The sequence below is a fragment of the Rhizobium sp. Root483D2 genome (genome assembly GCF_001426685.1).
Taxonomy (GTDB): domain Bacteria; phylum Pseudomonadota; class Alphaproteobacteria; order Rhizobiales; family Rhizobiaceae; genus Pararhizobium; species Pararhizobium qamdonense.
Map to the genome: position 1 here is coordinate 1 of NZ_LMFB01000035.1, position 57,671 is coordinate 57,671.

Sequence of the window (57,671 nt, forward strand, 5' to 3'; positions counted from 1 at the left end):
AGGAACCTGGAGGGACAGGAGACGTTGGAACCAGTGGCTTGAATCTTTGCCAGTCGAGAAGGGTGTCGATGGAAAATGGAAGCGGGCCATTTCCCCGATATTCGAAAACAAGCCGGGCTGGGTCCCCCAATCGAACCTTAAGCGGGGGGAGCAATACGGGGTCACCGCCGCTGGCAGAGACGAAGAATGTGGGTTCGAAAACATGCTGTCCCGGCAAGTGGACTGTTATACGTCCGGCATCATCCGGGACGATCCGCGTGAATTGCGCAACTGACCCGTCATCTGCATATTCAACGCGCAGGTTCTCGAGGTCGAACACAAGATCAAGCTGATCATCTGCTCGCAAGACGCGAATGCGCGGATTATCTATCCCCGAGATCCCACTCGCCTTTTGTCCCAGAAAACTCACAAACTGACTGGATGTCTCCAATAGTACAGTATCTTCTGATTGCGTAATAGTTAGAGAAGATCCACCTCCAATAGGAGGAGCGGCGCGAATTCTATTTATAGACGCGCCAGTTTCTGCGAGACTTGATTTCGGGAAGGATAGACTCGACGTCGTCGAAACGGCTAAAGCCGCGCTCGATAGAAGAAATGACCTTCTAGACAAGCGAAATTCATCCTCGACAACACCATGGTATTGCCGCGCTGCAGCGGTTTCCCGGTCCGAAATTTTGGTAGCCATGCTCGTCCCCTAGCAATCAGGCAAATAAACAATAGCAACTCTCCGTTGAATTGTCGACATTCTCAACTCAATACAAAAAAATATTTTCACCGAGAGTTGCATCACCTTTGTGCGCCACTGCTTGAGGCTCTTTTATGCAAGAAAGGTATCGTTTTTACTGAGCCATGTGTCCCCTGTATGCGGGCCGTGACATCGTCCGACGACGGACTTGACTGCTTTGACAAACCGCGGCGGCGCGACGCACGACTCGCAGAGACACCTTTAAATTGAGCAGCAGATGACGAAACGGCAGCGCGTACTCCTTGATCCCAACCTCTGGCGGTACATCCTGGACGCAGGTACCTCGGCAACCTGCCCATCCGCCACTCGCTGTTCCCCTTAACGCCGCACTCGCACCTAAGCTTGGGCAACAGGCAGCTGATGACCGTCTGCTTGCCTTGCTGACGTGACATTTCCCATCGATCAACAGGCTTCATTCGATTACAGCTTAGACAGTGGATCGCGAGTGTATTCCATTCCGGTAGACTACCGAACGTCGATTTCAGATCGTTCAGGACTTCTGGATATGGATCCGGCCCGGTCCCGAGCTTCGGTGGTGACAGTGGCACAGGAGGATCCTGAGCAAGTTCAGATGACATCTGATGTATGCCGATTATGTGAACGATGGACTTTCCGGGCCGTTCGCGTGTTGCAGCTCTAAGTCCAGCGATTGAACAGTAAGCAACTAGAAGATGAGACAGCTTCTATTATGGAACTTCCAGCTTCAGGTCGATCGTCCCATACTTCGACGCGGGACGGATGATTGGTTTCCATGTGCCAACTATGCGCGGACAACCGGGAGGTCGGCAAGCCGGGTCGTGTACCTAGGCGGCCGCATGTTGGTCGTTGCGAGCGCCCTTGATGCCTTCGCTGGCCAGAATGATGGTCTTTTACCCCCACTTATCATTGACGGCATTTAGCGCGGCCGACAGTCTCTCCTATCTCGCTGATGCTTGAGGACCTGAAGTCCGAGATCGTCGCTGCAACGCGCCGGGAGATGTCGCCGTAGAGGGTGTAGTTGCTGCTGAGCAGTGGGCGTCTTAAATCCTGGAATGGGCCTCCGTTACTGCGGGGTCACGGGCAAAGTCCCACTGATTTGCAGGTACACCCCCGCTCCAGAGAGTAGAAACCCTCGCCTGGAAATAGACGTTCTCGAGGTTGTGCGGACCTTTGGGGAAATCAATTTCGAAGGGCCTAGACTCACCTGGCTGCAGGTAAGCGACGTTCAAGTAGGAATCGATCTGGGAACTCCCGGTCTCTTGCGCATGGCTCGCCGTGAAGCCGTCTTGCGGGCCATGGTAATCGGCCGTGCAGAACGCGAGCCGCCATTCGAGGGTCACGAGATCGCTGGCCACGGCCCCTGAATTTGTGATGGTGACAACAGCCCTATCCTTATTCAGATCGACACCAACGGGTCGTCGGTCAACGAATTCCTGTGTTTGGGTCCTACCGTAAGAACTCCCTGTATCGCCAGCAAAGAGTTTGATGTAAACGTGAGCTACCACCTCGTATTCGCCGTCATCACTGATGTCTGTGCCTTCGGTCATTTCTGCCCCCTACACGTAGTAATCGTTTGGCAGCGTTTCCCAGCCTTTGTATCCAGAGCCCCGATCGCCATCCAAGTCGAAGTCAAAGGGAGGTACGGTGCCGTCCAGGAGGGCGATACTGAGGTCCACTGCATTGCCAAAAACGCTCTGCCCTCCATACCGCATCTCTAAACGTCTTGTCTCGTCAGGGGTTGCTGCCTGACCAAAGGCAAACACTGCGTGCTTATCCATCACATTGGCGGGATCTACCATCCAATCCGGCCGTTTTCCGCGAGAGTTTGGATTGAGTGGGATCGTCGCTGCCGGTTCGTGCCTGCTCCCGACTTTTCTGGGTGACACTAGCCAGTAGAATGGGGGTTTCGGGATACTGGTGTTGGATTGCGGATACTGATTTCCCTCGTAATCGCGCGACACAATCATGTCTTTTAGAAATCCGAAGTTTCTGAAGTCCTCGCTGCTGCAATAGCCCCAGCCCGTCAGGCACAGCATCGTGCGAATTGCGCTGACGATGTAGAACAGCGCTAGGTTTACGATGTAAATGATCCATCTAGGTGCAAGTGCGACAAACCTCATCAGCACCGCCCACGGCAGGGTAGCTATCATAAGCAGCAGAGTCAGGCCCTTCCCGAACCAGCTAAACAGCGCTTTCAGAAAATCAATGATATCCGCGTTGCCCCCTGGGATCGGCCCCGGAAGATTGTTCCGAAGAAGATCCATGATCTCCTTGATGACCTCGTTTGGGTTATCGGGAGGAGGCACCGGTCTAGGTACCGACCCATTTGTGGACATCCGCAGGTAGTTTTGCATGAAGCGATAAGCGAACAGGAACTCTCCTTCATCTGGATATCCCGAGCGGAGTAGCCTCGGCACCATGGGAGGCTGGTAGACCCGCCGCATACTTTGCACGACCAATGCAGCGACTTGTTCAGAATCCGATACGTTGAGATGAATCTTCCGGTCGAGGCGCGCATCGAGAATGTCGCCGTGCCCCTGGTTTTCCCAAAGCCATGTGTCCGAGAGTGTCTCCAGCACAAGATGACGATAAGCATGGTTTCGGAAGGGGCCTTCGACCAAGCTATTGATAAAGGGATGACCGCTGACATCGCCCCCAACATGGGTCATATAACCTCTTGCATAGGAAGTTTGGACCGGACCTCTAGCATTAGAGAGAAGATCGGCGGCAAAGGCCCCGGTCTTCCTATAATGAAGGAGATCCATCCACCACCACTCATCATAGTTACCGGTCGGCAAGGGTGATTTCCATGCGCCGTCGTCGGTGTAAGGATGCCCGAACATCCGGAATGGGAAGCCAAAATTGTCAGTTGACGTAATGACCCATCGCTGCGCGGCATGATCCGAATTTTTAATGAAGTCGGCGGGAAGACCTCCGAGCTTCGAAAAGACCGGATTGTTAATGTTTATCGAATTCGCAGACCACGCAATCCCCAGTTTGGCAGCCAAAAAAACTGCTTCCAATGCCGTATTCACCGTGTATTTCAGATCCTTTGTAATTCCCCCGGAAAGCCAGTCGGCGATATCGTCTACCGGTTTCGTGAGCTCCGCCGCAATCCTCTGGAGTTCCTCCTTGATGCGATTTACCGCGTCCAGAACTTCCAACGCTGCTGTCATCCCCTTTCTGAGTGCCGGCTTGTTCGTCGCTGGATCAAACATAAATAGAGTTGTGTCGGGCCCAATCGCGCCGAAACGGTAGGCGTTCTCATGGTGATCGACAAAGAGATCCGGCCGCTTCCGCCGGGCGAGTTCCGCAAAGATGATGTGACTTCCGAATTTCGGCATCGCAATCCTCCGACGAAATAAGTAACGCACGGTTCTAAAATTCTAAGATGGCTACCCGTATTGCCGCACTCGATGCTCGGCAAGTCAGCGTCGTCGCAACGCGAAAACTCGAATATACCGTGCACACTGGATATCCGCAACAATAGATTGTGATGGTGTCCCTGTCCAATTTCGCGCTGACTGGCGAGCTGCGCATCTAAAGATGGTATTAGTCGACACTAGGCAGAGAGCCCAATTACCGCTTTTGGCTGACCCTGTTTATAGCTAATGTACGAGCTCCGTTCATATCGGCCAGTTACTTGCCGAGGCACTGGCGGATCGCAACCTGAGCGCGACGCTGCACACCCTTAAGCTCGTCGCTGTGGGAGTGACCTCGATCAGCTCGCAGCCATCCTCGGGCGGGTCATCCCAGATCTCGACGCGAAGAGGTGTCCTGTTTCCCTGGACCGGACTATGCGCGAACGACTGGTAGATCCGCAAGCCGGGTAGTGTATCGGGGCGAACTCAGACCGGCCTTTGTCGCGAACGACTGCCTGAAGCCCTCGGAAGCGAGGATCAAGGTCTTCCTGCCCCATCGTTCACAGCGTCGAGCGCGGCCGACAGCTTGCCGGACTTGGCCTGCTCATGAGCAAAGAGAGCGACCGGGGCCGCTCCTCCGACACCAGGTCGTCGAGCATCACGCCAGCTTTGGTGTACGCAAATCCGTTTCCTTCCCTATTCCCCTTCCATGCCTTCGCGGCACAGGCGAGCGCGGTCGGCACAAGGGCCGTCGTCGCTTTCGACGGCGGGGACAGCCTCAGGGTCCTCGAGGAGCTGTCGCGCGGGGGTGTTGTTGAAAACATTCGTATGTTATCGAAAGCAGTGTTCAATACCCTCAGTAGCTTCTATAGGGACAAGGAGCTCTTTGACTTTTTTCCATCGATGATATTCACCGAAATTTCTAAATAAGTGACAAGCAATACTCCAGAGAAGATTGCCGCGATGTTGGGCCTTGAAAAATGGGTCCGTCAGTATGACGAAAACGCTAATCGACGAAACGGAATTAACTCAGAAGTAGCATCGACTTCGCTATGCTCTCTCTTATGACGGTTGTAGGTTCGACAGAAACGCAGATTTGGCTCAAGGATGAGATAGCGCGCTTGTCCGTGCGTCTGGCTCAGGCGAGGTCTGCCGCCGACAAATACGCCCTGTTGCGCTCGTTGGTGCGTCTCCAAGGTGGCAGAATGGACCGCGAATGGGTCCATTCACGATTCCCGGACCTAAACCCAGACGCGGCGACTCGGTTCGGCCTTGCAGTAGGATTGACGGCCGTTCGTCTACTCGACGAGCGACATGAGCCGTCCCCGGAAGGGTTTTGGGCTGCGCAAGATTTGGATGTCTCGCTCCGCCGCCAGCGCGAAAATTTGCCTCCCGATGCTATCCTTCTGAGATATACCGGTTATGCGGACTACCGCTCGGAAGGCCAGAAGGCCGCAGTCCACTCCCTCGTCACGATGCCTAAAGGCGCGTCGCTGATGGTCTGCCTGCCGACGGGATCCGGGAAAAGCCTTCTCTTCCAATTAGCTGCAGCTAGAATGCGAGAAGCAAGCCGCGGCTCATCCGTCGTGGTCATAACGCCGACCGTGTCACTGGCATTGGATCATGAGCGGACTTTGTCACGAATGCCTGGACTGGAAGGCAGTCGTGCGCTGGTCGGTGGAATGCATCCGGTCGACCGTGCAAATCTTGTCGACGCATTTCGTCGGGGTGAGATTCCGTTACTCTTTATGTCACCTGAAATCGCGCTTGGATCTGTGAGAGAGTATCTCATTGAAGCAGCGACCAGTCCGGCGGAAAAACTCGAAACTCTGGGGGCCCACATCTCGGCGGTTTTCATCGATGAAGCCCATATTGTCGAGAGTTGGGGCCGATCGTTCCGACCCGACTTCCAGCGTCTGCCCGGTCTCGTTCAAGAACTTCGTTCTCGCAACAGCGATCTTCAATGTGTTCTCCTATCAGCCACTCTACCTCCGTCTGCGAGGGAAGTTCTGCGTTCCTCCTATAAATCCCAGCGGGGATGGGGCGAGGTGGACGCGGCAACCCCTCGACGGGAATTCGATATCGTCGTTCAACGTTATCGGGACGCAGAAGCGCGTCTCAAAGCCGTCGATTTTGTTATTGATCGGGCGCCTCGCCCGTTGATCGTCTACACGACACTCGCTGGTGATGAGGAAGATGATCGTGGACTGCGGGATCTTCGGCTGAGCGCAAGTGAACTCTACGCGCGCCTGAAGAGCCGCGGCTATGACCGCATCGCTCTATTTAGCGGCGAGGTGTCTTCCACTTCAGAACGGAGCCAAATCGTGAGGGATTGGGCAGATGACAAGATCGATGTCATTGTCGCTACTTCTGCCTTCGGGATGGGTGTCGACAAAGCGAACGTAAGATCCGTCGTGCACGCCTGCCTTCCCGACAGTCCCGCTCGTTATTATCAAGAGATCGGGCGCGCAGCCCGAGACGGGCGACAGGGCCTTGCAGTTTGTCTGTTTACGGATGCGGATAGAGACGGGGTCAAGGACGATGTCAGCCATGCCCGCTCCACCGCAACGAGTTCATGGATTACAAAAGAGGTCGCAACACCTCGATGGGACGCGATGCTTCAAGCAAGTTCGAATAGTCGTTGGATCGGCGACCGGCGTGCCCTGACCATAGACCTCGACGCGATGCGACAGGGGATCACCTTGTCGACCGATTTCAATCGTCGTTGGAACATGAGCATTCTCAACTTGCTTCAACGCGCAAGAATGCTCGATGTCGTTTCATGTTCACACGAGCCCAATCAGTTCAAATGGGATATCGAGATCCGCGAACCGAGCCTTCTCGCATCCGGCGTTGACGAGGTATGGGATCGCGTATTTTCCCTTCGGGACAATGAGCAGGCAGTTGCTCGGACCGAGGTGCGGCACTTCATCGATATCGTGAGGCGGCCCCAAGACGTCTGCGTGTTGCGGGCTGTTTTCGAGCTCCTGCAAGAAAGGTATACGGACGAAATTTCGTCCTGCGGGCGATGCCCCGGGTGCCGGGCAAGAGGCGAGATTTTTGAAGCCGAACCACTTCACCGGTACAGCGCAGACATCTGGCCCGCAGGACCTCTTGCAATGCCATTGAAACTTCCTCCAGGACTGACGCTCATCATTCCCGAGGACACGACCTTCAGTAGAGATCTCGTGCCGCTTATCGCTAGACTGTCGTCATCGGGAGTAGAACAGGTTGTCGTTCCAGACGATATAGCGCTGGATTGTGCTGTTGGCCTCAAAATGTCCGGAGCGCGCCTTGGTTTGGTAGTCAATCATAGCAGTATCGCCGCCAACGAAGCTGGGCTTGCTCGGATACCGACGGCAGTTCTGCTCAGATCAAGAGACGATGCGTCGATCCGAGTTCTCGAGGCCATAACGAGGTGGAAAGACCTCGCGGCATTGCCGGAACCGCTCCTCATAGTTACGAGCCCCAGCATCGAACTTAATGGTCGGCGGCTAGACCAAACACTCTCCATCCGAGCCCCCTATTTCGAAGATTCGCTTGGACATTTTTCGATATTGGATCCCGTAGCATGAGCATGTTGTCGTCAACGCAAGGAACTTCGGAGCGGGTTTGGTCACTCATTGCGCTTCTTCGAGAGCATGATGGAAAGATCAGCCGTGCAGAGGCTGCGGCCTGGCTAAACCCTGAATTCTTAAAGGATGGCCAGACGGTTGGCGAAAAGTCCGGAACATTCGGACAGATTCAAGGCGCTGCGACCAGCATGGGAGCCGCTTCGTTGGTAGGGCAGGAGTTGCAACTTAATCCGGCTTGTGAGGCCGAGACCTATGATCAATTTGCAGATTGGCTATATCGTCAACTGATCGAGTTGACACCCCAAGAAAAGGACGCGCTTTTCTTGGAGCTTTTTGCATGGATGATGTGCGAATCCGCCAAACGTCAGACCTCCGGTTGGCTGATAGGGATGACAAATTCGGAGTTTGCAGACAGGGCGGAAGCTGCCCTCCCTTCTGGGGCCATTGACGACGTTGAAAGTCGTATGAACCAAACGAAAGTGCCCTTCGTCCGCAGATGGCTCGTCTTTTTGGGTCTAATGGAGGAAATAAACGCAAACCCTCCGTCCGAAATCGACATGTCACGACGTTTGAGGCGCGAAATAAAGCGACTTGGCCTCGATCGAGAGGTTCCGATTGAGGCGGAGGAATTCCTTCGGATAGTACGACAGAAAATGCCTTTCATCGATGGCGGCCGAATGTACTTGGATGCGGCGCGGCGCATTAACTTCACACCGGATCCACGCCAGCTGTCCCCTGTTCTGTCCGAAGCTCTGCGCGACCTACACGATGATGGGACGCTGGAACTCAACGTGCTCGGAGATCTGTCATCCAATCTTCGCCTTCACCCGAATGCCACCCACAAGGTCAGTGCGTTTTATGCCGTAACAGTTAAGGGAGGTGCATAACATGAGCGCTACCATGACTGCATGCTGGCGGGCCGAAGACGCGACTGCCATCATCAGCAATGAGGCCTTGGAAGGCCACGAAGGAATATTTCTCGCTACCCACTCCCCCATTGCCGATTTCGAGGTTTCGGGCAGTCATGGGGGTGAAATTGAGGGTCGCGACGAAACAGCGCTTTTGGATGTCCTTGCTGATGGCACTCGTCGCCACGCGTTTTGCGTTGTGCAGGGAGAACCTGGTTCGGGCAAATCGCACCTGATCCGCTGGCTGTCGATCAAGTGGCCGAGGAATGACGACGTAAAGCTGTTGTTGCAGCGTGCTGACGGAAGCCTCGAAGGCGCTCTTCGGCAAATGCGCGAGCGCCTTCCGCTGGAATTCCAAGATTTGTTCGACAACATGGGTAGGCGTCATCGGGCCACTGACCGCGGCCGAGCCAACTTGCTCTTAAGCAATCTGGCAAACGGCCTTCATCCTGACCATTTTGATCCTCCCCTTGAGGATGTTGAATGGTGCCGTACGTTTTTGCCTGGTGAACTCATAGATCTGCCGGTCATCAAACGTCATTGGCAGGGCCCATCGCGCATCCTGGGTTTGATGGAGGGAAAGGGCGATGGAGAGGGGGCGGAGCGCAACTCTCAGTCAGCGAGTTTCAATGTCTTCGACATCGAGGAATTGGCAGGCCACTGCGGCGCGGTGTTCAATAGTGGTGTCAAAGGACCAACAGAGCGTTTGGCCCGGAGACTCATAGAGGAAGCGGGACATATCGCCGAGCTTAGAGAATCGCGGTGGACCGCGGATGAAATCGCGGCCGAACAGGGCGAAAAGATACCAACCACCGTAAAGCTTGTCGCAGCTCTAAACCGACGTCGCAATGACGCGGTCCAGAATCTGCTTGGTGTTTCAGCCGAGGGGTTGAAAACGCTGTTTCGCCAAATCCGCGTAGCGCTCGCCGAGCGAGGCCAGCGACTCGTCCTTTTGCTTGAGGATATTACGAGTTGGGAAGGCATTGACGACAGCCTTATTGATGTTCTCGTCACAAATGCCGAGACAAGAGGAGCTGACGGCACCTCCGATATGTGTCCACTCATATCCGTTGTCGGCGTCACACCGGGCTATTACAAAAAGCTTCACGGCAACTATCGCGCTCGCATCACGCACGAAATCAATCTTGGCGCTGCGCAACAGGACGGCGAACTGCAGGACGTCGCAACCTTAAGAAATGGCGGCAATCGAGTTCGGTTCGTGTCGCGCTATCTGTCGGCGGTTAGGGCTGGCCCCGACTCGCTCGACCAGTGGCGAGACGAACTCCGCCAAGACAGAAATGCCGCGCCTCCAAACCGATGCGATCATTGTCAAGTCAAAGAACGGTGTCATGCCACCTTTGGCGACGATTCAGGGATCGGTCTGTTTCCGTTCACCGAAACTGCACTCGATCACTTTTTTGAGGCGTTAAACGATAATGATAATGGCATGACCTGGAAAACGCCACGCGGTGTTTTGCAAGCTGTCTTAAGCCCAAATCTTCTTCAGGTTCGAGCCATCAACGATGGGCAATTTCCAACCGTTCTGACGGAAAATGCCGCTTTGGTGGCAGAAAGCCGCAATCTGGGCCGCCGAGCGACCATCGTTTTAACGAATCGACTTTCAGAGCACCCGGCCGAATTTGCGAGAACGCGCCGGATTATCTCGTATTGGGGAGACAAGGAACGCGCCGATACAGTCGCAGATGGGTCAGGTGAGTTGCATTTTGCCGGCGTACCAAAATCGCTTTTTGATGCGTTGGGATTGCCATGGGTCGGGGATGAAGAGGGGCCAGCGTCGACGCAGCCGGTTGGTCCGGCACGGCCTGTCGTCAACCCTCTTGCCACCTCGCAAGAGCATATCAGCGAGGCGGCGGCACAAGTTCGATCAACCACGACACGCGCAATTCTCACACAGAAGGCTCCGACCCAAACACGTATTCCACAGCCACCTTCAGCAAAGCGGTTGATCGGCAAGTCCGACCTTCAGTCGCGCCTCGACGAGATTCGGATCTGGGAAAGCACCGGCGAGGCTCAGAATCCGAGTGTCTACAATATGGCAGTGTTCGAAATTCTGTCAGAGATCGATCCCCGCCGTGTCGGCCTCGATCCCTACTCGAAAAGGCGGATACTGACGGAGCAGCAGGTGAAGATCGAAGGAACTGGCCATTCGCAGCGAAGCTATCTCACGGTTCCGCGCGCAGAATGGCTTTGGCGCGGGCTCGAAGCAGTAGTCAGCCTTCAACTCGATACTACCATGTCGGTCAACGATGTCGTTTTTCATCGGCATTCCCTTGCGGTTCTTACGACAAGACTGGAAAGTCTCCTTTCGGAGTTTGCAGATCGCCGCCTCGGGATGGTTGAAGGTTCCCTATGGAGTCCAGTCCCCTTGATCACGCAAATCCTGGTCGCACGCGCGTGGTTTCGGGGAACGGTGAACCCGAACGCTCCACATTACGCACAATTGCAAGGCATCCTGTCGGACGAGCCACCGAATGAAAGCGACCCTGCAACGCGCTGTGCGCCGTGGCAGGAGTTTCTCAACAGGACGAGAGCCCATCACTCGACCCTGCGCGACGCTCTTCGCGCGATGATCTCGATGCCGCAAGGCGCTTCGTCAAGCTTCGGGCTTGCAGACGTCTCAAAGGTGGCTGGAGCGATCAAACGCTTGCGCCAGACACAAAGGTTCGACGAACCGCCGTCGGAATCTGGAGAAACCGGTGTTTCAGAATTCGATGCAATCAAAGATATAGCTTTTCATTTCAAGCACAGCATCGGCCACATCGCCCGGTTCGAACGTCAGCAGCTTGAGTCGCGTGCCACGAGCCTTCAGGAACTCCTTCGGGGGCGGACTGTCGAGGCTCACCTGGCAAGAATAGACGCCGCGATTACGTCTGTTACCGGTCTATTGCCCCGAGCAAATCCAGAGAGTGTATCCGCCTGGAAAGGAGAGCTTTCTAAAGCAAAGGTGCGGATTGAAGAGAAAGCGGGCCAAACCGTGGAGGACTTCATGCTCTTGGTCGCCGAGCACCGCGACGCGGGAGCCGGATTGCGCCTCGAAGAGCTTACGCTTGCCCCGTCCAGGGACTTGGGGATCTTCCTGGATGCGGCCAAGATGGGCGAACAGGCAACGAGCCAACTGCTTGGGCACGTCAAGGATTGTATCAGCGACGGCCGGGGCTCATTTTCCCTCGCCCAAGTCCACGAGGCCGGCCGTGCCGTTTCCCAAATTCTGAGCGATCATGGTGCGCGAAATGGCTGACGCACTCGAGGAACTGGAACAACTTCTTCCTGAATTGCCTCAGGCTCTTGAGCGCCGGACGCTAGGTGAAAGCCTGTCACGTGTCGCATCTTCGTTGAACGAAATTCGGTCTGCATCTCGTCGTTTGTCCGAGGTTTTGGACGCTGCTGACCGAATAGGTCTGGGCGATGTTCCTGAAGTAGTCGAAAAGATGGATGACATGAGCGATGCCGCCCTACACATGGCATCATTGCTCATGAACGCGGATGATGCCGCTTCTCTGCATCAGATCGAACGCGACCTCCCGCAGTTTAAGTCCACGATCGCCGGTGCCTTTTCCGCGATGAGACAACGATGGCGAAACGAGGTGGCGGCGGGTTACCGGCCATTTCTTTCTCTCGGGCAACTGCTATCTAAGATTGACCATGCCAGCAGCCTCGGTGCTCGAATGGTTGAACTCGGACAGGACGCCAACGCGAGTCTGACGATAGCGCAGACCGATCAATTCAGAGATGCGGTCATTAAACTTATCGACACACGCGCGCTCCTCGAATCGGAGAAAACCTCTTTCACTGCCGATGAGCAAGTCGATAGCTTCCTGTCTGACCTCGCCCAAAACCAGGCGCGGCTTAGATCCGTAACAACGGACGTTTTTCGTTGGCTTGCAGAACACGATGCGCTTGACCTCTTCGAGGTGCGCCCGATCGGCTGAATTCTCAGGCTTCTGTGCAAAGAAAGCGCTGCAACATCGTTCTGCTGGTCGAGGACTCGACCATGTTGTCACCCATCATATCGCTCGGCTGATGAACGCAGGCACGGCAGCCATCGAAGCACAACGTCCCGTTCAACCTTACGACTTGGTCCGTCAATCGCCCCTCCGGACTAAGCGCCTCCTCCAAAACCGCATCCTCCAGACCCTCATAGCAGACCAGGAGCCTTCCCAAATCCCCGTCGGGCTCTTGCTTAGCTTTCTTGACAGCGGCGCTAGCCAACTCCCATACCGTTGGGCGCCTTTGCGATTGGTTAATGAAACGGGCCTCGATCTGCTGAACTGCGTCGGAGAGATCGTAGAGCGAGAAGCGCTCGGACCCAATGGTCTCCACTCCGAACAGCACTCTGAGAATTAAACTCGGAACAGGCGTGTCGCCGAGTTCCAATGCTGTCGAAATCCCTGCCAGAGAATTCGGGTCGTTCGGATCGAGTTCGCGCCACGTCGGATGGTGCCGACGATTGTCGAGGAAGCGTTGAAACGCTCCGTCTTCTTCGGCGTTTGGGCATCGGCCGAAACCGTTCACCCACTCTCGCTGAAATTCAGGGAAATTGGCTACAAAGCTTCGCGCTGTACCGTCACCGAATGCACCTGCCTCGCAGACCGTGATTTCCAGGTCTTGTACCTCCTTGAATTGTATGGGCATGCGTGCGTGGGCGATAACACGGCGTTCATCACCGCCGCCGAATTGCGAGAAGGCAGCTTTGACGCGACTGGTCAAACTGTGGATCAGTATGCTCTTGAGATAACGACGAAACGCGGCCGGGTCTGAGACGGAAGATAACGCCTCCTGGAAAATCTTCTGAAAACGTTGATCAGAAAGCGATGTTGCGACCGCATTGACTCGTTGCACTGAAAGAAGAGGATGCTGAGAAAGCAGCGTTGCTCGTGTCTCTTCAAAGAGTTCACGCAGCGCTTTATCCCCCCAAAAAGTCCGTAGTCGCGCGACTTTGCGGCGGAGGTCCGGGTCAGCGGCGGCGCTGACCATTATTTCCGCCCCGCGCATTGCCTCGTAACTATTAACGCCGGCAAAGGTCGCCTTGCTCTCAATCAGGAAGCGCAGCATCTGCCCCGAGCGCCAGCGCTTGAGCTTTTCATCTTGGTCGAGAGCGGTCAGTTCGGCATTAACAGCTCTATCAACCGCGGCCGCTTTCAATCGCAGGCTTACACCCTCGGTTTGAACATGATAGCCATGCAGCATCGGTCGCTGGTCGCCAGGTGCCGTAAAGGTTTGCGTGAAAGTTACAGGGTCAAGCCGTAGATCCTCGACCTTGGTCTCGGCATCGGCACCCCAGTAGACCTTTGCAAGCGCGAGGCCGGTTCGCTGCCCGCCAACGCCGTCACCCTGGAAAAACTGGACTTGGTCAATCCAGGGAGCGAGGGGGCCAGTGTCAATTGATGTTGCGAAGGAGTCTTGTTTTTTAATGATCGGGAAACCCCGCAAACTGCTGCGTGAGTCGTGCCTGACACGCTTCCCCTTATCCGTTCCCGCCGGCGAGATCCGAGCGACCGCGCCATCTATGCTCCAGTCAGATTGCCAGGTCGCCCCGAACATTTGCCCGAGGCGGGCGGCCGTGACGCGTCCAGGTCGGAAATAGTCAGGAGCCAAATCCTTAAGCAGGCCGTTCGCGTCGTCGGGAAGCCGAGCCAGCCACTCGTTGGCATTTTCTCCGAAAGGTTTCGAGAGATAGCCAACTTCATAGTCGGCCGGTGAGAACCAGGGCCCGTTGCCATTTACGGGAGGGATCCAAACAACGTCTGTGCCGTCATAACGTCTTGACGCATTGCCCGGCGCCAATGTTGTAAGGCCGATCGTGACATCTTCAGGCCGATCGTCCTTTCCGACAACACCGACAACGATACGAGGCAGATTAATGGTATCGAACAATAGGTCTGGGATCCATTCGCAGCGTGTACGTAGATCCCTTGCCTCGTTCCGGTGACGATCCTTGATTTTTCCAATAGCTGCATCCCATAGCGTCGAAAGGGATCCCTGTTCGAATTCGCGCCAAGCGTGTTCGCCGAAGATTGCTTCGACAAATTTGCTTGCGCTTTCCATGGCCTCGGGTGGCGGGTTCCAGTAGTCGATCGCGATGCCTTGCTGACGCTGATATCTCGACAAGGCGTCCAGCGTTGCCGCCAATACATGTCCCCTGCGTACGAAGAAGTTCCCGGGGTTCATCGGCGTTTCAAACCCGATAGGCTCAATCATTTCTCGCGGTTTTCGAAACCACCAGGTGTCCCGATTGGAGTATATCGAGAGCGTTACGGCCGTAATGGGGCGATCGTCAGCGCCACGCCCACCACGCCCCTTGCGCTGGACAAAACTTGCCAAATTTGCGGGAGAATAGTGCTGGTAAACCATCGTTATATCGGGATCGTCATATCCCACTTCCAAGGACGAGGTGGTAAACACGATGTCAGAGGAACGGATGAGCGTCTCAATCCGGCCAGTCGAGCCGGAGAATACGGGTTGGTTGGCGACCGAGAGCGGACTGCCGGGCACTTTCCTGCCATCAACCGAGGTCTGTGCTTGGTCATTCGCCGCAAAATACCAACACTCGCCATTTCGGAAGGCATCACAGCCATCGGGTTCGCCACAGCATGCAGTCCGTTCGTTACCGGTCACCGGATCGTCTGGAAATTCCGCAATACGAAGCTTCGCAAGCGCATGGTTCTCCGCATCTTGATACGCAGCATGCAACCTTCGAACCTTGTCGATGGAGTCGAGGAAAACGAGGCTCCGAAAGCCTCCGGCTTTCCCTGTCCTGCGGCGCATCCCATGAGAAAGGCACATGATGGATTGAATTGACGTGGATGCTCCCGCGATATCCTTGCCTCTAGATTCTACCTCAGGCTGAACGAAATAGAAGTACTCTCGCCCCTTCGGATTGCGCTCTTTTTCGTTCGCAAGCGGTGTCAGCAAATCAGCTTTTTGGGGTGAACCGATCAACTTCGCCCACGCCGCACCCGGATCCCCGAGCGTGGCACTCATGCCGATCATCAGCATTGGGTCAGAAGGGCGGTTCACCCTGATGCGAGCGGCAAGACGTTTGAAGGTGTAGCCGACTTGGGCGCCGTGGATATGCGAATAAAGGTGAATTTCGTCAGCGATAAGTACCTTTGGAGGCAGCCAGTCTGGGTCGTCGCCAAAGATGCGGCCGTAACCAGGATCATGCATCCATTGATGGAGCGAATCCGTCGTTGGGAGAAAGAATGCCGGAGGTGTGCGCTGCAGTTTCTCCTTGGATCCAATCCACCCGTCGAACGACCAGTTGCAGGACGTGCAAAAAATGCGATCTGCATCCAACTTGCCGCCATTTGCCTTGAGCGTCAAATCCGACGAGCATTGCGGACAATTGAAGAGAGGGAAGCTGAATTCTTGGCCGCCGAGATCATTCCAACCAGCACTCACGTCATAGTCGCGAAGGTTCGTGAACGATCGAGGAACTTGAGCGATCTGAACCCCAAGCGTCAGCGACGGCATGTGGCCTTGGTCATTGAACTTGGAGAGATAGCTTGCGATCCGCTGCGCTTGATTGGTCGCCAAACGGACCCGCGGATAAGCAAGGATCGCGCGTACACCGCGCTTGCCCGACAAATAATCTGCGGCGGCGCCAGCGATTAGCGGCAGTATTGCAGCCTCGGTCTTGCCCGAACCAGTATCTGCAGCGATTGCCACGGTTCTTGGGTGGCCCGTGCTCCACACCCGCGAAATCTCTTCAAGGCTTCGAGCCTGGAAACCCGCAACTTGGGGATCTGAACCCCACAGGTTCTCCAGCATGGCGAACAGCGCCTCAAGGCAGTTCGCGTGGGACGCAGCTAGATCGCTCTTGAATGCGTCGATCGTTTTTCTGAGCGAGACGTTGCGATTGGGCTTGTCGCGATCGCGGAGTTCCACTTTAAGGCTGCGGACGAGGAAGGGCCGCTCGTCGGCGTCATCGTTATCAAAACGCTGCTTGACGTAACGTATTTCACGGGCGAGTTCGGCCATGCGGGATCGGATTCTGCCTTCACCGGCCATCATCACCCAGCCATTGGCAGCCAGTTTGGGCAAGGCGGCCGCAACATCCAATCGAGCACGACCAAGGCTGTCGGCAAGTCCGACAGCAGAAGTCCATCCCTCGAACACGCCGAAGTTGATCCGTTTGGCTTCGATGTCTTCCAGAGCGTTGAGCAACTCGAAGTCGCTGTCGTTTAACTCTGGCGGTTCTTCCAATGGCATGGAATTTTGATCTGACGTCTTGTCGATCCATTCGAGCAGGCGCGTCGTGCCGGTAATGCGCCAGGCAATAAGACCTTCCTCCTGGAGTACGTCGATCTGAGGCCGTAAGCGGTCGGTTCCCTCAGCGTCCATCCAGGCGTAAGGCTTTCGGACATTGTCATAGAAGGCTAGCGACCGGCCGGCCGTATTGCGAGCGATAACGTCCTTCAGCGTTCGCCGTACGGTATCGACCTCAATATCAAACACCCTTCGACGTTTTTCGAACGGTTTGGCACGCCAAAAGTGACCATAGGATCCGGGTCGATGCTCAAGGCCGAGATATCCCAGCGCATGAAGTTTTGCGAGGCCCGGAAGGACATCGTCCTTTCGTGCAAGAGCCCGCTGTATCTTCCCAATCGTCGCACTACCATGCGGATCCACAAGCGAAACCTGCTGAACGGCCTGATACAGAAGTTCGAGGCCTCGCGGGAGAGTGTATTCATCTGAAGGCTGATTGTCTTCAGCAGGCTCGAACGGCTCAATCGCGTGACTATCTTCAAAACCGAATGATCGGATCTCGATCGGGACCCTGGCGCCGAGACCGTCCGCGATCATCGCGGTCCCACGGACCGGCGCGCTCATGGCAAACTCTCGAAGTAATTCCGCCTTATCCATCTGTTCCTGATCCGCAGGAACGGAATCAAGCAGGCGTCGACCGATGAGAACAATGAGCTTCTTGCGTGCCCGCGTGATAGCAACGTTTAGGCGCTCGGGAGCAAAAATGAAATCAGCTTCGGCGACGGCAAACTCTGGGTCTGTTACACAATAGGACAGGAAAATCGCGTCCCGCTCTTTTCCCTGGATACGGTCTACGGTCTCGACGAAGGCATCAGCGCGCAAGGCCGTGGGCAATCCATTTCGGAGTGCATTGTTTTGCGCGCGATGCGGACTGACGATCGCCAGTCGATCAGACCAGAAGTCTGCGGCTAAGCGGCCAGTTTGGCTTTCCGGCGCGACACGCTCGGCGAATTTCTCCGTCAGTCGTGAGATCACGCTAACTTCGAACGGGTTGCTGGTCGCCGCAGTAGGACCTTCGTGCAAGATGACGACAACCGGGTGGTCAGGGTCGAGAGCGGCGACCTCCCAGTCCTCCAAACACTCCCGCCAACTCGCCTGGTATTCAATACGAGAATCCGGGACCGCTGACTGATAAGAGCCGGGGTAGAACTTGCTTTCCGGGAAAGAGGCAAGGGGGCCATTGAGACGGAATGTCTCGTCAAGTGCGAACTCGGGCACCGCAGCGGATTTCAAGAAACCGTAAAGCGAGCCCCCGAGCTCGCGTTTCCCCATCTTGATTTCCCTTCCGGACCGGATGGGGGGTAGCTGCCGGTCGTCCCCAGCCACGATAAGGCGGCCACCGACACGAAGTCCTGCCGTTGCCATAAGCCCATGAGACAATACCATCTGGGAAGCTTCGTCGATGCAGACGAGATCGAACAAATCGGAGGTGAAGCCATCTCCGCCTCTCGAAGCAGCGAGAAGCCGGTTGACTGTCCAAACGGACGCGCCAAGCACAAAAGCATCATCGCTGAGATCGCCAAGGGCTGCGCCGACAGTATCGTTGCTGATAACTTTCCGGTGTTCGACATCATTTCGAAGGCCGGCGGCGGGTCCGTTTCCGAAAAAGCGAACGTCAACGGTTCCGGGGCAATGTTCGGCGGCGCTTTTGGCAACGGCGTCGACGACATTCCCGATGGCGTTTCGCGTGAAGGCGGTCACCAGGACCCTGGCCCGAAGTCCGGCGGCTCTTCTCGCGTGGATATAGCCCAGTATCAGCCAGTTCAGGAGGTGCGTTTTTCCCGTTCCCGGCGGACCTAGAATGAGGCCCGTCCTGATCGAAGCAAGCCCCTCCCACGCGGCTGTTTGCGCCGGACGTAACGGGTAATGACCGTCTTTTGACAGGTTTGGTATGGCGAAATGCGTCAAACCGGAAAGCCAGACATCGGCGTCATCGGCATCCCGTGCGAACGTCGCAGGATCGCGCAGGAATGAAAGCGTTTGGCTCCGGATGTTCACACTGAATCTCCTGCGGCGAGGTAGCTGAGAAAGCGAGCGGCCTTATCGGTGTTGACGTCAAAGAACGCCTTATCGACGAACCAGTTGTTGCGGCCGTTCTTCTGGATGACACCCTGGAATAGCGGGCCATCGAATACAGCGCGGTCCATTTCCAAATGCAAAATGCCGGGTAGCGGCGCCACTCCATTCGGCGGTGGCCTGATGCGGCAGGCAAAAGCGGGCCATAGTGCGGGATTCAGACGGTTATCAGGATCGTCGTCGGTGAGGATCAGGCCAAATTCACCGGCATTGAGCTCGGCGCTTTGGCTCTCGATCGGCACGTCAAACTGCATAAAGACCCTACCGCCACGTTTCTGCGAATCTCGGAAAAACAGGTTCGCAAATGACTTTCCAGAATCTCGGCGCCGCTCGGCCGGCTTTGCCAAGCTGATTAAAGCGTCCAGCATCCCTGCGCGATTTTCAAGCAGTTCGCAGGCGAGAAGGACGTCCAGGTCGACGGCATTCAATGGATCGAACGTAGCCTGGAACCGGAAAGGCCTCTTTGACAAGCGCAAGAGAGCTTTTCCATTTGATACTGCCTGGCGGTTTTGTAGTAAAATCCACTCAGTCAACGCCTGCACTGCAGACAACCGTTCGGCAACGTCTCTGCCCACTTCTTCGAACGAGGTCCTTAACTCACCATTCTCCCGCAAATCGCGGATGACGTCGATTGACAGAAGTGAGGAGAAAGGCCGTTCAAACACCTGAGAAGGATGATAGGCGCGTGGATCTCCGATCCCAAAAACAGCTTGGGAAACCTGCCGAAGGTCATAAGCAACGCTGACCGGGAGCGCCCAGAGTTGCTCGAGGACGGTTCGAAGCGCCGTTGCCGGAAGATGATGTACGCCTCGAAACTCCGGCTCCGGGACAAGGTCGTCTGGTGGAAAAAGCCTGACTAGATGAAGAAGGCCCGTTCTGATCCGATCGTCGTCCAAGTGACGACCGATCGCGACTTGCAAATTGATTACTTCAGAGGGTTCATAAAACAATATATGCGCGTAGACCGCTTGTCCGTCGTCTCCCTCTATGGATGCGTTATGTGCGTCAATTGCTGTGAGATCACTGATCAGAGCGGTAAGCACGTCAATGATCGCCGCGATTTCGTCAGAAGAGTCGCCGGAGCGAACAACCTTGATGAGGTCGGATTTTATGACGCCGTTGTCGATGCGGCGATAGCCAAGAGCGGCAATCCGATCATCGACGGGATCGTGATCAACTGAAATTAACAGGGCAGCGTCGATCCGAGGGGGCATGAGGTAGGTGTTTTGTTCCTCGGTTCGAAGGATTGCTCCTTGGGAAAGAGCCGCGGCTCGGTTGACGAGTAATCCGGCCCGTCTCGAAAGGGACCAACTGATGCCGGGAGCTTGGGCAAGGCCCTTTGCCGTCGCGAGTTGTCCAACCGACGTTAACCCGAGCCGCTGCAGCGATCGTTTTGCCTCATGGGTCAAACCCGCGACCGCTGATACGTCTCGAGAATAGGCAGGGTTCTTCTCGTCGATCGCCGAACGACAGTGTTCCAGAAAGTTGCATTGTTCGCATTTGAAATAGACATGAAACTGTGTTTGGTCGAAGCCCGCTCCGACCTGTCTAGAGGCGATCTCAGGCAAGTGCTTTGCACAGAACTCATCGACGAGGCGTACATAGGGGTCGAGTGCAAACTCTTCCACGTTCCATTGATCTGAATTCGCGGAGCCTTCGTCCCTGATGCGCCAGATCTCGCCCGTCGTGCCGACAGAGGTGTCCGAAATCTTCATCTCGTCGAGAAGAGAGTTCAAAACTCTTGCATAGAAAGCGACTTGGGTCTTGTGGAAGGCCGTAGCGCGACGGGTTGCCTTGACGTCAATGATCGTCAGTTCAAAGTGGTCTGGTTTTTCCTTGGAAGGCGAACGTCGCACCAGATCCGCGAGATTCCTGTTAAGATAAAGGCCCGTGCCGTCCAGAAAGTGAACCGGTCCATTCGGCCTCAGGTTCATTTGAGCGGCATAGATCTCTGGACGCTTGCCGCGGAGGAACGCACCGGTCAGCGCTTCACTCAGGGCATTGTCTCCGGCCGCAGGACGCAAGACCTTTGTTTCGCGTGCAAGGCGCCTCACAACGCGATCTTCATATTGGTTTCCCAAGATCGCCCAACGTTGTTCTCGGACATCACGGACGATCGGGACCGCCGCTAATTCGATATCGGACGAAAGCTCGTATCTGACCTTGCGCTCACACCGATATTGGAACCACGACTTTATCGTCGAGGCGCTAAAACCTTTCGCCATGCTCAACCCGTGCTTGTGATTCGAACCAGTTGACCAACGATGGCGGGCTTAACGACATATCGCAAGCTCTTGGTTTCATTACCGGATCCGCCCGCTGTGATTAACACGTAATCAACCTCAGCTGGTACACCTCACATCGGCTATGGTATGCTGATAAAAACAGACGGTATACTTGCGATGCTCTCGTTGACAGATATACTGACGGAATCAATCAATCGACTTGGTCGATATGTGGAGTAAACCCACTTGTGCGGCCAGTTCGGAGGTCGTCATGAAATTATTAGGTGAGTCCGTCACCTAAAAAAGTGTAGCGGTGGCCGGAGTGTGTTGTGCAAGGAGAGAGGCCGAGGACAGCTGCACACTGTTCTCGGCCCGCAAAAAATGTACCTCACTGAAAGGACACCCATGTCATGGCAATTCAGATACCCGTCGTCAAGGGAAGGACCCTCTCGACTGAATACTGGCTCGGGAGCTTGTCGTTCTCGGCGATATCAAAATATGTGAAACTTCCCGAGAACAGCGACTGGGACGACGTGTTTGGTGGAAAGGGCGGGCAGGAGGCGCAGCGGAAGCTCGCCAAAACGCGCGTTACCAACGAAATTGTCCCCTACCTCCTTAACAGCGATGACGCCTTCTTTTCGTCATTGGCGCTGATCCTTGTCCCATCAACCGGCAAGCCTCTCAAGGAAGGGTCCGACTTCAGGTTCATCCCAATTGCCGCTGACGGCAAAATCGGCACGCTCGAAATCGACGAGAGTGTCGACATGTTTCCCGCAGATGGTCAGCACCGGGCGGCAGCTATCATCGAGGCGCTCAAACAAGACCGAGGAAGGATGACCCCTCAAGAGGTTCCGGTCGTGCTCCTGCCTTACTACGACAAAGAGAAGCTTCGTCAGCATTTCAGCGATCTGAATCTGAATGCGAAGCCCGTCTCTCAAACAATCGGATACGCCTTCGAAAGCCGTGATCCTATTGTTATCGTGACCAAGCGGATCATGAAGGACGTGCCGCTCTTCGAGAAGCGCGTGAACGAACTCTCAAATTCGTTGGCCAAAAAGTCCCCTGCTGTCATCACGATGGGGACTTTGGTGCAAGCTCACCATATTCTCCTGGAGGCGCTGTACGGCTCAAAATACAAGGACGAGAGCGAGATCACCGAGATTCGACAACTCGATCCGGCGGATGATCGCGTCGGCGTCGTTGCGGAAAAGCTGCGTGACGTCTGGGAGGTCGTGATCGACAATATCCCCGAGTGGGATTTGCTGATGAATGGCAAGATCTCAGCGCGTGAACTACGCGAAGGGGACGAGCCCAAGGGTACAGCCGGCTATGTCTTCGCTTTCGGTCTAGGCTGGCAGGCGATCGCGACTGCTGCCGCGGCGCTCATCAAGGACGAACGAGATGACTGGTCGGAGGACCTCGCACATTGCCTGAGAGCCGTGGATTGGAGCAAGGGCGGGCATTGGCACGGCATCGCAATGGTTAGCGACCGCGTCAACAATACCGGACCGAGCATCAAAGCCACTGCCGGGTACATCCTGCGGACAGGTGGCCTTGGATCTGAAGGAGGCGCGGTGGGAGCTTTGGTCAGTGCCGCCCCTGAGGACGCAAAATAAAAGCGTAGGACAATCGATAAGGGGATGGGGCGGCTTTGCCGCTCCTTTTCGTGGCTAGAGTTGACGTGAGCCGAAGTCAATGGCGATTTTCCCGCTTCGCTCCCGCCATCAAAATCGCCGTTTCCCGCTGCGCGGTGACATCGGTTCCCGCACACTCCTCACCGGAACCTATCGTCCCGCATGGTGCGAGAGCAAGGAAACAGAATATGGGAACGGTCGGGAAATTCAAAAAAGAGGGTGGGTCTACCAGGGGGAAATCGAGAGCATTACCAGTGCCGCCCTGGCGGCGGGATTGTGCCCGTCCAATCGAAACCGAACGCCGAGGCCCCCGACTATCGCGTCTACCGCAGCGCATCGCAGGTTGACGCCGCGTGGCGCAAGAAGACTCGGGCTGGCGACAGATACCTCGTGGTCACGCTCGACGATCCAGCTTTCGCATATCCTATTCAATGCAGATTGACGCGAGTTGATGAGGACTATGTCCTGTTCTGGACTCGCAAATTGCTCGACTCCCCGCTCGCCTGCACGGGCGAGCGGCTCTCGTCCTCGGCCTGAATGAGCAGCGAAGCAGCAGCGTCGAATGTCGCGGCTTGAAATGTGGCAACATTCCCGGCCGGCAACTCCCATTTAGGCTGAAACGCGCTGGGGACATAAATTGTCTTCAAGCCCGCTTCGTTGGCCGGTCGGATATCACGGGTCAGTTGATCACCGATCATGTAAATCGTCTGGCCGTTTCGCGCCAAACCTCTCACACGCTCGAACATCCGAGCGGTTTTTGGTGCCTCGAAGACCCTGTCGATGTATCCGTTGAGATCATGGTGCTCGATCGTACGCATGACACGTTTACGGCTTCCCTCAGTCAAAACGACGGTTGTTGTGCCTGTCACGGCGAGATCACGAAGACCAGCAAGGACTCCAGGCAATAGGTCCGGCTGTGACGCAATCATGTCGAAGAAGGTTCGCTCAATCTGCGATACGGTTTCCGAGGCTAGCCGAGATTGTGATCCGTCGCTCCACGCGCGGCGGACAGCTTCGTGTTGCGAAAGACCCTGCAAAGCAAGCGCAATTGCCTGGATCAAAAGCCGCGGAGGATAGCGTAGACCGAGATGATGTCGTTCAGCGAGGGCCTGATCGAAACTCCTGACATAGTCCAGGCACGACTCCGCCGGAATTTGCCTCCCCACCGTGTTCTGGACAGCAAGAACGAGCGCAAGTTGTGCTCGCGCAAAAACTCCGTCAGTGTCCCAAAGCGTGTTGTCAGCATCGACAAGGACAAGAGGTCCCGCTCGCCTTCTTTCAAGGCGAGGTGCCGCAAGGCTGACCGTTTGCTGCCGTGGAGACATTGCTTCCACCTGTGATACACACCGAGGAGATCGGTGTCTCTATTCGAATCACCGAATTAGACTCCTTTTTCGCCGGCGGCACAAAGGCAAATACGGCCGCGGTTACGATAATCCAAAGGATCAGCGCCTTAATGGCCCAGGACTGCAAACGTTGGGCCGGTTCCAAGACCCTCACTTTGTCGGCCACTTTCACGCCGACGAGATAGGTCTCGACGATATAATTCTTGAGATACTTGACTTTGATGTCGGGAGTTATCTCGGAAGTGGCATTGGGGTCAATGAAAGCCTGCGCCCAGTTCTTAGGTTCGGTCCACGAGATCGGCATCCAAAATACCAGTGATGCCGGATGGTCGGCGCTTGTCTTCGTCGGATATCGAAAGCGCGACCGGATCGCATGAAACGTCACCAGAGCGCCAAACGCCGCGAGCAGTGCAAAAACCACGAACAGCCCGTAGCTTGCAATGATCAACCCGCTTGTCACGACCTGATGCACCCCGGTCCAGTCCACTACAGAAAGCGGATAGGCATCCGCAAGACGGTTAAAGAGAAGGCTCGAAAAGGCAGACATGAACGTCACGATCGTCAGCAATCGGGTCGCCTTGCCATCCTGATAGTCCGTGTGCTTCGTAACTTCGTTGAGGGATTCGCGCGCGAGCTTTAGTGCATCATCCAGCTTGGCGTCATCGGCCGCGAAATTTTTAATCTCTTTTTCGATCGTAGCGATGACAGTCCCGTCGTCGATCCCCGATTGGGCGTTGGGAGCCGCACTGCGAGGAAAATAGGTTATTGGCCGTCCAGCAAAGGCTTCGCAGATCGCCTGAACGCAGCCTAGCGATTCCTTGCGCATTTCGCTCATGCTGGCATCAACCCCAATCGTCGGTCACGGTTACGGATCCAAAAGAGAACCGGCAGCGCGGCAACAACCATGATCAATTTGCCGACCACCTGTCCAGCCAGAAAATCAAGCGAACCGAATGCCAGCCAAAGAAACATCACGCTATCCACGATGAGGCCGACAATGCTGCTTGCAATAGCCGCTTTGACCAGGCCCTTTTTCTGCAAAGGCGTGAACACCAGCAGGTCCGCGATCTCAGAGATCAGGAAGGCGCTTGCGGAGGCCAGCGCCAAAGACGGCGCCGTGAAGGTCGTCGACAGGAAAGCGCCAACAACGATCGCTCCGAGTGACCACAAAAGGCCGAGGCGACGCTGCACCAGATCGCGCAAAACAAGCGCAAGCCCTACCAGGAGAACCCCGCTCGGTGCAGTCAGGCCGAAGCCGACCGGGATGAGGCAAGGACCCTCTGGCACGCAAACCGTGCCGACATGACCGATCATATAATTGGCGAGCGGGATGCAGGCGGCGAAGCCAGCCAGAAATATCCCGCCCTCAATCCATTGCTTGTTGCGCGTCGTCATCCCGCCCTCCTTGTCATGCTTCTTCAGCGACGAATTTTTCGTAGCCTTTTGCCCGCAGATCACAGGCCGGGCATGTGCCACAGCCATAACCCCAATCATGGAACTCGCCACGCTCTCCGAGATAGCAGGTGTGGCTTTCCTTCACGATGATTTCCACCAACGCCCGGCCACCCAAATCCTTGGCCAGTTGCCAGGTTTGCGCTTTGTCGATCCACATCAACGGCGTGTCGAGGACGAAACGCTTTTCCATTCCGATGTTGAGCGCCACCTGCAAGGCTTTGATCGTATCGTCACGGCAGTCGGGATAGCCGGAATAATCCGTCTCACACATTCCCCCGACGATATGCTTTAGGCCGCGCCGATAGGCCAGGGCCGCCGCAAAGGTCAGAAATATCAAGTTTCGGCCAGGCACGAACGTGTTTGGGAGGCCGGATTCGGACATTTCGATCTGCATGCCGCTGGTCAGCGCCGTATCCGAGATCTCACCGAGAGCGGCAAGCGATATCGTGTGATCATCGCCCAGACGATCTGCCCATACAGGATTGAGCGCACTCAGTTCAGCGCGCAACGTGTCCCGGCATTCGAGCTCGATCCGATGGCGCTGACCATAATCGAACCCAACGGTCTCCACGCGTTCGAAGCGGTCGAGCGCCCAGGCAAGACAAGTCGTTGAGTCTTGGCCGCCCGAAAATAGCACCAGTGCAGTCGTCGACATCGCCCGATTCCTTTTACTTGCCTTCAAATTCCGCCCAGCAGGATGGCGTCTCGAATACCTTCACGGAATTCAACTCGTCGAGCAGCGGCTTGACCTTCTGCCAAATCCAGACAGCGATATTCTCCGCCGTCGGGTTCTCGAGGCCGTCAATATCGTTGAGTGTATGATGATCGAGGCTCTCGAGAACTGGCCCGAAGACCTTCTCCACATCAAAGAAGTCGATCACAAATCCAGTCCGTGGATCGACTACGCCTTTGAGTTGCAGCTCGACCCGATAAGAATGTCCGTGCATGCGATGGCATTTGTGCGTTGTGGGCACATTCGGAAGTCTGTGAGCGGCCTCGAAGGTAAAAGCTTGTGTGATTTTCATGGGATCCCGATCATTTTGTGTGTCTGCAGGCTGAGCCGCCAGCGGGGGTTTTCAAGACAAAATGCCGTCACGGCCGCGATGTTTTCAATCTGCTCCGGCCCGTCCATCGGCTGCAGGAAGTAATGCTCGAAGGAAACGTCGGGGAGATCGTCCGGAAGCAACCGCAGCTGCGGATAAACCAGCTTCAGCTCACTGCCGGATTTGAGATTGAATGGCGCGCCGGCTTTTGGACTGACGCAGATCCAATCGATGCCGTCCGGCGGTTCGATTGTTCCGTTCGTCTCGATGGCGATCTCGAACCCGTGTTCGTGAACCGCCACGATCAGCGCATCATCGATCTGCAGCAGCGGTTCACCGCCGGTGAAGACGACGTAGCGCCTGCTCTCACCGCTCCCCCAAGTCTGAGCGATCGCCGACGCAAGCTCACCGGCGTCACGAAATTTGCCGCCGCCTTCGCCATCTGTCCCGATGAAGTCTGTATCGCAGAACTGGCACGCTGCCTTATGCCGGTCTTCCTCGCGACCGGTCCAAAGATTGCAACCAGCAAAACGGCAAAATACCGCGGCGCGGCCAGCTTGAGCACCTTCGCCCTGGAGCGTCTTGAACAACTCCTTGACAGAATAGGTCATGATAAGCTCACCAATTTTTGCGGAACAGTCTCGGATAAATCGGTCGCCTGGCTACGGCGGCGCTTGATGTCAGCTCGAACAATGCCAACCAAGTACTGCGCAAGCGTGACGATGTCGCGATTGACGTTCTGAACAGACTTCCAGTTGCGCTTGTCGGTTTCGCCGAAGTTCCATTCCCCCGACGTCCAGGCTGTGTTGTCGATCAGGCAGGCGAGGCCCTTGGAAAACTCATCTGACGTTCTCGCCCCGTCGAGCAACGCCAAGAGTTCCATGACATAGCCAAGTGACATGATGCCAGCGCCATGCACGAGCCGAGAGGTCTTCGGCGTATGATCGACCCATTCTTTTCGGAAAACGTATTGAACAGCGCCATAAAAGTCGCTGATCAGTTTGAAGCAGAGGTCAGCGCCATCGGGCTCGCGAATGAGCTCGCGCATCACACCGTCGCTCAATGAATTGATGATAACACGTTGGATTGCGGTGTCCCTGATGATGCCGGTGGGATTAGTGTGTTGGTACACCTGTCCCTTAAGCAGCGACTTTTCATCGTAGTTCAAGCGCGCAGCGATCTCTGCGGCAACGGACCGGTCGCCGAGACGGCGCGGCAGGCCGGTGACTGTTGGCAGCAGTTCATAGATCAGCGATTTCGGCAGCGGCCGGGTGTTGTTGATCAAAACGAACTGCCGGCGTAGTTCTTCGTCGTCCCTGCAAATGATTGCGGACACGAAGACCTGGAAATCTTTCTCGTGAACCTGCCCGAGCGCTGTGAGGCGTTGTTGCCCGTCGACGACCATGCCGGGCGCGCCGGCGGCGATATCGATTTCGACCGTGCAGCGCCCGTCGGCGCTTTGGTCGAACACCTGGACGCTGTTGGTAAAAGCAACGACGATCGGGTTCGGCAAAATTGCTTCCGGCTTTTCCAGATAATCCCGGATCTCACGAATGTGACCGGCGATCTGTGGACGCTGAAAGCCGCTCAGCGCGCCTGCATCATCGCGTGCGACCCGCTCGATAACGGCAAACTTCTGCAGATCAGACGCTAGCGCTGCAAATGAAAGGACTGTGTGCGCTTCGCTCTGTCTGGCTCTGATCGCTTGGAATTTCAATGTTGTCATTTCGGCCACTATTAATTGGGAGTTGGTCGACCAGGGCATCGTAGACACCCAGATTGTGAATGCCGCGCCGCTTGTTGCGATTGCTCGCTCGAAAGATCACTACTTCGATCGAAAGCGCAGAACAGATGGGGCAGCTGCACCGCTTCCAAGGCCTATCGCGAAGCGTTCGCTCATAGCGTTCGCGAAGGTCCTTGACTGCTTTAGCGCCAGGCAATTCGTCGATCGTCGTCCCCATGACCGCGGGCGTGGCATAGGCTAAGACGCTGTCGAGTGTCTCTTCCAGTTGCGCTTCGCCTTTGTCGTATGAGCGGAGCGCCGCCAGAGCGGTTTTCTCCATCGAAACCAACCGCTCCTGGTTGAGCGACCCGCGCTTTGCGAGGCGCTGTAGCTTTGGGTTCTCAAGCGCCTGAGGGACGCGGATAGCTGTGTAGTATTCGAGTTTGCCGCTCTTTGTCGGAAGGAAGTAGTTCGCCTTCGCGTCTTTGAATGCACGGATCAACGGCGACGTCGTGTCAAAACTGGTAATATTAAAAGAGCCGAAGGTGTGGATCTCATCAGCCTTCGCAAACCCTAGAATATGAAGGCGGGTACTTGGCGGGATGGCGTCCCGGATCGCTGTCAGACAGGATTTGATCTGTGCCGCCTTCAGCGGAACGGTACCGCCGAGTGCCAGGTAATCGTAGCCCATTGCGACCAGACGGCGCGCGCTTTCGGCCATGCTGCCAGGGGACCAACCCTGGATGACACCCATTGGCGTGAACCGGTTTGACATATGCTGCGTTGCCGTCCGAAAAGCGGCCGCATTCTCAAGCGTAATCTCAAATCGCCGGCGTGCCTCTTGAGTGCCGCCTTTAAACCCGGTCAGGCTTTCGTCGAAATCGAAAATGATATGGTCGACCGAGCAGCCGTGGGTAAACCGCGCATCGTCGTAAAATTCAGCGGTGTCCTCCGGCGTGTACGGAGGCTTTTCTTCCTTATGATATGTAAACGCCCCGCAATCGCCAAAGATAGGTAGATGTTCGAATGCTGGCTTGTCGAGGCGAAGAAACTCCCGTGCACCCACCCGGCGGAAGCGCATTGACTGTGCTTCCGTATATTTTCCGCCCACTGCGGCGCCGCCGACGATGCCGCGGGAAACAAGCATGCCTTTGTACGGGGCGTATCCCATGATTTCATGTGGATAAGCGTCATCCCAATAGGGCGTGCGGCCCTCCGAATAACGGTCGCGGAGAAAGTCGTAACCGGGATCGACGTGATCGAGACTGTCGGCAAAAATGAACTTCATCGTGTCGGCCTCGATAACTTCCGGTCGAGTTGCATCAGGTGCTCGGCAAGCAGCCGATTGTGCTGCGGCGTGCCCTGGATCTCATTCCACTGGAGGCCAAGCCCTTCCCAGGATCCTTCTGTCCAGGCGCATAGCGGCGCGATCCGGTGCAACGCCTCCCGGACCTCGGCCTCCGGCGTCGCAGAACTGTCGGCACGTAGCATCACCTGATCCATCAAAGCGCCCATTGCCTTGATGCCCGCAGAATGCATCAGCCGACTTTCCGTCGGTTGCTTACCCCATGCCTCCTGAAATACGTCACGTACCGCCGTCCAGTACAGAGCAAGCGCCTCGTACATCGCGTCGGGATCATACGCTTCCGCCGAAAGCTTATATTGATGAAGAGCCCCGTGAGGGCCCTTGAGGTTTTGCTTTATCACATCGATCAAAGCCGTGTCATTAACGACGCTCTTCTCGTCACCGGCATCGGAGGCGCGTCGTATCAAGTGATAGAATGGTGACTTCTGCTGCCGATTAAGGAGATTGCAAAGCTCGCTTGGCAGCCGGTTGGCGGCGAGATCTTTTGGCAGAAGTGACCCGACTTCAGGGAGTAACTCGTTGATCAGCCGAACATCCAGTGCTTTGACTTTGTTGACGAGGATAAACTGTTCGCGATGGACTTGCACATCCTGGGAAACGAAACCGACAACCGGGACGGGGAAACGACTGTCCTTGGCTTTTGCGAGCGCCAAAGATCGTTGCTGGCCGTCGACGATCCAAGCGGCTCGCTTTCCGTCCTCATAGAGAGGAATATTCAATGTGCCTGAAACGCCAACCTCCGACAGCCCTTTTGGCTTCGGGCCGCGGGAGACGTCAAACGTCACGTCGGATGAAAGGGCGAGGGTAATAGCGTTCGGGAAGAGAACCGGGCCGCTGTCTAGAAATTCGACGATGGCCTTGACGTGGCTTTTGATTTCCTTGCGCTGGAAGCCCTTCAGGTCTTTTTCATCGCGATGGATACGGCTAATGTTGGCAATCCGCGTCAGGTCCGAGCCATGCAGAAAAAACGCATAGACGTCGATACGATCGCCTTGTTGCGTTTTGACCGCTCGAACCGTCAGATTTTCCTTCACGCTCTTCACAGCGCGCCCTCTTCGCGGATCTCGGATGTGAGTCTGGAAAATCGCTTCTGCTCGCAGGCGATATTCAACTCATCCCGCAATATCCGGAGCAGCCTTGTCGCCCGACCATCAGCGCGTGACCAGTGATCCCGGACGATTAATTTAAGGTCACTGTCCGACATCCGCGTGCCGGATTTGGAAAGAGGGCGATCCCATCCGGAAAGCGCGATCTCAACGAGTTCGGCATGTTCTTTAGCTCTCGCAAGTGGCGCAGCGGCGAGGATATTCTCGACAAAATGGCGAACGGCACGGGACGCGAAATCAGACCAGGTGCCGGGCAAAGTGCTCTGCGGGCCGTCCAGGCGGTCATCATAAGGAAGTCGGACACTCTCCAGGCGAGGGTTCAGATTGGGCACGTCGCGACCACCGACTATCCTTATCCTCTCACACAACGCGTCCGAAATGCCTTGAAGAGCTGGGGCTACCATTCGCAAATAGGAGGACGGAAGTGCGATCATGATAAGGCCGCTTGATCGGCCGAGCAGGTCGTTCAGCATCTTGTGCCCGCCAAGCGCTGCCCACCAATCGGCGTCGCCATGATCCTGAAGCTTGTCCAGGACACAATCCGGGCTGCCTTTGGAAACCGTCAGATTATAAGAGGGTATTTCTTGCTGGCTGCGGATGAGGCCGAGCCCGGCCGATACGATATGGAGTTCGGCCTGGGCGGCATCGGCCGCTTTCTTCGCCTCCACAAATGATCGGCCGCAGTAGATGTCCTTTGCCGGAGCCATGGCCTCGACAGTTGCAACCTTCGCCATCCAGGATTGGGCGACGTGCCCTAAAGTGCCGATCGGCAAATCTCGGGCGCACAGGAAAGGATTGGGGGCAACCCGCTTTCTTTGCGTGCAGGCGGTGAGGATTACGGGCATAATGGGCGTCTCTGTGGCGTCACCCATTTACTGGAGCAACCGATGTCGGTAGTGATATAACTGCGCTGCAGTATTCAGGTCAATACAGAAACTGCAACCGCTCTTTGGTCTCCCCAAGAAACTGCGCTTTTGATTTTCGGCATTGCAGTTACTGCTGGTTGGTAAAGCGACTCCGAGAAGCCACCCGCTCCATTGGCCTTCACCAACTTAACGAACTTGACGAACCGACAACGATTGGCTACATTGATTTCGAAAGGTGGATTGTCAATGCCCGTCACGAAAACGACAGCACGCGAAACTCCAAATATCGCGCTATCGATGAAGCTGCCCCGCAAGGCTGATTTCGAAAAAGCGTTGCTCAATCAGTATACCAAGGCGGTGCTGCTGAGCCAGAAGGCTGGCCATCAGGTGAGTTTCCGCGTCGTCGTCGATCCGCGCGCCGGAGCGCAGACAATTTCGATCGTCGAGGAAGACCCGCTGGTTGGCGATAGTGCGTTTCCAGTCGAAGAGGCTGGCGAACCGGATGAGGAACTGAAGGCAGCCTTGTCCGCCGCACGAGAGCGCGGCCGTCGCCGCGTTGCAGAGATCCTCAGCGAGGACGACATGCTGAGCGCTGACGCCTTTTCCGATCTTCTTGGCGTTTCGCGGGTCACGGTCAATACCAAGCGTCAAAACGGCCAGGTTCTCGGCTTGGATGGCGCCAAGCGAGGGTTCCGGTTTCCGGCCTGGCAACTTGATCAGGACGGCCGGCCCTATGCGTCGCTTTCAAAATTGCACGAGATCCTGGCTGGTGCCTGGGCCGTTTACCGCTTCCTTGTTTCGCCCCACGGCGCGTTTGAGGGTGGCACCGGGCTCGACGCCCTGAAGCGGGGCCAAGATAGCGACGTGATCGCCGCAGCCGAGGGCATTGCCCGCGCTGACTTTCGCTAAATGGCGGGTATCAAGCCGCCTGCCGGTTTCGAGCGTAAGCCGCTCGATCTCGAAACGATTCCTTCAGGGCGTCGCTTTGGCAGGATCTACGCAAGCGCCTTTCCAGACCCGCTGGGATTTGGGAAGACCGCGAGCCGGTTCAGCGATCCTCGCCGACGTGACTCAACGAAGCGTTTCGGCGTTCTTTATCTGGGCGAAACACTCAAGGTCTGTTTCCTTGAGGCGGTTCTGCGTGATCGCCGCGACGGTCTTATCGGCGATCTTCCGGTCGAGGAGAAAGAAATCTATGCGCGGCGCTACGCTGAGGTCGAGACGATCGCAGACCTCAGCCTCGTAGACCTGCGTGACGATCACGCCATCAGGATGGGGGTTCCAACTGACGTGGCGAAATCCTCGCGTCAGAGCCTTGCGCGCTCCTGGGCGCTGGCATTCCACGAGCATCAGTCGTTTCCCGACGGTATCATCTATCCATCTCGCCTCAACGGCCACACGAATATCGCTGTCTTTGGGCGTGCCGTCCCCAAGCTGGCGCCGGTCCGGGTCGTGCCGCTGATCGGCGCACCAGGGCTCGCCGCGGTCATTAATGACCTGCGTGTGAGTCTGGTCGATTTCCCTTGAAGCGTTGCTGGTTTGAGCCGCCTGTCGTGAATCTTGGCTCGGCTGAGGAGCCTGTGGCGGTCAGGCAATGATGCTCTCACTTTTGAGTTTGTCTCTCGTCGGTAAAAGACAAATTCAGCGTTTCCTGCAGCTTGCCCAGCGTTCCGTCCTTCCGAAATCGAATTCCCGACACAATGAAGCTGACGCTGCTGCCGCCCGAATATAGGGTGACGCCCGTAACCAACAGGCGTAAGAGCTTGCCCCGGCTTTCGGATGTGACAATGTCTCCAGGCACGATTCCAAGGATGGACCGGGCAAGCGCTGATCGTTCCGCTTCGAGCTCGGTATCCCATCGCTCAAGCTCTGTTTCGACATGGCGGAACGCGTCTCGCGCGGCTTGGAAGGGACGCTCCTCCCCAAACCACAAGCGATCCACGACCGAAAGGATTTCTCCCGGGACCTCCTTCTGCATTGCGTAAGCGGCGTGGCTCATCATTTCGTGGATCCGTTCCGCCTCTTGCAGGGCGCGAACCCGGTCCACATAGGGCGTGATTGCCACCCCCGAAATCACCGGCGAGAGCACCTTGTTGGAAGCGGACAAGAAGTCGAGAGGCATCACCTCCCGCAGGCTGATCCGGTTGGTCGCATGCCGCTCGGGCGGCTCTCCCTCGCGCCACGACTTGCGGTTCCATTCCACCCAGATCTCGCGCGCCGAAACACAGAGCCAACTGTCCAGGAACAAGTGCGATTCTGGGGAGTAGAGATGGTGCGTCGACCAGGCGTGATCTGCCGCCGTCAGCGGCATCACCACGTGCTGGAGTTCTTGATCCCTGACCATCGCCGAAAGGGCGCCAATCCGCTCCTGGAGTGGCACAGTCAGGCGGACAAAGATCACCGGCCCATCCGCCCTGAAGGGTGCTCGGTTGCTCTCGGTCTCGAATACTAAGAGCTGCTGCCGCGCCATTGGCAATAGGCGCTCGACGAGTTTGGCAACACTGTTGCGGACAGACGGTCCCCAACGCGTAACAATGCGATCTTCTTCCACCCAGGCCTGTGCCCGTCCCTGAATGAGCAGCAGGACCTGTGCTGCCACATCGCGATCGAGGTTGGCGAGCGGCCTGGCAGCTGGCGGTGGAGCAATACCGGCGCCCCGACTGTTCATCTCCGAAAACGCCATTTCGAGGAACTGGCGCTGCAGTTTCGAAAGCGCTTCTGCTGTTTTCGCACGCAACTCGTCGCGTCGCTTAGTGTCGAGTTCCTCGCGGAAAGCAACCAGGGCTGGTCGGCGTGGTCGCTGCCCGGCTTGCATGCGGGCCCAATAACCGCGACGCGGCTTTGGGACCTGCAGCTTGGCGCAGAGTTTACCGATCGCCACGTCCGAAAGGCCAAGTTCCTTGGCGATCTCGCTGGTCGGTTTCTCCCATACGAGAGCGAAGAGTTCTTCCCTCGATAGTTTCCGTTTTGGCATCTTCATGCATCTTTTTCATTCGAGCGTCTTCGACAAGGCGACACCTGTGGTTTGGTAGCGGAACATTTTGATAGGCCGCCGCGGTCCCATTGGCGGCCGAGCCTAACCGTTGGGCTTCGGCCTTGCCTTCCCCTTCATACGGACCGTGACGATCTTCGGGCTGTCGCCGCTTCGTTCCACGTCCACGATGCCGGAAGCCTCGACGAGGTCGGTGAGGCGGGCAAAACCGTAGTTGCGCGCATCAAAGTCCGGCGATTGTTTCGCCAAATGGGCGCCGACACGCGCCAGGTTGGCACGGCCGTCTTCATCGGCCGACGCCGTCACAGCATTCTCGAGCATCTTCAATGCCGCAGCGTCAAGCTTCGGTTTTGCGGGCGCCTTGGCTGGGGATACCTTGGCCTCCTTGGCTTTCACTACGGCAGCCGGTTGCGTATCTTGGCGGGCATCGGGCTCGACGGAGTTGGCGTTGAGGACGTCGAAATAGACGAACTTGTCGCAAGCGGTAATGAAGGGGCGCGGGGTTTTGCGTTCGCCGAAGCCATAGACGGTGACGCCCTGTTCGCGGATACGCGACGCCAGCCTGGCGAAATCGCTATCGCTGGAAACGATGCAAAATGCGGAAAAACGGTCGGTATAGAGTAGGTCCATCGCGTCGATGATCATTGCCCCGTCCGTAGCATTTTTCCCCGTCGTGTAGGCAAATTGCTGCACCGGTTGGATCGAATGCTCCAACAGACATTCTTTCCAGCCGTTGAGGTTGGGCTTGGTCCAGTCGCCATAGATGCGCTTGACACTGGCGGTGCCATAGGTGGCGATCTCGGCCAGGAGCCCACTGACGATCTTCGGGGAGGCATTGTCGCCGTCGATGAGGAGAGCCAACGTGTCGGATGTGCCGGTCATCTGTCGAGCCTTTCTTGTTGCAAGCATTCCTTTTTGCCTCAAACAAGCAGGTTCCGCCACTTTGATCCTAAAAGCTGCGCCCTGCTTCGGGCGCAAGCAATTCGCTACACGACGCAACTGCTACAGCATATTTCGTGCGAAAACGCTGCGCCGGCGACAGTCGGTTGCGCCTTCCGCCTCGCGGCGCTAAGGCTCCTACGACCGCCCGCGTACCGGCCGAAACGTATCGCGAATTCTGCTTTCTCCCCCTAACGGCGTTACTAGGTTGAAAGCCCCGATGCCCCCCCATCCCCTTTACAACGCCTTCGGCGGTCGACGTGCCACGCTGCAGCCAGCCGAGAAGTTCAATGCAACGAACGGATTCCGAGCTTACGACAGCGAATTCCGCAGGTGTCAGCGCATGGTGCTGGCTGTTGTGGCCTCATGCTTGGCGTCAAGAACCGCGACATGCGGATCAAGAAGACTGCGGAAATCCTATGGCCTAATGACAAAATACTGGTTGCCATCCGGACAGGTGACCCATTGACCCTTGTTGAGCATGTCCTCGTGGGCCTGGAGCATTGCGACCTTTGCCGCGGTCATTCGTAGCCGCCTGATATGTAACGCGGACGCGGTCCCGGCACCAGTCTTTCAGAACGTGAATGCGCATTATCCGCGGGTAGCAGGACGGCGCATCCATCGAGAAAGACGCTACGTTGCGCTATCTCGTGAGATGATCAAGAACCAGAGTAGCGTCGCCCAACGTCTTCACTGCAAGCCTCGCGAGTGGCTTGGTCGCAAACTGCTTGTACCCTGAAAGATTGCTGTTGGCGCCATTGCCGTTTGCATCAATCCAGGCACGGCTGCCTTTGGGCTCCTTCTCTACCCGCTCGATCGTTGGAGGCAGATCGCGCGTCATTCCCAGACGAACGACCCACAGATTGATCCGATCCGCGTGGTCGAACTCAACCCCTAGGGCCCGGCCACCGCGCTTGCTCTCGAACACTTCAAGATGCGCCTTCCTGCTGGTATCGCGAGCACTTGAGACTTCTACGAAGTCTCGGCGCAGTCGTGCACGCAAAGCGCCTTTAAGGTTGTCGATTTCGGATGTTGTCACGGCATATCTCCTTAATGGTCGCTTGAGATGTGGTCAGAATGGGTCCTGTCTAACGTCATTTATTGAACAAAAACAAAAACTATGCCGCCTCTCGAGATTCTTTTGCGTATGGTTGCAAAGCTTCATGATTTAGGTTTTCAGCGTCGCGTAATAGCGCGATAGACAATAATTTCGGTTACTTGGCCGAGGTATTGTGCGGACACACTGGTTCGACCCCTTCGAAGGGATACCCACTCCGCCGTCGCTTTTTTTGCTCCTCCGCGATCCTGTAACAGGCATGATATCCGCGGCTTCCCTTCATAAGGTTGTCCCTCAAGGTTTATCGATTTTGAGCGCCTCGTTGGCGCTACCATAGCTAGTTGTCGCGATCAGAGGGTGCTCTTAAGTGAAAATTAGAGGCTGATAGGTCAGCCTTCGGCTCATTGATGCAAGGGACCAAATTCTATGATTTTTGAGCGTAAGCGATGTGTATCGCGGTTTTTCCCGATCTTTTTCGCGGTGTTGAGTTTACATGCCGGCTCCGTTCGAGCCGAAGAGCAAGGCCCTTCACTTGAGTTAGCCAACGCACCAGGTTTTACCGAGCGTTATGCCGGCAATACCCAGGTCAACGGACAGTTTATCTCGGGCCTCGCTTACGCCGGCAAAACGACGTCTGGTGTTTTCAGCGATCTTAGGATCGGGCTTCTGCGGGATGTTGCTGCAGCGCCATCCATGCTCTGTATTCGGGTCGTCACGGATGATGGGCGCTACTGGGCCGCCAACATGTATCGCGCCAACGGAGCATTTGACGTTCCACCAAAGGTACCGATCTCGACGAAATACGCCGAGCAACTCGATATGTACGGCGCGGACAGTGTCCTCATGCTTGCGACATTGGCTGGAAATTGCAACGAAGCCATCGGCAAGGTCTATGTGCCGGGCATTATTGGGGGAAAAAGTCCCGAACCTATGCTCGTCGCTTACGTGAACGTGAGCCAGAGCAAGGTGTTGGCCAGCCTACAAGCTGAAGACAAAAGCCTTGTCGAGAAGGGCAAGTGCAGGAAGCCGACCGGTGGCCCGCGTGTAACCTATTCGCACGTTTGCGAAATACCTGTTCCCGGTTCGATGAGAGGAAAGAGGGTTGAGCTTGTTGTCGGTGTCAAAGGGCTAACAGGTAAGGCGACAGAGCAGCGCTACGCAGTCCATGTTGAATAATCTGAAAAGGCTTCCCTGGCTGCATGTCGGCGTGTCGCTGTCCCTTGCGACCCTATTGGCGTTTGGCGCGGTCTGGGGATTGTTCTGGTTCTATGGCACGCCGAGCACGCTGACATCGATCAAGGCCCGGAGCGAACTCGTCACTTTCGACGTCTTCAATCCGGAACTTGCCATCATTCATGCGCAAGGCCTGCGTATCAGCAGTTGGCCTGACGCCAGCCTTGACGGTGAATGCGGCGCCGGCGCCTTCCTGCCAGGTGTCGGCTCCAAAGTTACCTATCAGCGCGTGGAGCAGGGCGCCCTGCAAATCACAATCGAAGGAGCGGGGGAACTTCGCACATCGGCAGGCGGAACCGTTCCGTTCGAAGGGGAATTGCTGCTCTTCCATGATCCCTCCTGCGAGCCGGGATTGCTGGCCAATCGGCTTACCGTCTGGGGGCCCGGCAAGATTGGATCCCCTTTCTCGATGCGCAGCGACGGTCCCGGACCGATCCTTCTGTCCGCGACACTCGATGTTTTTGGCAGAACGATCGATGTGCCCTTCTTCGGCCGAAGCGGGTCGATGTATGTCGCCATTGAGGAGATGGCCATTCCTCCGGGGAGTTTCATTGAAAGCGATCGGCCGCTTGACGGCACAAACGAGGAACCGACGCTGAATCCGGAAGGTGCAATGTTTGGTTTTGTGGAGATCTCTGGTGAACCGGGGCTTTCAGTGTTTGTGTCCACAGAATCTCGGCAACTTGGCGTGACAACTCCCGGTGCACGGGCCAACAGCAGTCGTATTGATCTCGGTCTGTTCGTACAGGTCTTGAACGATCCCGGTTTTCTTAAAATCCAGTTATCCTTTGCGCTGCTGTTGCTGTTGGCACCAAAGCTCATAAGTGCTTTCGATCTGATCTTCCCCCCGCAATGGCGAAACCGTCAACGATCCACATCTCCAGCAGAGATATCCAGTGAATGAAATTCAAAAGTCGCTTAACAGCCTTTGCTACCATTTTTGTTCTGTCCAGCGTTGCTTGCGCGCCGACTCTTGCGGAAACCATTCTGCTCGCTCGGGGCGACGATACTTTTGGGCAGGGATGGCTGTTCCTGGACGCATCTGGCCAATGCCGGATTGCGACACCCAGGCATGTCGTCGAAAGAACAGACGGAACATTGTCTGCACCGGATCTGCTCGATAGCTTTGGTCGGCTTCACCCCACGGAATCACCTGTGGCTGCCGTTGATGATGAGGTTGACCTTGCCTTCCTGACGGTCCGTGGGCCGATTGCGAAGGAGGGGTGCAGCAGGGATCGAGTCCGGTTAACACCACTTCAGCCGATCATCGAAAGCATCAAGCAGGCCACGTTGGAGATCACGACCCCAACGGAGCGGCAGTCGTTGGCTGTTGCTTTCCGCGCACTTTCTCGCGATAGCGAGGGCGGAAAGATCATCGCTCTTTCACCGGTTGATGACGAGGTCTCCCTCCAGAAAGGGATGAGCGGCGGCACAGTCCTACACAATGGCCGACCGATCGCCATGCTTTACGAGGTCGATCCCGATGAAGGCGTAGGCATTGCGCTGCGCTATGACCAGATTGCGTCAGAGTTGCAAAAGCTTTCGGCCGCCACGAAGTCGAAGATTGGGGAGCAACGCCGCTCTTTCAACAATCTCATGTTGCTCAAGGGGCGTGTCTCAAAAAGAGACACAAGTATCGGCTCGTTTCTGTCGGGCACATCGCCTCTGCATCTTTCGCCTGTTTCAGGTCGTGTAACTTTCGTTATGGAGATGGACAGGCTGTCTAAGGTCAGCGGGCTACGCATAAACGGCCGGGGGTTGTCGGGGCAGGGTGCCTTGATTGTCGAGACTGACACCGATGGCCAAGGGTTCGTGCCAGGTACACGTTGTGAGCTAACGGACGACGTAGTCTGCGCGATGTCGCCAAGGCGTTTGTCGCGGCTTCGTGTGACGATCACCGGCCCGGCAGAAGCAAACTACACGATTGACAGCCTCGAGCCATTCGGCGGACAGCAGTAGCGGCCCTCCTGCGCCGATAGCACGCCACTAGTTTCCTAGCGGGGGTTTGTCATTATCGAAAAGATGCAAAGTCACAGGGAACAGGAAACCATCGTCAATGTTGCAACTGCCGAAGCCTTTCAGCGTGAAGCCTTGGTACTGCGTAAATTCAAAGCTGCAAGCTTTCGGCGAATTTTCAAACGTTACCGGCGTCGTCACAGTAATCATGCCACCCCGTATATTGCCCGATCCTGTAGACTCCACATTAGGCCGTTCATTGTTAAGAAATTTGACTGCGAACTCAAGTGCATCGCTACCTGGATACTCGGACTGAAAGCTGAACTGATAACCCGTTCGCTCGAAAAAGCGAAGCAGATCGCTAGCCCCCGTTTCTTTCGCCGCTTGCTTATCGCTGCCGGCCAGAACTGTCTTCACGCCATCGGGAAGGGCCGCGGTGACGACAAACGTGCGGAAGCCGGCAAAATGAACGCGTAGTGCCAGGGAGCGCACATTGGCATCGTCTAGGGAAAACGCTGTTCGAATGGCAAGTTGAACCTCGGTGGCGTTGCCTTTTTTTAGGATTTCTTCGAGTTGTGCCAGACGCATCAGCGGATCCGGGTCGTTGATCGCATCGATCACGCTCTGCAGTTCCCCATACCGCGCTGTCACGTCCGCGAAGGCTGTTCCCGACACGGCAGTTGACAGGATAACGGCTGCAATTAAGATTTTGTAAGGAAGCTTCTTCATTTCTGGCTCCGCGTAGATCACTCCCAAGATCTAGCGCATCTTTCAATAACCCCGAGTTAAGGCGGTAACGCCAAAGTACCGGCGAAGCTGTCCGCAAGCCGCGGTGGCAAGCCAGGAGAGGCAGAATGCATAACGTTCAGGCAGGTGATCCGGCAGACGAAGTGCGCCGGCTACGTGCTCTCCACGTCAGTGTGAATGATATCGCGCGCCAGACCGGAACCACGGTGTTTGAGGTCTATGAAATCTCTGAAGGACGAGGGGTTGCAATCGAAAAGCTTGCGCGTCTCCACGAAGTCCGGGGAATAGGCTGGCCATGGGATGAGATGGCGCATGACCCCGACGTTCAGCAAGAGCCGTCAACCGTTGCGGCAATAAATGCAGTACGCGCAATCATTGACCTATTTCGAGGGACGAGCCTGGAGAACCCAATTCGGTTGGCGCTCGACGCACTGCCAATTGAGGAGAGAAAGAGGCTGGTTGAGATCGGGACAAGGATAGTACAGAGAACAGTCAACGAATAGTTTCAGTGGCGGGAATCAGCGTAGATAGTTGAAGGTGCCGAAATTCGAAAAGTCGTTATATCGGGAGTGTGACATTCCAACTTTGCACAAACAGGACACTTCAACTTTGCGGCTACTACTACAAATCACGTAAGCTCGGTTATGGAACTAAGCTTTTGATTTCAAATGCAATTTAAAAACCAGTAGCCTTGTGCTCGCCGAGGACAACGAAATGCGAACGGTCGCTACTCGCGCAATGTCGCCGCCTCAAATCCGGCTGGTTCAAGTTCACGGTCTCGAACGTACGGAGCTCTGAGATCTTTGCGATCAAGCGAGTGAGCTCGTTTCGGGGTTTGACGTGATAAATTTTTTAGGTAAGTTAGTTTTGCTGACTAGCAATAGTGGGCTGGGACGCGGTCCAACTTGGCACCACCCTTCGGGGAACGGTAAATCCGCAAATTTCGATATTCCTTCCGGAACCTACGTTCCTGGCGAAATAACGGTGCCGGTAGCCAGTCGCGATTTTAGGATCGGACATGGATTTTCTCAAATCTGAGTTTTCTTTCAAGTCGGCATCGCGTGCCGTAGAACGTTTGCTCAAACAACGTGGCAATGCGCCGTCAGTCACACCTGATGAGCTTTTAACTGTCTTGCTCCCCGTTGCACGTTTGCCCAATGGTGACAGACTTGTCGCTGGAACGGTACGGCTTGCTGAACATCTTAACGCGTCGAGTCGGACAGTGTTAAGACAACCTGAATTGCAGCAGTTACTATCCCTGTCATTCACACAGGCTCCCTACCAAAGGCTCCACGCTCGCCTGAAGAGACCTACGGACTTCCGAAGCACATTTGACGATATACGAGTGGCACCCTGCTACATCAGTGAAGGCGAAAGGATTGAGCACCCTTTTCCCACGACGTTACGAGGGATCGAAGAACTTGCAGCTTGGCGAGAGGCCTGGGAAGAGTGCGCGTTTTCAACGAAAACAAGACCCTTCTTTCCTCCTATGTTGCCGGTCTCCTACTTTGAAGGTCGTGGCACGCGATATGAGTATCGTCGGGATTGGGTGCCGAGCGTTGGCAGAGTCCCTCTTGCCGCGAACGGTCGCTGCTGCGTCCTGGTTCGCGATCGCCAAAACAAGATTATTGGTTCTGCAAGTTGGTTCTGGTGGGGGCATCGAGACGTAATAAGCGGCGTGGGTTACTCGCTGGCTCTTTGCACCAATTCAAAGTGGCTTCACGTATACTTCGACATTCGTCCCGATAGATTCGAGCCGACTTGTGGCCCGGTTATCTCGAGGGAAAAAGGCGACTCTTGCTCAAGTTTCATAGGGCTTGGTCTCCTCGAATTGCAAGACCTCGCGCCGCCGACCTCGGCGGATTAGCCAAATCGATCGTTCCCGTCCAGAGTGAGGCGACAATTCAACATGCGCCCACCTGACGGGTCAGCTTTCCCAAATTGCAAGATCATAAGAGATGGCGCGTTTTAATATCGAAGATATCAAGCCACACATCCGCCATTGCCATCCTCGCTGCCCTGAATTCGCGGTGGAGTTTTTCGCCGCTGAAGTCGCCGACCGGGAGTGGAAGCATTGCACTATCGGAAAGGCCGTAGGCATCAGCATGCAGACCTACCTACGCCATAATATGACCGATTATGACCAGTTGCTTCTGGAGGGTGTCGAGCACCATGAGGCGAAGAGACGTGTCCAGCCTCGAGTCAACAGGATGATCGCTCTCTGGGCGCCGGCCAAGCGCCCCAAGGTCAAATGAGGGGGCGGAAGATTGAGACCCGGCCTGAGCCCCTGCCCACTTTGCACAGTCTGTCGCCGTGCCGCTGCCGGCGATACCGCACCATTCCCGCGCCCGACGTTTTTCAAAGGCACGCTGCTCGTTACGGTCTGCATCAACCTGCATCCGCCAGAGCGCGTTGAGCCCTGGATCTTCGAACATCACGTCGTCGGAGTGAGTTGGGGAGCGGTGGGTATGGGTGGCGGAAGGATTGTGTTTCATGAGGAATAGATGGGGTTGAGCCAGAAGCGTCGCAATGCCGCGGGTTCATCAGAGTGACGCACTTTTCACCGCATAGCGCGGCCGGGTCGGTTACGTTGCCACAGCTATGATAGCACTCGGAAAATCAAAAAATTTCCCGGAGTTTGTCTGACCCCGTTCAGGGTAAAAGCCGAATTCTATCAGATAATTAGGTGGTACCCTTCCGTTGGTCTTCTGGTGAGTGAGGCAGTAGAATTTGAAACAGTTGATGAGGGCAGTCGGTCGCGCGGTGCAGCCGGTCATCAGTAATGTTTTAACCCTACCTTCCTCCCCTGCGGGGGAAAAACAAAAAGGCCAAATCAGATGCTGCAGGAAATAGCTACTGAGATGAACTCAGGGTACACCGTAAAGGCCGTGTGCCCGCATCGCAGACATGGAAGTATCTGCTATCGGCAACGCTGAGCGGGCCGCTTGGAAGCGGTATATGACCTATGCCCTCCTGGCCATTGCTCGCGGTATCGACAAGAAGGCTTTGATCGATGCCATCTTCGGCAAGGGTGCCAAGCCGTCGAAGACATTTCAGAACATGTACTCCATGGCCGACAAGGCCAGAAACACTGTCCTCGGCAATCATTCGTGGGATGACGTGCGCGCCCTTCCCATCGATCAGGCCACGACAATGGTGCTCGGCATGATCAATCGGCACATGACGATGCTCTCGTGCTCGAGCAAGAACGACTACGATCGCTTCTGCAATCTGTCGCCAGCGGAAGCGGAAGCCAAGCGTAAAACGGAGATGGGATCCGCGAGCGAACCTGTCGCCCCTCCCCTCCCTCTGAAGGTGAAGCTTTCGAAGTCTTTGACAGAAATTATCACAGAAGTCTCGATCAGAGCCCCCTCCCCGATCGAATGGCGGCATTGGAGTTGCTTGCACGATCAGTGGGTGACGAGGCCCGCCTTATCTTTGCGGAAAATCTGCTAGCGGAAATTGCCAACATGGCCGTTGCTCAGCGGAATGCCGAAGACCTATGGCTTACTGCAGCCTGAAAATTCGCGATCCTGAGCCGCGAACCGATATCCGATAATCGACGACTAGAGGTCGCGGTTCCGGTTCGGAACCGAGACCCGATGCGTCGGGTTCGCGGCTTGGGATCGCACAGAGTACGGCGAGCGATTCCCGGAGGTGTAGCCGGGATAGCTTGTCTAGGACCACGGTGGGACGGGGAAGAGAGGGCTCTTCGGGGCCGGCCGTGGTCCGCCTTATCGTCGGGAGTACAGTATACTCGAGCCGTTCATGGATGGTGCGACATCTGATGCACTTGTACCATTCGAACATTCACAACAACAAAGGAATTACGAATGTTCGAAACTGAATTTTGTGGCAAGCGTGTCCGGATCATCCCCTACGAAGACAAGAATTGGGTGCTCGCGGCCGATATCGCGCAAATGCAGGGCTACAAGCCTGATGTGTATGAGACCTTGGACCACACCGAGTACCCTGGGGCCGAGTTTTTTCACCACGGTCACATGGAGTGCGACTATCCTGGTCTTAAGCTTTTCTTTTCTCCAGAAATGGCGTTCACCTATCTCGACAACGACTACCCACAAGCCGAGGCTTTCCAACTGTGGCTCGATGCGTTGGTCTTGATTGACGACCCTTCTACCGAGACGTCTATGCTGGTCCGTAACACACCATTGCGGTTGGCAGCGAGGGCATCCGGCGCATGGTAGCAGCGTACTAGCTGAACAGTGGCGCCGCATTACTCGCGGCGCCGGTTTACGTTCTTAACGGATGTTGGGCGTCCCAAGACGATTTTCTAACTATGCTCTGGCCGACCGGTGTCGCTGCGGTGAAGGAGGCCGACCAAGGTCGGCCCACCTCCCTTAGTGCGAAGACAGGTAACTAATACCCTGAAAGTTCTTGTTGCATCACATGACCCCTTTCATCTCTATTATCTTCCCCCCTTTTTCCTATTCAAGAGAGAGAGAGAAAGAGGAAAGGTAATTGATACCCAGAAACTCCTAGAAAAACTGATAGGGCCTTTAAGCCTCAATCCGCCGTTGGCCGGTTGCACCTGAAGACACCATGTGTGGTCCCCAATTGTTGCCGTAACAAGCGCCGGCTCGCCCTTCCTTACCGCTTTCGGTGGCACCGAAGGCCTGCAAATGAGAGCAACATGTTGGACGACACATCCTGGCGGGACAAAGCCGCCCACGACCTTCAGAACACGCCGATGAGCGTAGCCGCGATCGGCGAAAAATATAGCCGCTCACACAGCACTATTCAAAAGCTCATCAAGGAGCGTGGAATAGTTCGCTCTAAAGGGTCGGCGCGGCGCGGCCCAAGGGGAATATCTACCGACAAATGGTTTTCACAGAGCCACCGCGTCGTGGGCATCAAAATAAGTTATTTCGTAGCCCGGAACAGTTATCGCTATTCCAGCAAGCTGTTTGGATTTTCTGTCCAGCGGATTCGTAAAATGGAACTGGGCCAGTACGATTTCAGGCTCAGTGAACTTGAGAAGATTTCTGAGGTTTTGGATATGCCGCTGGACGGCTTGCTCGAAAGTTTTATGAGCAAGCAACCGAAATTGCTGGATCGAGCCATAACCTCTTGACTTGGGCCTCGATCCGCGAGCCTTTCGCTGCTGGTGTAGGGCTGGGTTCACGGATCGAGGTGGGGAAATATAGGACCGCGGGGCGTGATCGAGGCCCGGGTTCGGAACCGGCCATATCGACCAACAGGGTGGTTTGATCAGAGTACAGTATACTCAAATTGACTCAGATTGGCCGAGTTCAATCCCTCTCTATATTATACTCTTATTTTTCTTCTACTTTTGTTCTACGAGGGAAAGAAAGAGTATACTACACTAAGAAGGAAGATAGAGAAGTGATTACCCCTGAAATCTGGGGCGTCCTGATCTTCCCACTATGGTGAAAACCGCCATAGCGGCCCACCAGCGGCGATCCTCCCCTGCGGGGGAACCACAGGCCACCCAAACCCTTAAATCGCACTGCTGACTCGCCCTGTGGCGAGAAACCACAAAAGATCAGCAGTCGCTATCAGCTGACAACTCCAGTCGTACGGTATCGACAGCTTCAGTACTCGCAATCATGGCGACTGTCAGACTGGCCTCAAGCAGTTTTTACGCTGATGCAGCGTGATGAAAACTGAACCAGACGCGGCCTTGTCCCGCGCGCTGTGGCGCCATATCTCAGCGTCATGACCGCTCTTGTTTTTGTCTGCGCCCTGATCGTCCTCTCGATTGTGACACACATAGTTCTCGACACGCCCCGTGCTGTAGGATGGCCAAACTATGGTCGCAACACCTGGTTCGGATACGAAAAGAACCTGACGATCGTGACGCGCAGTACCACTCCTCCTCGTGTGCCGATCGCGGCTCGCAAATCAGAGCCTCGCCACGCGGCCTTGTCGCCCTCCCATCGTAAGGCCAGCACAGCGCCTCCCGGTGGCGTTAATCGTCCAACAGCCCGTCGGACAATGTACGTGACTGGAATGTCCGGGTGCGCTGGTGGCAAAAATTTGGCCACGCAAATCACCAAACCCAGTTCAAGTGCGCACAACCCCGTTGCTCGCGGAAATGGCTGGGCGAGGCGCCAATAAACCGCTTGAGCTAAAAAAACGCTTGCAAGTCGGAATCGCCGCTCGCTCCCAGAGACTTCTAGCGCGTTCGACACTGTGGACGAAGTCTTCAATCGGCTCAAAGCGGAGATCGTGAACTGAATCGCAGATGGCAGCTTCGCGCCCCCAATTAAGCCATTCAGGATACCCGAGCATGCTCCAAGAGACCCGACAGTCTTTTGCGATATTGGTCCAGGCAGAAAAGCGCGAGAAGCGGTCGTCTTTAATATATCTACCGTTCAATTTCCGGTACATCAGAAGCCGTAGGCCCCGACATGGAATGCAGGATGCGCCCCCACTGGCCAGGAATGCGAGGGAAGGCGTTCGGGTCCTTGCGCAATCGTTTGTTCCAACCCGCATGCCTTTCGCTCTCGAAGCTGGGCATACCTAGATGTATGGCTATGCTGGCTTCACCGACGTTACGAAGCGAATTGGTGTGGTGGAAGTCCGAGAATTCCGCGTGCGTCCCACCTAATTCTTTCCATGTGTGACCGATGGGGGCCGACTGCCGCAAGAGTTCGTGGCCGGTGAGTAAAAGGACACGATTTCTTGGTCCACCGTCCTCCGCCAGTTTCCGACTCCACCTGACAAGCTTTCGTAACAAGGCTTTTTCTGTATCGGTAAAGTGGTTCCTCAGTATGGAGACGGCGAGGTAGGAACCAGGGAACCGCAACGCCAAATCCTTCAATCTTGCAATATCCTTCGGCTTGATCAGATCGCCATGGCCGAACGACTTGGCTTCTCCTAAGATCAAGTTCGGATTGTATTGACCGTCGAAGGCGTCGGCTTGGTGAAAAGCAATGTAATCCGCTTCGACCCTTCTGCCGTCCAGCTCGAGTTCGACTGCGGTGATGAAGTTGATTGATCGGAAATGAGATTCCAACTCGCTGATTGTCTGCACCGCCAGGACGGCGCCGTACGCGCCTTTCGCGTAATCCTGAACCGAAAATGGACCCGCGACGCGATACGTCCAAAGCCGCGTGTTCGTAGCTCCCTGCGGGAACGGGTACGGCTTCAGACAGCGTTTGCATGTCAAAGAATAGCCCAGTCGGTCCACCGCATCCCAATTGCGGGTCAAGCAGTTGGTGCATTGGGTCTCCAGTCCGAGAACCAACATGCTCGCCTTAGTAAAGTGGTCCAGCTCCAGCATATGATGAGAACGTGCTTTGCGGCGTGTTACCAGGGCAGCCCAGTCCTTGATTGGGCGGGATCGGGGGTCGAACTGTTCCTGTACTTCCTCAACGCCGTTCTGGCGGCGACGGACACCGCCGGCCATGTCGTTTATCAATTTGAGCGTCTCGCCGTCCGCTATGAGATGTGTACCCCACAGGCCACCAAGTTGATCGATGATTTGCTTGGCGATATGGCCCGGCTCGGATAACCGCGCCCCCATCCCTGATCGCTTCAGGAAACCCAGAATGGCAGTGTCTTGGGGCTCTAATTGCAGAAGTTCTTCGATACGGTCGTATCTTTGGCCAAAACTCCAACCCTCAGTGCCAATCATCACGTCCATGGAACCAAAGCCGAGACGCGGCCTCGATCGATCGAAGGTGTTGTAGGGGTAAATAGTCGCAATATTCGCTCGACCATAGTTGGCCACCCGTAAGCTATTGACCCATCTCAGTTGAGAGGTGCCGTAGCGCGATGCAAAAGACGGGCAGAGCGGCTTAAAGCGCGCTGAAGGTTGAGAGTCGGTCTCCTTAACCTCCAGCGTCACGCGTTGCTCCTCGACATCAAGGACAATCCGTTTGGGAGAATTCATCATCCCGCCGCCGGGCTTATCCCAGATCCTGTCTCGCCATTGTTTCACGGACAATGATCCGGGGCCATCTTTTGACTGCGGGAGACCAGGTTGAAGCAGAGCTAGCGCCTTTCGCCGCGCTTCATCGGCTACGCCTCTCGAGAACTCTAGGATGGCAGAATGCATAATGCCGTTGGGATTGCCCTGTAGCTGCCTATATTCGTCCGCAATGATGCGGTTGAGTTCGGGCAGGAGCTCGGGCAACCAGGCAACCGGTACAGGAACCAACGGGTTCGGCTCACTCCTGAGATTCCACAAGTCGATGAGATCGGTTAGTTGGGTAGGATCAAAGACGAAGATTTTCGCGTCATTAGTCCAGAGTCTCTGCGCATTGATACCGTGAGACGTCGCAGAAAGAGGTGTGGCGACACCTTCGAAAAGCACCTTTTTCCAGCTCGCCGGCGAACACGGAATTGCCTCCGGCCGATAAACGTTATCGAAAGTTCGGGAGAAATATTCGCTTCCATCAGTGTCCGGATACACGCCGAATATTGCCTCCGCCAAGCCCGAAGCAGGAGGATTTGAGATCGTTACCGCCGCAGACGGATCGCGCTGAACAAACCGCTGTTGCGTCCGATAGACGTCCTCAAGACAATCTGTAACAGGTAAACCGAGATGAAGCGCAGCCCAATCCTTGTGCGGCTCGGGCGATAAAACCTCATCCAGGGAAAGAAAGCGCCCGCGAGAAATGGATCCTCGTAGTGCACCAAGACCAACCTTTTCTAGCAAGCCGCGTTGCGCTTCGACAAAAGCATCAGGCTCGAAGAATTGAATATAACCTCGCGCGATCTCGAGCCCGGTCAAGTCACCGGGAAACTCCGCTGCCCAAGCCCTTGGAGGTTTACGAAATACCGGGATAATCGGGTTGTAGTTTCCGCCCCACATGCAGGCGCAAATACGCATAAACTTAATAACTGCCGCCCTGTCGCCTGGACTCACGAGAAGGGCAACGCGCGCAGGACGGAGCCGGACAACGGCGGACAGCTCGGCCATCTTCGATCCTATAAATTGAAAACCGAATGAGGCAGTTAAAGCAATCAGTAATCAAGCCCCACGGAGGAAAGTGTGGGAACTTTCAGGTGGATAAGTTGAGTCAGACTGCTTGGTCACCCTTCACCGCGACTGGGGTGTCATCTGCCCGACTTGGCTATGCTACCTCAGCCAATCGCACAACTTGGGCGTCGCACAGCTCAGTTCGCGCATTATCTGCCCGACGACGTCTCGGGGTCATTTTCAAGTATGCCGGTGGCTTCCTCATCAATTGGTGGTCGCGATTCCTCGAGACCTCTCATCACTTCGAGTGCTACAGGGGCCAACGAAGCTGAACCGGAGCGTCAAAGCAATATAGGCACGAAGAGACGGCAGATCGACACGCTCGGCCTCAAGCACGTTACTCCAGTCTTCAAACTCCGAGAGAGCGCCAACAGCATCGCGATTTCGGACAGCCTCACGATAGCCAGCCCAATCCTTTGCTGAACCAAGCGCCGAAACAATCTCGTGTATATGGTCCGGTTTTGCGGTAGCCAATGCGAAAAGACCCGCGAATGCGCGATAACCTTTTTGCGAGATGAGTGCTTCGAAGTTGGTTTGATCTAGGGCCGCTCTAGCCACTTGATAGCTGTTGATCAGTCGAAGGACGCGACGCGGTGTCATTTCCAAAACTCTGCAAGTTCGTTCTAAGAACTCAATCTCTTCATCTGTAATCTCCAGTAATTCGTTGACAGAGGGCCGCTCGCGTTCCGGCTTGTTTTCAGGGCTTTCCTGGTCGTTGTCCGTCGCGTTCGGGGTCGTATCAATAGGAAGGGGAGTTTGGTAGCTTGCTGCACGTTGCGTCTTCCCACCACCTTGAGCATCTGTACTTTGCTCAGACGATCGACTCCCTTCAGAGCCCGAAAGGCGGCTTCTGATCAGTTGGCCGATATCATCGGCATCAAACTTCTGTGTCCAGATCGCCATTTGGAAGATTTTTTCAAGGTACTCAAGGGCCTTTAAATCTGTGCTTCCACCCTCAAATTGCCTATGCCTGTCTTCCAATGCGGTCTTCAGCCACCGCACGTCGACTGCCACGATGACAACGAACAGCGGGAATGCCATCAACAAATGCACCGCTTGAAGCACATCGATGATTTTGTCTGGAGGGCAACGATCAAGATCATCGATGTAGAGGATAATTCGGTCTAAGTGCTCGACCTCGGACATGGAGATGGTGCAACCTCGCAGGGTTTCGATCTCGTCTGTGGTTAAAACGTCGGGGAAATCCGTCCGTAACTGCTCGATATCTTTTTCGAAGTTTTCATCGCCTTCAGCCCCGCCGGAGGCATCAGGAACAGTTTTGGAAGACATTAAGTTCGAAAGGTCGGCGAAATCCCGACGGATCGTGCCAATTAGGCCTTGCTGGCTCCTGTAAGGGCCATCAGCTCCGGCTTTTGATTTGACGAATGCCCGCAACCGTTCGGCTGGAGTGTCTCGCGCCAACTCATTGGCCGCATTTGCCTGAGAATTAATGGCCTCGCCCAAAGAGGCTTGCGCCGCCGCGACCTTGAGCCTAGCTGCATCGAGCTTTTCTCGAGCGGCCTTCAAATCATTTTCGTTCCCATTGGCATTTTTGCTCGCGGCGTCTTCGTATCCAGATACTGCGGCGACCACAGTGTCACGAGCAAGTACTGCGGTCCTGGTGATGCGAGCCGACCAACCCGCAACCGTCACTAAAAATCCGGAGCTTGCCAACAACAATGGATTGAATTGGTCCACCTTTGTCAAGAACTCTATCGGTAGGATAGACGTGCCCCAGAACGAGATCGTCAAGAGCGCGACGAAAATGCCAAGGCAAGAAACCATGGGTATCCATCCGCCCAGATCACGACGGATTGCAAGCCACACAGCCGCATCTTTCCGCAATGAGTTCGATGCCGTCTGCGGATCACCCCATTGAGCCATCATTTCGGGCAGGCTTTGTCCATAAACGCCTTCCACGAGCTTTTTTGCTTCGGGGTCATCGGAAGCTGCAATCCAAGCTGCCTTAGCGCCGCCCGCAACCCCCTTAATCATCTGAGAAATGCTTGACCGATTGGCCTCGAAGTCGGCTTCAGCGCGCCTAAGTCCCTCTTTCGCATGCAGAGCGCCCTGTCTCTTTGCCGCCAAATCCCGTGCTGACGCAATAGTGAGTTCTCGCGCGGTCGTAAGCCTGTTCAATATGCCGTCTTTGGAAGCCTTGTCGGGTGGTGATCTTCGGTCGAGCGTCTCGAAAATCTCCCCCACTAGATTTGCCCACAAGCTGGTGTCGACGTAGTGCCAGGCGTTGAAACGAACTTCGACAATTTGAGAGTGAAACGCAGGGCTCTGCAGATGGCGCAGGACACCAATCTCTTGCTCGATGCGACGCATCAGAAAGCTTTTCCCTGAACCCCAATGCCCAAAGACTCCGACTGCCAATGGCGGGCGGAAATTCTTGGAGGCAATCACTCGGGCCAGCGCCTCTGCGGCGTCGTCAATGCCGACAATGTCTCGTTGCTCCAACATTCTCGGATCATCATTGCGCAAACGCGCGATCGGATCGAGTTGATGGATTGGGCTACGCTGACCGTCGGCCTTTTCGATCGGAGCTGAGGCTTGTGCCGAAAAGCCTGGTGCTACGGATGCTGCGAGGGGCGCCTCCAAAGTAGCGCTTTCATGCTCAGGGCTTAACGCCCCCAATGCCTGTGCTACGTTTGCATGCCCTCTTTCCCGCAGTATCGAAGCCCACTGTGCTAGTGACTCATTTGGCTCCAACGAGTTCAGCAGGATAGGCGTCAAGTTCATCAGCAAGGCATTCAGATCGGGTCTGTCCACCACTTGCATCGCCATTCCGAGTTCTTCGGCAACTATCCTGTTCTGCGATGTAATCAAAGACACCAAAACGTGGCGAGCGCCGATGAAGTTGTCCTTACCGCCGGTTCGGCGTCGAATAGTGAATGCATCGTCGAACGCTGCCGAAAGGCCCGACGACACACGCATTGAGGTCGGAATGCGAACGGGCGGACGAATGACGCTCAAAAGTTTGCTTGGACCGATTGCCCTCGCCAGATACTTGAATACGAAGCCGTGGCTGTCGTTTGGCTCTTTCTGTCCGAGCCGCAGGACTTGCTCAACGTAGCTGGAGATGTCTGCGGTCGGCTGTTTGGGAAAGTGCCGGCTCGGTATCATGCCCTTCAACACGCTCAGGATCGATTCCGAGACGTTGGCAGTTTTCAATTCGGAAACGGTAGCCCACTTGCGACCCTCCATTTGCCCCCCAGACGTGCAATGATTTCAAATATCCTTGGCCGGAGTAGTTTCCCCTTCACTCCAACATCCCTTTTTACTTGTAGTCCCAGCTTCTTGCAACGAAGCGATGTCTTGATCTCCTCAACTTTTGATGGGCGACACAACCAGTGTGGTATCGCGCCCGACGCAGAAGATTGTTCGCCGCCTTCGGTCATTGATATTCCGATGTCCGCAACCGGCGCCGATTACAGACCTCCGCATCTAACTAATTCTCGGATGCAGGCTTTTCGCAATCAGTCTGGCAATGGACGGTCTGCTGTCGTGCCCCATTTCGGACTTTACGCGCCAGTTTGGAGTTCGTCTTGGCATTACTCATCAGCAAACCCAAAGTACGAAATAGGCACTAACCGGGTCAGCAGCCAGTCGGCTGCAAATAATCTGCGATGCTCTCTGCGCACCGATCGGGCCCTTCTTCGACCACGTTCCTCACCAGCCGAGATGGCCTGGTGCTTACCCGCGCCGTTGCGGCAGGCAGATAGCCACTAATAGCGATCGCTCGCTCTATGCCGGTAGATGAGGATTAACGAGAGCGAGTGGTTAGGGACTTGTCGCCGAGGACAAGTGTAAATTTACAGATCAGGTAAGTCCTTGAGTATCAACAGCCGATTTCCCGTGACGTACGATACAATCTTGTCCTGTTCAAGCGCATTCAGGACAGCCATGATCTCGTTTTGGTTGAAGCCAGCAGCAACCAGTGGGACGCCGATGTCGTACAGATTGATCGACACTTCCGGCTCTGCTCTAAGAGCGCGGAGCCGCTCTAGCAAGGCGGCTTCTGTTTCTGAAAATCTGCTCATCGAAGCTTCCTTACGGTTTTCGAGCTCAATTGTCTCCATGGTGAAGCCAGCGCGTAGATGCCGAAACTTTGGGTCGAGTGGAAGTCCAGCCCTACCCCACTTTCTGTTGCACCGATCCATTTAGCCGTAACAGCGCCATCAGCATCGGTCCGAGCGAAAACTCGCCCTGCTCCGCCCGGCGCGTCAGGTCCCGCAGATAGCCGCCGGCCGAGTTGATCTGCCCTCCCCTCTCGAGGATACAGGCCATGGCGACCGCAGCATTTTCCGGCCCCATGATTTCACAAGCGTTCTGATAGGCCGACGGACTGACGCCGAGCATTGACCTGACCACCACGGCGGCCGACATCAAGTCCCGCCAACTGCCCACCGCGCCGCCAGGCCCATACATCGCAATATCCGGGCATGCCTTCAGCACCATCCCAAGCGGAAAGGCTTTTATCGGTTCGCTGACATGCCGAGATTTTGCCCCCTGCTCTTTTTCGGAGCTAGGTTCAGATTCATGGATAGAATCGGTATTTGAATTCTGTATGTGGCGTTCAGTTTGAACATCATTGCTGTCTGTTTTTTTCGAATTTACCTGCAATTCCAGCAAATTGATGATTTCGTCGCGGAGCATCTCCAATTCTTCGATGATTGGTTCCAGATCATCGATTTGTGGCGTGCGTGGAAGTCGCGCCAGGAGAGCGATGTAATGCTCCTCGATGGTTCCCCAGTCCCCTGCTGCGCCCTCCTCCATTGCAGCCGTGATCAGCTTGCGCACATCCCGCCGGCAGATCGACAGCCGCTCCTTCGTAAGCCGGAAAGCTTTCCGAGCTGCAGCCACCTGCTGCGCCATGTGAGCAAGCTCCTCGGCGCGGGCAAGCATCGGCGCCAGGCTGAAGCCGAACGCGTCCTGGACCGCGCCGGCGTTGTCCTTGTGTGCGTAGCGCTTGCCGTTCGGGCTATCCTTGCGGATGATCAGCCCAGTATCTACGAGGGCTGCGAGATGACGGCGTAGCGTTGTGCCCGTGATTCCGTGCGCGCGAACCGTCAACTGATTGTTGGAGGGGAATACAACAAGTCCCCTCTCCTCCCCCAGTTGCTGGTCGGGATAGAACGACAGGAGTGCATTGAGCACCGACAGCGCCCGGTCGGTGAGACCCAGCAGAACCCGGGCCTCACAGACGTCGCGAAACACCTTCCACTTATCGACCGATCTCTCGGTCTTTGTGTCAGCCGTGACCAGTTGCCCCTTCACTAAGGCAAGCGTCATTGGCCGCCGCCCGAAGGGCGTCGTCACACTTCCAATCTGCATCTTCTTTCACCTTCAATCAGGCAAAAGAAATCCGCTCACCAAAACGATGCCAAAGACTCTTGACTGTGATTCGAGGAAATGCGATTCTCAGACTGCTAGATATGAGGAAGGCTTCCACGACGGAAACGTTTGGGGGGCCTTTTTCTTTTGCGGTTCGACTCCTAATTTGTGCGTCAATTGTCAGCTGACAATCCCGCTAGTCCCTTGCATCAACTTCTTTTTCCGTTTCGAAATCGGCCACCAGAGCTGGCATCTTTTTAACGAGGAAGTCAGCAAAATCTGGCGACGTGACAGTGATCCTTACTGCGTTCTTTACGTGAATCATCGACGCAACTGGCAAGCCTTTTTTAGTTCGAACTGTCTCGACAGTATCTTTCGTCCTGGACTTCTTCGGCTCCAGAGATTTCCAGAGCTGTTCAAAACGCTTGTTCGTCTCCGCGGCCGAGAATGTTGAACTGCGAGTCTCACTTTGAGCCCGTCGGAGCAACGTCTCATCCTTGAGCTTGTCAGCCAAGGCGAGCCAACGGGGCCGACCGACTTTAGGCGCTGGACCAACCGCTAGGATTATCTCGGGGTCCACGGTTTGAGCGACCTGAAGGAGACGTGATATCTCGGGCTTATCCGTTGCCAGCGCTTTGGCAATCATTTCTCGATCGAAACCATGCTGCTGCATGCGGTAAGCGAACAACGCGCGTTCGATGAAACTGAGATCGAGACGGGGGCCATTTTCCTGCCCCTGCGCGAGAACAAGTTCTTCATCAGTAAGGTTCTTGACAACCGCCCTTACAGGTATGGCCAGATCAAATGCAGCTTTGAGGCGACGATGGCCGTAGGCTGCCTGGTACATATTTGACTTGGTCGGATGAGGTCGCACGAGGATTGGCACTTGCTGGCCACTCTCTTGAATGGAGAGCTTCAAGATCTCGAAGTCAGCATCGTTTTCGATCGGAATACGGTCGCGAATGAACGACATCTCTACCAAGCCAGGCTCAACTTCCACCACCGCTAGTCCAGACGCCATGGATTCGCGAAGTGATTTCGCGGCGGCCGCTTCTTCGCCGAGCTTCCCCAACGACAAGTTCATCGCCCTGACGGCACCTGTTGGACGATGGGCATGGCCGGTTGGCGCTTCGGTTTTGGCGTTGTCTGCGGCGCCGAGCATGCCTTTCAGTATATCGCGGCCCTTCATGTTCTGCTCCATGCGCTGCGGATGAGTTGGTCGACCTCGCCGTTGACGCTGTCCATGGACTCAACACCCCGGTCATAGGTCTGTCGATGCATAGTGTCGCGACCCGCTTCGTAGATTGTTTGCTTGGACAAACCGGCATCAGAAACAGCCGTCGACTTCACCATCATTGATGTCAGAACACGTTCTCCGAACAGGCTGCGCAGAAATGCTACAATTTGCGCCTGCGGGCCGTCATTGGGCTCATAGCGGGTAATTAGATAACGCATCCAGTCATACTGAAGATTTCCGCCCGCGGCTTTGACGACCGAGAGAAGGTCGGAGGTCATAGCGAGAAACTGGTTCATCGACGCGACATCCAGCATTTGGGGATGAACCGTAATTAGGACCGAGGTTGCTGCGCATAATGCGGACAGAGTCAGAAAACCGAGTGTTGGGGGGCAATCTATGACTACAACGTCGTAGTTCTGTTCAAGCGAAAGCAGCGCGTTGCCCACGCGCATGAAAAACATCTCTTCTTCGTTGCGCGAACTGTCGGCGAGCGCCGTCGGCGTGTCATGCTCAAACTCGTGGAGCTCGAGGTTGCCGGGTATCAGGTCGAGCCCCGGGAAATACGTTTTGCGAACCACCTCAGAGACATTGCGTCGATTACCATCATAGCGAATGGCGCCGTATAGAGTCTCATTCTCGCCCACGTCGAACTCAGGCTGGAAACCGAGCATCGCCGACATTGAGGCTTGGGGATCGAGATCAACCGCCAACACCCGGTAGCCCCGAAGAGCGAGATACTGCGCCAGGTGGACGGAAGATGTTGTCTTGCCCGACCCTCCTTTAAAATTTGTGACCGCGATAACTTGAAGATGATCGCTCTCCCGTCTGCCCGGCAAATAGCTCGGCTTCGTGCGTCCCAGGTGATGTCGGATCGCATTCACTTCCTCCAGAGAGAATGTTCGACGACCTCCCGATGTCTTTTCCGATGTCACGCCCTCGCCCTGTGTTGCCAAATGTCTGACGTAGCTGTCGGTCACACCTAGTAGCCTTGCAGTTTCGGCGCTGCTAAACCGCCGAAGCTCCTTCTGAGCGTTCGGAGAAAAGAGCTTCTCAAATAGGATCTGAAGTTGGCCACTTAGAATATTGGCATCGTGCGCGATCGTCTCATCAATCGAAAGCTCGCTGGTTTTCTTTGCTTTTTCGACAATCGCGGCCTTGATCGACATTCACGCAAATCCTGATGAATAGGAAGAATTTCCGCAAATGATCGCGAGTCTGGGGTGGGCGTCAAGTTCTTTTTAGTTAACAAAAACTTAACACCCTACGCCGGGCTAAAATATCTAAACATTATCCGTAACTTATGCCAATTGTCAGCTGACAATTTTCTCCGCCACCGCAAGGGGCTGACTCGCTCGAATCGAAAAAACTTAACAGTCATTGAAAGCTGGATTATCCTGCGTCGCCACTGAAAAGTTGACCGACTCGACTTTTGTGCTCAGTCAATGATTTCAGTCTCGCCGTTAATCTTGGTCCAGGTCAACGACCATTCGTCCATACTGCC

The 57,671-nt window shown here is 55.5% G+C and carries 42 protein-coding genes (1 of these 42 running past the window's edge); 16 read left to right on the forward strand and 26 right to left on the reverse strand.

What is annotated here, in order from left to right:
* The 3 genes from ASD32_RS29760 to ASD32_RS21785 all read right to left on the reverse strand — a co-directional run.
* Positions 1-685 (reverse strand): hypothetical protein (locus ASD32_RS29760; RefSeq protein ID WP_156383286.1); only part of this gene is annotated, 685 nt, incomplete at its 3' end.
* Positions 686-1,764: 1,079 nt separating this feature from the next.
* Positions 1,765-2,271: a hypothetical protein gene (locus ASD32_RS21780; protein WP_060640134.1), complete on the reverse strand. Its 507-nt coding sequence runs from the start codon at positions 2,269-2,271 to the stop codon at positions 1,765-1,767.
* A 9-nt stretch (positions 2,272-2,280) separates the two neighbouring features.
* The gene (locus ASD32_RS21785; RefSeq protein ID WP_060640135.1) at positions 2,281-4,068 is read right to left on the reverse strand and encodes a hypothetical protein; all 1,788 of its coding nucleotides are present in this window, start codon (positions 4,066-4,068) and stop codon (positions 2,281-2,283) included.
* 624 nt (positions 4,069-4,692) lie between these two features.
* Between ASD32_RS21785 and ASD32_RS21790 the strand changes: the two genes are divergently transcribed.
* The 5 genes from ASD32_RS21790 (at position 4,693) to ASD32_RS21810 (ending at position 12,519) form a co-directional block, all read left to right on the forward strand.
* A complete protein-coding gene (locus ASD32_RS21790) occupies positions 4,693-5,016 on the forward strand; it encodes a hypothetical protein (RefSeq protein WP_060640136.1) in 324 nt (107 codons plus the stop codon).
* Positions 5,017-5,291: 275 nt separating this feature from the next.
* A complete protein-coding gene (locus ASD32_RS21795; protein ID WP_210171115.1) occupies positions 5,292-7,661 on the forward strand; it encodes a DEAD/DEAH box helicase in 2,370 nt (789 codons plus the stop codon).
* Positions 7,658-8,548 (forward strand): hypothetical protein, encoded by an 891-nt coding sequence (locus ASD32_RS21800; protein WP_060640138.1) that lies wholly within the window; start codon positions 7,658-7,660, stop codon positions 8,546-8,548. The genes ASD32_RS21795 and ASD32_RS21800 overlap by 4 nt, the downstream gene beginning before the upstream one ends.
* 1 nt (position 8,549) lies before the next feature.
* Positions 8,550-11,828, forward strand: coding sequence for an ATP-binding protein (locus tag ASD32_RS21805; protein WP_060640139.1), 3,279 nt, complete (start codon positions 8,550-8,552; stop codon positions 11,826-11,828).
* On the forward strand, positions 11,821-12,519 hold the full coding sequence (locus tag ASD32_RS21810; protein ID WP_156383287.1) for a hypothetical protein: 699 nt from the start codon (positions 11,821-11,823) through the stop codon (positions 12,517-12,519). The genes ASD32_RS21805 and ASD32_RS21810 overlap by 8 nt, the downstream gene beginning before the upstream one ends.
* 4 nt (positions 12,520-12,523) lie before the next feature.
* On the opposite strand, the gene ASD32_RS21815 is transcribed toward ASD32_RS21810, so the two are convergent.
* Both ASD32_RS21815 and ASD32_RS21825 read right to left on the reverse strand, forming a co-directional pair.
* On the reverse strand, positions 12,524-18,856 hold the full coding sequence (locus ASD32_RS21815; RefSeq protein ID WP_082546877.1) for an AAA domain-containing protein: 6,333 nt from the start codon (positions 18,854-18,856) through the stop codon (positions 12,524-12,526).
* Positions 18,853-21,159 (reverse strand): hypothetical protein, encoded by a 2,307-nt coding sequence (locus ASD32_RS21825; RefSeq protein WP_060640143.1) that lies wholly within the window; start codon positions 21,157-21,159, stop codon positions 18,853-18,855. Before ASD32_RS21825 ends, ASD32_RS21815 begins: the two co-directional genes overlap by 4 nt.
* 410 nt (positions 21,160-21,569) lie before the next feature.
* Between ASD32_RS21825 and ASD32_RS21830 the strand changes: the two genes are divergently transcribed.
* Positions 21,570-22,775 (forward strand): DNA sulfur modification protein DndB, encoded by a 1,206-nt coding sequence (locus ASD32_RS21830; protein ID WP_060640144.1) that lies wholly within the window; start codon positions 21,570-21,572, stop codon positions 22,773-22,775.
* A gap of 476 nt (positions 22,776-23,251) precedes the next feature.
* Here ASD32_RS21830 and ASD32_RS21835 read toward each other — a convergent pair whose 3' ends face one another.
* Genes ASD32_RS21835 through ASD32_RS21880 form a run of 10 tightly spaced genes read right to left on the reverse strand, consistent with a single transcriptional unit; the run spans position 23,252 to position 31,704 of the window.
* On the reverse strand, positions 23,252-24,118 hold the full coding sequence (locus ASD32_RS21835) for an HAD family hydrolase (RefSeq protein WP_060640145.1): 867 nt from the start codon (positions 24,116-24,118) through the stop codon (positions 23,252-23,254).
* Positions 24,072-24,974 carry a hypothetical protein gene (locus ASD32_RS21840; RefSeq protein ID WP_060640146.1) on the reverse strand — a complete coding sequence of 301 codons (903 nt, stop codon included), beginning with the start codon at positions 24,972-24,974 and terminating at the stop codon, positions 24,072-24,074. The genes ASD32_RS21835 and ASD32_RS21840 overlap by 47 nt, the downstream gene beginning before the upstream one ends.
* Positions 24,971-25,534, reverse strand: a complete 564-nt coding sequence (locus tag ASD32_RS21845) for a VUT family protein (protein WP_060640147.1) — start codon at positions 25,532-25,534, stop codon at positions 24,971-24,973. Before ASD32_RS21845 ends, ASD32_RS21840 begins: the two co-directional genes overlap by 4 nt.
* 13 nt (positions 25,535-25,547) lie before the next feature.
* Positions 25,548-26,249: a 7-cyano-7-deazaguanine synthase QueC gene (gene queC / locus ASD32_RS21850; protein ID WP_060640148.1), complete on the reverse strand. Its 702-nt coding sequence runs from the start codon at positions 26,247-26,249 to the stop codon at positions 25,548-25,550.
* A gap of 13 nt (positions 26,250-26,262) precedes the next feature.
* Positions 26,263-26,619: a 6-carboxytetrahydropterin synthase QueD gene (gene queD, locus ASD32_RS21855; RefSeq protein ID WP_060640149.1), complete on the reverse strand. Its 357-nt coding sequence runs from the start codon at positions 26,617-26,619 to the stop codon at positions 26,263-26,265.
* Positions 26,616-27,248 carry a 7-carboxy-7-deazaguanine synthase gene (queE, locus tag ASD32_RS21860; protein WP_060640150.1) on the reverse strand — a complete coding sequence of 211 codons (633 nt, stop codon included), beginning with the start codon at positions 27,246-27,248 and terminating at the stop codon, positions 26,616-26,618. The genes queD and queE overlap by 4 nt, the downstream gene beginning before the upstream one ends.
* Entirely contained in the window at positions 27,245-28,363 is a 1,119-nt protein-coding gene (dbpB, locus tag ASD32_RS21865) for a DGQHR domain-containing protein DpdB (RefSeq protein ID WP_060640151.1), read from the reverse strand. The genes queE and dbpB (ASD32_RS21865) overlap by 4 nt, the downstream gene beginning before the upstream one ends.
* Positions 28,281-29,648 carry a tRNA-guanine transglycosylase DpdA gene (dpdA, locus tag ASD32_RS21870; protein WP_060640152.1) on the reverse strand — a complete coding sequence of 456 codons (1,368 nt, stop codon included), beginning with the start codon at positions 29,646-29,648 and terminating at the stop codon, positions 28,281-28,283. The genes dbpB (ASD32_RS21865) and dpdA overlap by 83 nt, the downstream gene beginning before the upstream one ends.
* On the reverse strand, positions 29,645-30,769 hold the full coding sequence (gene dbpB / locus ASD32_RS21875) for a DGQHR domain-containing protein DpdB (RefSeq protein WP_060640153.1): 1,125 nt from the start codon (positions 30,767-30,769) through the stop codon (positions 29,645-29,647). Before dbpB (ASD32_RS21875) ends, dpdA begins: the two co-directional genes overlap by 4 nt.
* Positions 30,766-31,704 carry a DUF6884 domain-containing protein gene (locus tag ASD32_RS21880; protein WP_060640154.1) on the reverse strand — a complete coding sequence of 313 codons (939 nt, stop codon included), beginning with the start codon at positions 31,702-31,704 and terminating at the stop codon, positions 30,766-30,768. The genes dbpB (ASD32_RS21875) and ASD32_RS21880 overlap by 4 nt, the downstream gene beginning before the upstream one ends.
* A 240-nt stretch (positions 31,705-31,944) precedes the next feature.
* Between ASD32_RS21880 and ASD32_RS21885 the strand changes: the two genes are divergently transcribed.
* Together ASD32_RS21885 and ASD32_RS21890 are read left to right on the forward strand one after the other, a co-directional pair.
* Positions 31,945-32,607: a hypothetical protein gene (locus ASD32_RS21885; protein WP_060640155.1), complete on the forward strand. Its 663-nt coding sequence runs from the start codon at positions 31,945-31,947 to the stop codon at positions 32,605-32,607.
* A complete protein-coding gene (locus tag ASD32_RS21890; RefSeq protein ID WP_060640156.1) occupies positions 32,608-33,225 on the forward strand; it encodes an RES family NAD+ phosphorylase in 618 nt (205 codons plus the stop codon). It begins immediately after the preceding gene.
* 76 nt (positions 33,226-33,301) lie between these two features.
* Here the strand turns inward: ASD32_RS21890 and ASD32_RS21895 are convergent, their stop codons facing one another.
* The 3 genes from ASD32_RS21895 to ASD32_RS21905 all read right to left on the reverse strand — a co-directional run bounded on the left by ASD32_RS21895 (position 33,302) and on the right by ASD32_RS21905 (position 36,668).
* Entirely contained in the window at positions 33,302-34,678 is a 1,377-nt protein-coding gene (locus ASD32_RS21895; protein WP_244490231.1) for a hypothetical protein, read from the reverse strand.
* A gap of 96 nt (positions 34,679-34,774) precedes the next feature.
* Positions 34,775-35,572: an NYN domain-containing protein gene (locus ASD32_RS21900; protein WP_060640157.1), complete on the reverse strand. Its 798-nt coding sequence runs from the start codon at positions 35,570-35,572 to the stop codon at positions 34,775-34,777.
* A 700-nt stretch (positions 35,573-36,272) separates the two neighbouring features.
* Positions 36,273-36,668 carry a hypothetical protein gene (locus ASD32_RS21905; RefSeq protein WP_060640158.1) on the reverse strand — a complete coding sequence of 132 codons (396 nt, stop codon included), beginning with the start codon at positions 36,666-36,668 and terminating at the stop codon, positions 36,273-36,275.
* A gap of 444 nt (positions 36,669-37,112) precedes the next feature.
* Here ASD32_RS21905 and ASD32_RS21910 point away from each other — a divergent pair, with 444 nt between their 5' ends.
* From ASD32_RS21910 to ASD32_RS21920, 3 genes are read left to right on the forward strand one after another with little or no spacing between them, the layout of a single operon-like run.
* On the forward strand, positions 37,113-37,862 hold the full coding sequence (locus tag ASD32_RS21910) for a hypothetical protein (RefSeq protein ID WP_060640159.1): 750 nt from the start codon (positions 37,113-37,115) through the stop codon (positions 37,860-37,862).
* A complete protein-coding gene (locus ASD32_RS21915) occupies positions 37,852-38,823 on the forward strand; it encodes a hypothetical protein (RefSeq protein WP_060640160.1) in 972 nt (323 codons plus the stop codon). Before ASD32_RS21910 ends, ASD32_RS21915 begins: the two co-directional genes overlap by 11 nt.
* The gene (locus ASD32_RS21920) at positions 38,820-39,878 is read left to right on the forward strand and encodes a hypothetical protein (protein ID WP_060640161.1); all 1,059 of its coding nucleotides are present in this window, start codon (positions 38,820-38,822) and stop codon (positions 39,876-39,878) included. Before ASD32_RS21915 ends, ASD32_RS21920 begins: the two co-directional genes overlap by 4 nt.
* A 27-nt stretch (positions 39,879-39,905) precedes the next feature.
* Here the strand turns inward: ASD32_RS21920 and ASD32_RS21925 are convergent, their stop codons facing one another.
* Positions 39,906-40,604 (reverse strand): hypothetical protein, encoded by a 699-nt coding sequence (locus tag ASD32_RS21925; RefSeq protein WP_156383289.1) that lies wholly within the window; start codon positions 40,602-40,604, stop codon positions 39,906-39,908.
* Between the two features lie 125 nt (positions 40,605-40,729).
* Here ASD32_RS21925 and ASD32_RS21930 point away from each other — a divergent pair, with 125 nt between their 5' ends.
* From ASD32_RS21930 to ASD32_RS21950, 5 genes are all read left to right on the forward strand, one after another.
* A complete protein-coding gene (locus ASD32_RS21930) occupies positions 40,730-41,125 on the forward strand; it encodes a hypothetical protein (RefSeq protein WP_060640163.1) in 396 nt (131 codons plus the stop codon).
* A 1,455-nt stretch (positions 41,126-42,580) separates the two neighbouring features.
* A complete protein-coding gene (locus ASD32_RS21935; protein ID WP_060640164.1) occupies positions 42,581-42,877 on the forward strand; it encodes a DUF2293 domain-containing protein in 297 nt (98 codons plus the stop codon).
* A 703-nt stretch (positions 42,878-43,580) separates the two neighbouring features.
* Positions 43,581-44,078 (forward strand): hypothetical protein, encoded by a 498-nt coding sequence (locus ASD32_RS21940; RefSeq protein ID WP_156383290.1) that lies wholly within the window; start codon positions 43,581-43,583, stop codon positions 44,076-44,078.
* Between the two features lie 377 nt (positions 44,079-44,455).
* Entirely contained in the window at positions 44,456-44,827 is a 372-nt protein-coding gene (locus tag ASD32_RS21945) for a hypothetical protein (protein WP_060640166.1), read from the forward strand.
* 446 nt (positions 44,828-45,273) lie between these two features.
* On the forward strand, positions 45,274-45,714 hold the full coding sequence (locus tag ASD32_RS21950) for a helix-turn-helix transcriptional regulator (RefSeq protein ID WP_060640167.1): 441 nt from the start codon (positions 45,274-45,276) through the stop codon (positions 45,712-45,714).
* A gap of 1,257 nt (positions 45,715-46,971) precedes the next feature.
* On the opposite strand, the gene ASD32_RS21955 is transcribed toward ASD32_RS21950, so the two are convergent.
* From ASD32_RS21955 to ASD32_RS21985, 7 genes are all read right to left on the reverse strand, one after another.
* Positions 46,972-49,533 carry a hypothetical protein gene (locus tag ASD32_RS21955; RefSeq protein WP_060640168.1) on the reverse strand — a complete coding sequence of 854 codons (2,562 nt, stop codon included), beginning with the start codon at positions 49,531-49,533 and terminating at the stop codon, positions 46,972-46,974.
* Positions 49,534-49,797: 264 nt separating this feature from the next.
* Positions 49,798-52,803, reverse strand: a complete 3,006-nt coding sequence (locus ASD32_RS21960) for a P-loop NTPase fold protein (RefSeq protein ID WP_060640169.1) — start codon at positions 52,801-52,803, stop codon at positions 49,798-49,800.
* A 608-nt stretch (positions 52,804-53,411) separates the two neighbouring features.
* A complete protein-coding gene (locus ASD32_RS21965) occupies positions 53,412-53,639 on the reverse strand; it encodes a hypothetical protein (RefSeq protein ID WP_060640170.1) in 228 nt (75 codons plus the stop codon).
* Between the two features lie 91 nt (positions 53,640-53,730).
* Entirely contained in the window at positions 53,731-54,933 is a 1,203-nt protein-coding gene (gene repC, locus ASD32_RS21970; RefSeq protein WP_060640171.1) for a plasmid replication protein RepC, read from the reverse strand.
* Positions 54,934-55,129: 196 nt separating this feature from the next.
* Positions 55,130-56,122, reverse strand: coding sequence for a plasmid partitioning protein RepB (gene repB, locus ASD32_RS21975; RefSeq protein WP_082546879.1), 993 nt, complete (start codon positions 56,120-56,122; stop codon positions 55,130-55,132).
* The gene (gene repA, locus ASD32_RS21980) at positions 56,119-57,336 is read right to left on the reverse strand and encodes a plasmid partitioning protein RepA (protein WP_060640173.1); all 1,218 of its coding nucleotides are present in this window, start codon (positions 57,334-57,336) and stop codon (positions 56,119-56,121) included. The genes repB and repA overlap by 4 nt, the downstream gene beginning before the upstream one ends.
* Before the next feature lie 269 nt (positions 57,337-57,605).
* A protein-coding gene (locus ASD32_RS21985) for a hypothetical protein (RefSeq protein ID WP_060640174.1) crosses the window boundary here: on the reverse strand, positions 57,606-57,671 show its final stretch. It continues 174 nt past the right edge of the window; the window shows 66 of its 240 coding nt (coding positions 175-240); its start codon lies beyond the right edge, outside the window; it ends in the stop codon at positions 57,606-57,608.

Excerpts from the sequence above, each read along its gene's own strand:
- ASD32_RS21780 (WP_060640134.1), bottom strand. The coding sequence starts at position 2,271 with ATGACCGAAGGCACAGACATCAGTGATGACGGCGAATACGAGGTGGTA.
- ASD32_RS21785 (WP_060640135.1), bottom strand. The coding sequence starts at position 4,068 with ATGCCGAAATTCGGAAGTCACATCATCTTTGCGGAACTCGCCCGGCGG.
- ASD32_RS21790 (WP_060640136.1), top strand. The coding sequence starts at position 4,693 with ATGAGCAAAGAGAGCGACCGGGGCCGCTCCTCCGACACCAGGTCGTCG.
- ASD32_RS21795 (WP_210171115.1), top strand. The coding sequence starts at position 5,292 with ATGGACCGCGAATGGGTCCATTCACGATTCCCGGACCTAAACCCAGAC.
- ASD32_RS21800 (WP_060640138.1), top strand. The coding sequence starts at position 7,658 with ATGAGCATGTTGTCGTCAACGCAAGGAACTTCGGAGCGGGTTTGGTCA.
- ASD32_RS21805 (WP_060640139.1), top strand. The coding sequence starts at position 8,550 with ATGAGCGCTACCATGACTGCATGCTGGCGGGCCGAAGACGCGACTGCC.
- ASD32_RS21810 (WP_156383287.1), top strand. The coding sequence starts at position 11,821 with ATGGCTGACGCACTCGAGGAACTGGAACAACTTCTTCCTGAATTGCCT.
- ASD32_RS21825 (WP_060640143.1), bottom strand. The coding sequence starts at position 21,159 with ATGGCGAAAGGTTTTAGCGCCTCGACGATAAAGTCGTGGTTCCAATAT.
- ASD32_RS21830 (WP_060640144.1), top strand. The coding sequence starts at position 21,570 with ATGGCAATTCAGATACCCGTCGTCAAGGGAAGGACCCTCTCGACTGAA.
- ASD32_RS21835 (WP_060640145.1), bottom strand. The coding sequence starts at position 24,118 with ATGTCTCCACGGCAGCAAACGGTCAGCCTTGCGGCACCTCGCCTTGAA.
- ASD32_RS21840 (WP_060640146.1), bottom strand. The coding sequence starts at position 24,974 with ATGAGCGAAATGCGCAAGGAATCGCTAGGCTGCGTTCAGGCGATCTGC.
- ASD32_RS21845 (WP_060640147.1), bottom strand. The coding sequence starts at position 25,534 with ATGACGACGCGCAACAAGCAATGGATTGAGGGCGGGATATTTCTGGCT.
- queC (WP_060640148.1), bottom strand. The coding sequence starts at position 26,249 with ATGTCGACGACTGCACTGGTGCTATTTTCGGGCGGCCAAGACTCAACG.
- queD (WP_060640149.1), bottom strand. The coding sequence starts at position 26,619 with ATGAAAATCACACAAGCTTTTACCTTCGAGGCCGCTCACAGACTTCCG.
- queE (WP_060640150.1), bottom strand. The coding sequence starts at position 27,248 with ATGACCTATTCTGTCAAGGAGTTGTTCAAGACGCTCCAGGGCGAAGGT.
- dbpB (WP_060640151.1), bottom strand. The coding sequence starts at position 28,363 with ATGACAACATTGAAATTCCAAGCGATCAGAGCCAGACAGAGCGAAGCG.
- dpdA (WP_060640152.1), bottom strand. The coding sequence starts at position 29,648 with ATGAAGTTCATTTTTGCCGACAGTCTCGATCACGTCGATCCCGGTTAC.
- ASD32_RS21880 (WP_060640154.1), bottom strand. The coding sequence starts at position 31,704 with ATGGGTGACGCCACAGAGACGCCCATTATGCCCGTAATCCTCACCGCC.
- ASD32_RS21885 (WP_060640155.1), top strand. The coding sequence starts at position 31,945 with ATGCCCGTCACGAAAACGACAGCACGCGAAACTCCAAATATCGCGCTA.
- ASD32_RS21890 (WP_060640156.1), top strand. The coding sequence starts at position 32,608 with ATGGCGGGTATCAAGCCGCCTGCCGGTTTCGAGCGTAAGCCGCTCGAT.
- ASD32_RS21895 (WP_244490231.1), bottom strand. The coding sequence starts at position 34,678 with ATGAAGATGCCAAAACGGAAACTATCGAGGGAAGAACTCTTCGCTCTC.
- ASD32_RS21900 (WP_060640157.1), bottom strand. The coding sequence starts at position 35,572 with ATGACCGGCACATCCGACACGTTGGCTCTCCTCATCGACGGCGACAAT.
- ASD32_RS21910 (WP_060640159.1), top strand. The coding sequence starts at position 37,113 with ATGATTTTTGAGCGTAAGCGATGTGTATCGCGGTTTTTCCCGATCTTT.
- ASD32_RS21915 (WP_060640160.1), top strand. The coding sequence starts at position 37,852 with ATGTTGAATAATCTGAAAAGGCTTCCCTGGCTGCATGTCGGCGTGTCG.
- ASD32_RS21920 (WP_060640161.1), top strand. The coding sequence starts at position 38,820 with ATGAAATTCAAAAGTCGCTTAACAGCCTTTGCTACCATTTTTGTTCTG.
- ASD32_RS21925 (WP_156383289.1), bottom strand. The coding sequence starts at position 40,604 with ATGAAGAAGCTTCCTTACAAAATCTTAATTGCAGCCGTTATCCTGTCA.
- ASD32_RS21930 (WP_060640163.1), top strand. The coding sequence starts at position 40,730 with ATGCATAACGTTCAGGCAGGTGATCCGGCAGACGAAGTGCGCCGGCTA.
- ASD32_RS21935 (WP_060640164.1), top strand. The coding sequence starts at position 42,581 with ATGGCGCGTTTTAATATCGAAGATATCAAGCCACACATCCGCCATTGC.
- ASD32_RS21940 (WP_156383290.1), top strand. The coding sequence starts at position 43,581 with ATGACCTATGCCCTCCTGGCCATTGCTCGCGGTATCGACAAGAAGGCT.
- ASD32_RS21945 (WP_060640166.1), top strand. The coding sequence starts at position 44,456 with ATGTTCGAAACTGAATTTTGTGGCAAGCGTGTCCGGATCATCCCCTAC.
- ASD32_RS21950 (WP_060640167.1), top strand. The coding sequence starts at position 45,274 with ATGTTGGACGACACATCCTGGCGGGACAAAGCCGCCCACGACCTTCAG.
- ASD32_RS21955 (WP_060640168.1), bottom strand. The coding sequence starts at position 49,533 with ATGGCCGAGCTGTCCGCCGTTGTCCGGCTCCGTCCTGCGCGCGTTGCC.
- ASD32_RS21960 (WP_060640169.1), bottom strand. The coding sequence starts at position 52,803 with ATGGAGGGTCGCAAGTGGGCTACCGTTTCCGAATTGAAAACTGCCAAC.
- ASD32_RS21965 (WP_060640170.1), bottom strand. The coding sequence starts at position 53,639 with ATGAGCAGATTTTCAGAAACAGAAGCCGCCTTGCTAGAGCGGCTCCGC.
- repC (WP_060640171.1), bottom strand. The coding sequence starts at position 54,933 with ATGCAGATTGGAAGTGTGACGACGCCCTTCGGGCGGCGGCCAATGACG.
- repB (WP_082546879.1), bottom strand. The coding sequence starts at position 56,122 with ATGAAGGGCCGCGATATACTGAAAGGCATGCTCGGCGCCGCAGACAAC.
- repA (WP_060640173.1), bottom strand. The coding sequence starts at position 57,336 with ATGTCGATCAAGGCCGCGATTGTCGAAAAAGCAAAGAAAACCAGCGAG.